General features: G+C 68.2%; 61 protein-coding genes and 2 pseudogenes (2 of these 63 running past the window's edge). 31 read left to right on the top strand and 32 right to left on the bottom strand.

Annotated elements, in window-relative coordinates; genetic code table 11:
* Positions 1 to 654, top strand: partial view of a GTPase family protein gene (locus MicroSTF_RS13670; RefSeq protein ID WP_051671069.1) — the 3' portion only. Its footprint begins 477 nt before the window's first position; the window shows 654 of its 1,131 coding nt (coding positions 478–1,131); its start codon lies beyond the left edge, outside the window; it ends in the stop codon at positions 652 to 654.
* A gap of 88 nt (positions 655 to 742) precedes the next feature.
* Here MicroSTF_RS13670 and MicroSTF_RS13665 read toward each other — a convergent pair whose 3' ends face one another.
* On the bottom strand, positions 743 to 1,828 hold the full coding sequence (locus MicroSTF_RS13665) for a type I restriction endonuclease (RefSeq protein ID WP_315073832.1): 1,086 nt from the start codon (positions 1,826 to 1,828) through the stop codon (positions 743 to 745).
* 105 nt (positions 1,829 to 1,933) lie between these two features.
* On the opposite strand from MicroSTF_RS13665, the gene MicroSTF_RS13660 reads away from it, so the two are divergent.
* Positions 1,934 to 3,007 (top strand): hypothetical protein, encoded by a 1,074-nt coding sequence (locus tag MicroSTF_RS13660; RefSeq protein ID WP_240750718.1) that lies wholly within the window; start codon positions 1,934 to 1,936, stop codon positions 3,005 to 3,007.
* On the opposite strand, the gene MicroSTF_RS13655 is transcribed toward MicroSTF_RS13660, so the two are convergent.
* Positions 2,997 to 3,407, bottom strand: a complete 411-nt coding sequence (locus MicroSTF_RS13655) for a (deoxy)nucleoside triphosphate pyrophosphohydrolase (protein ID WP_136025168.1) — start codon at positions 3,405 to 3,407, stop codon at positions 2,997 to 2,999. The two genes, MicroSTF_RS13660 and MicroSTF_RS13655, sit on opposite strands and share 11 nt — an antisense overlap.
* A 70-nt stretch (positions 3,408 to 3,477) precedes the next feature.
* On the opposite strand from MicroSTF_RS13655, the gene MicroSTF_RS13650 reads away from it, so the two are divergent.
* From MicroSTF_RS13650 to MicroSTF_RS13640, 3 genes are read left to right on the top strand one after another with little or no spacing between them, the layout of a single operon-like run.
* Entirely contained in the window at positions 3,478 to 3,813 is a 336-nt protein-coding gene (locus MicroSTF_RS13650) for a nucleotide pyrophosphohydrolase (RefSeq protein WP_136025167.1), read from the top strand.
* Positions 3,810 to 5,549, top strand: coding sequence for a DNA/RNA helicase domain-containing protein (locus MicroSTF_RS13645; RefSeq protein ID WP_322956285.1), 1,740 nt, complete (start codon positions 3,810 to 3,812; stop codon positions 5,547 to 5,549). The genes MicroSTF_RS13650 and MicroSTF_RS13645 overlap by 4 nt, the downstream gene beginning before the upstream one ends.
* A 48-nt stretch (positions 5,550 to 5,597) precedes the next feature.
* Positions 5,598 to 6,068, top strand: a complete 471-nt coding sequence (locus tag MicroSTF_RS13640) for a hypothetical protein (RefSeq protein ID WP_136025165.1) — start codon at positions 5,598 to 5,600, stop codon at positions 6,066 to 6,068.
* Positions 6,069 to 6,125: 57 nt separating this feature from the next.
* Here the strand turns inward: MicroSTF_RS13640 and MicroSTF_RS13635 are convergent, their stop codons facing one another.
* Positions 6,126 to 6,740: a MerR family transcriptional regulator gene (locus MicroSTF_RS13635; protein WP_322956282.1), complete on the bottom strand. Its 615-nt coding sequence runs from the start codon at positions 6,738 to 6,740 to the stop codon at positions 6,126 to 6,128.
* Between the two features lie 70 nt (positions 6,741 to 6,810).
* Here MicroSTF_RS13635 and MicroSTF_RS13630 point away from each other — a divergent pair.
* The 5 genes and pseudogenes from MicroSTF_RS13630 to MicroSTF_RS13610 all read left to right on the top strand — a co-directional run.
* Positions 6,811 to 7,284: pseudogene (locus tag MicroSTF_RS13630) on the top strand (DUF4188 domain-containing protein); the annotation flags it as partial.
* Positions 7,285 to 7,537: 253 nt separating this feature from the next.
* Positions 7,538 to 7,753 (top strand): hypothetical protein, encoded by a 216-nt coding sequence (locus MicroSTF_RS13625; RefSeq protein ID WP_322956280.1) that lies wholly within the window; start codon positions 7,538 to 7,540, stop codon positions 7,751 to 7,753.
* A 37-nt stretch (positions 7,754 to 7,790) separates the two neighbouring features.
* The gene (locus MicroSTF_RS13620; protein WP_322956278.1) at positions 7,791 to 8,219 is read left to right on the top strand and encodes a polynucleotide kinase; all 429 of its coding nucleotides are present in this window, start codon (positions 7,791 to 7,793) and stop codon (positions 8,217 to 8,219) included.
* A 124-nt stretch (positions 8,220 to 8,343) separates the two neighbouring features.
* Positions 8,344 to 8,685 (top strand): YciI family protein, encoded by a 342-nt coding sequence (locus MicroSTF_RS13615; RefSeq protein ID WP_017202934.1) that lies wholly within the window; start codon positions 8,344 to 8,346, stop codon positions 8,683 to 8,685.
* Positions 8,682 to 9,971 carry an RNA polymerase sigma factor gene (locus tag MicroSTF_RS13610; protein WP_322956275.1) on the top strand — a complete coding sequence of 430 codons (1,290 nt, stop codon included), beginning with the start codon at positions 8,682 to 8,684 and terminating at the stop codon, positions 9,969 to 9,971. The genes MicroSTF_RS13615 and MicroSTF_RS13610 overlap by 4 nt, the downstream gene beginning before the upstream one ends.
* A 243-nt stretch (positions 9,972 to 10,214) precedes the next feature.
* Here MicroSTF_RS13610 and MicroSTF_RS13605 read toward each other — a convergent pair whose 3' ends face one another.
* The gene (locus MicroSTF_RS13605) at positions 10,215 to 10,421 is read right to left on the bottom strand and encodes a hypothetical protein (RefSeq protein ID WP_322956273.1); all 207 of its coding nucleotides are present in this window, start codon (positions 10,419 to 10,421) and stop codon (positions 10,215 to 10,217) included.
* A 137-nt stretch (positions 10,422 to 10,558) separates the two neighbouring features.
* Here MicroSTF_RS13605 and MicroSTF_RS13600 point away from each other — a divergent pair, with 137 nt between their 5' ends.
* The gene (locus MicroSTF_RS13600) at positions 10,559 to 10,744 is read left to right on the top strand and encodes a hypothetical protein (RefSeq protein ID WP_029259420.1); all 186 of its coding nucleotides are present in this window, start codon (positions 10,559 to 10,561) and stop codon (positions 10,742 to 10,744) included.
* Positions 10,745 to 10,900: 156 nt separating this feature from the next.
* Positions 10,901 to 11,134, top strand: coding sequence for a GNAT family N-acetyltransferase (locus MicroSTF_RS13595; protein WP_322956381.1), 234 nt, complete (start codon positions 10,901 to 10,903; stop codon positions 11,132 to 11,134).
* Here MicroSTF_RS13595 and MicroSTF_RS13590 read toward each other — a convergent pair whose 3' ends face one another.
* Positions 11,135 to 11,704, bottom strand: a complete 570-nt coding sequence (locus tag MicroSTF_RS13590; RefSeq protein WP_322956271.1) for a TetR/AcrR family transcriptional regulator — start codon at positions 11,702 to 11,704, stop codon at positions 11,135 to 11,137.
* Positions 11,705 to 11,903: 199 nt separating this feature from the next.
* Between MicroSTF_RS13590 and MicroSTF_RS13585 the strand changes: the two genes are divergently transcribed.
* From MicroSTF_RS13585 to MicroSTF_RS13575, 3 genes are all read left to right on the top strand, one after another.
* Complete coding sequence (locus MicroSTF_RS13585) at positions 11,904 to 13,079, top strand: hypothetical protein (RefSeq protein WP_322956269.1); 1,176 nt, start codon at positions 11,904 to 11,906, stop codon at positions 13,077 to 13,079.
* 96 nt (positions 13,080 to 13,175) lie between these two features.
* On the top strand, positions 13,176 to 14,177 hold the full coding sequence (locus MicroSTF_RS13580; RefSeq protein WP_021200262.1) for an SDR family NAD(P)-dependent oxidoreductase: 1,002 nt from the start codon (positions 13,176 to 13,178) through the stop codon (positions 14,175 to 14,177).
* A 107-nt stretch (positions 14,178 to 14,284) separates the two neighbouring features.
* Positions 14,285 to 14,665 (top strand): VOC family protein, encoded by a 381-nt coding sequence (locus MicroSTF_RS13575; protein ID WP_322956266.1) that lies wholly within the window; start codon positions 14,285 to 14,287, stop codon positions 14,663 to 14,665.
* Positions 14,666 to 14,717: 52 nt separating this feature from the next.
* On the opposite strand, the gene MicroSTF_RS13570 is transcribed toward MicroSTF_RS13575, so the two are convergent.
* Positions 14,718 to 15,323, bottom strand: a complete 606-nt coding sequence (locus MicroSTF_RS13570; RefSeq protein WP_322956265.1) for a flavin reductase family protein — start codon at positions 15,321 to 15,323, stop codon at positions 14,718 to 14,720.
* Positions 15,324 to 15,335: 12 nt separating this feature from the next.
* Between MicroSTF_RS13570 and MicroSTF_RS13565 the strand changes: the two genes are divergently transcribed.
* Complete coding sequence (locus MicroSTF_RS13565) at positions 15,336 to 16,079, top strand: winged helix-turn-helix domain-containing protein (protein WP_322956264.1); 744 nt, start codon at positions 15,336 to 15,338, stop codon at positions 16,077 to 16,079.
* An 81-nt stretch (positions 16,080 to 16,160) separates the two neighbouring features.
* Here the strand turns inward: MicroSTF_RS13565 and MicroSTF_RS13560 are convergent, their stop codons facing one another.
* From MicroSTF_RS13560 to MicroSTF_RS13535, 6 genes and pseudogenes are all read right to left on the bottom strand, one after another.
* Positions 16,161 to 16,535, bottom strand: coding sequence for an NUDIX domain-containing protein (locus MicroSTF_RS13560; protein ID WP_322956262.1), 375 nt, complete (start codon positions 16,533 to 16,535; stop codon positions 16,161 to 16,163).
* 37 nt (positions 16,536 to 16,572) lie between these two features.
* On the bottom strand, positions 16,573 to 16,731 hold the full coding sequence (locus tag MicroSTF_RS13555; RefSeq protein ID WP_021200255.1) for a hypothetical protein: 159 nt from the start codon (positions 16,729 to 16,731) through the stop codon (positions 16,573 to 16,575).
* A 35-nt stretch (positions 16,732 to 16,766) separates the two neighbouring features.
* Positions 16,767 to 17,537: a 3-keto-5-aminohexanoate cleavage protein gene (locus MicroSTF_RS13550; protein ID WP_231479837.1), complete on the bottom strand. Its 771-nt coding sequence runs from the start codon at positions 17,535 to 17,537 to the stop codon at positions 16,767 to 16,769.
* A complete protein-coding gene (locus tag MicroSTF_RS13545; RefSeq protein WP_021200253.1) occupies positions 17,534 to 17,764 on the bottom strand; it encodes a DUF2188 domain-containing protein in 231 nt (76 codons plus the stop codon). Before MicroSTF_RS13545 ends, MicroSTF_RS13550 begins: the two co-directional genes overlap by 4 nt.
* 96 nt (positions 17,765 to 17,860) lie before the next feature.
* On the bottom strand, positions 17,861 to 19,057 hold the full coding sequence (locus MicroSTF_RS13540) for a MalY/PatB family protein (protein WP_322956259.1): 1,197 nt from the start codon (positions 19,055 to 19,057) through the stop codon (positions 17,861 to 17,863).
* A gap of 317 nt (positions 19,058 to 19,374) precedes the next feature.
* A pseudogene (locus MicroSTF_RS13535) lies at positions 19,375 to 19,458 on the bottom strand (VOC family protein); the annotation flags it as partial.
* Positions 19,459 to 19,470: 12 nt separating this feature from the next.
* Here MicroSTF_RS13535 and MicroSTF_RS13530 point away from each other — a divergent pair.
* From MicroSTF_RS13530 to MicroSTF_RS13520, 3 genes are all read left to right on the top strand, one after another.
* Positions 19,471 to 19,668 (top strand): type II toxin-antitoxin system RelE/ParE family toxin, encoded by a 198-nt coding sequence (locus MicroSTF_RS13530; RefSeq protein ID WP_081860126.1) that lies wholly within the window; start codon positions 19,471 to 19,473, stop codon positions 19,666 to 19,668.
* A gap of 80 nt (positions 19,669 to 19,748) precedes the next feature.
* Positions 19,749 to 22,082: a phosphoribosylformylglycinamidine synthase subunit PurL gene (gene purL, locus MicroSTF_RS13525; RefSeq protein WP_021200250.1), complete on the top strand. Its 2,334-nt coding sequence runs from the start codon at positions 19,749 to 19,751 to the stop codon at positions 22,080 to 22,082.
* Positions 22,079 to 22,234 carry a hypothetical protein gene (locus MicroSTF_RS13520; protein ID WP_021200249.1) on the top strand — a complete coding sequence of 52 codons (156 nt, stop codon included), beginning with the start codon at positions 22,079 to 22,081 and terminating at the stop codon, positions 22,232 to 22,234. The genes purL and MicroSTF_RS13520 overlap by 4 nt, the downstream gene beginning before the upstream one ends.
* A 22-nt stretch (positions 22,235 to 22,256) precedes the next feature.
* Here MicroSTF_RS13520 and MicroSTF_RS13515 read toward each other — a convergent pair whose 3' ends face one another.
* On the bottom strand, positions 22,257 to 22,829 hold the full coding sequence (locus tag MicroSTF_RS13515) for a TetR/AcrR family transcriptional regulator (RefSeq protein ID WP_297557040.1): 573 nt from the start codon (positions 22,827 to 22,829) through the stop codon (positions 22,257 to 22,259).
* Between the two features lie 69 nt (positions 22,830 to 22,898).
* Between MicroSTF_RS13515 and MicroSTF_RS13510 the strand changes: the two genes are divergently transcribed.
* From MicroSTF_RS13510 to MicroSTF_RS13500, 3 genes are all read left to right on the top strand, one after another.
* The gene (locus MicroSTF_RS13510) at positions 22,899 to 25,445 is read left to right on the top strand and encodes an MMPL family transporter (protein WP_322956255.1); all 2,547 of its coding nucleotides are present in this window, start codon (positions 22,899 to 22,901) and stop codon (positions 25,443 to 25,445) included.
* Positions 25,446 to 25,624: 179 nt separating this feature from the next.
* Positions 25,625 to 25,975: a TraR/DksA family transcriptional regulator gene (locus MicroSTF_RS13505; RefSeq protein WP_322956253.1), complete on the top strand. Its 351-nt coding sequence runs from the start codon at positions 25,625 to 25,627 to the stop codon at positions 25,973 to 25,975.
* A gap of 38 nt (positions 25,976 to 26,013) precedes the next feature.
* A complete protein-coding gene (locus tag MicroSTF_RS13500) occupies positions 26,014 to 26,451 on the top strand; it encodes a VOC family protein (RefSeq protein ID WP_029263104.1) in 438 nt (145 codons plus the stop codon).
* 4 nt (positions 26,452 to 26,455) lie between these two features.
* On the opposite strand, the gene MicroSTF_RS13495 is transcribed toward MicroSTF_RS13500, so the two are convergent.
* Entirely contained in the window at positions 26,456 to 26,818 is a 363-nt protein-coding gene (locus MicroSTF_RS13495; RefSeq protein ID WP_021200244.1) for a DUF4440 domain-containing protein, read from the bottom strand.
* 58 nt (positions 26,819 to 26,876) lie between these two features.
* Here MicroSTF_RS13495 and MicroSTF_RS13490 point away from each other — a divergent pair, with 58 nt between their 5' ends.
* Together MicroSTF_RS13490 and MicroSTF_RS13485 are read left to right on the top strand one after the other, a co-directional pair.
* Positions 26,877 to 27,725 carry a hypothetical protein gene (locus tag MicroSTF_RS13490; protein ID WP_322956249.1) on the top strand — a complete coding sequence of 283 codons (849 nt, stop codon included), beginning with the start codon at positions 26,877 to 26,879 and terminating at the stop codon, positions 27,723 to 27,725.
* Positions 27,722 to 28,570, top strand: a complete 849-nt coding sequence (locus tag MicroSTF_RS13485) for an SMP-30/gluconolactonase/LRE family protein (RefSeq protein WP_322956247.1) — start codon at positions 27,722 to 27,724, stop codon at positions 28,568 to 28,570. The genes MicroSTF_RS13490 and MicroSTF_RS13485 overlap by 4 nt, the downstream gene beginning before the upstream one ends.
* A 94-nt stretch (positions 28,571 to 28,664) precedes the next feature.
* Here MicroSTF_RS13485 and MicroSTF_RS13480 read toward each other — a convergent pair whose 3' ends face one another.
* Both MicroSTF_RS13480 and MicroSTF_RS13475 read right to left on the bottom strand, forming a co-directional pair.
* Positions 28,665 to 29,519 (bottom strand): fumarylacetoacetate hydrolase family protein, encoded by an 855-nt coding sequence (locus tag MicroSTF_RS13480; protein ID WP_322956245.1) that lies wholly within the window; start codon positions 29,517 to 29,519, stop codon positions 28,665 to 28,667.
* A gap of 13 nt (positions 29,520 to 29,532) precedes the next feature.
* Positions 29,533 to 30,507 carry a C-terminal binding protein gene (locus tag MicroSTF_RS13475; protein WP_322956243.1) on the bottom strand — a complete coding sequence of 325 codons (975 nt, stop codon included), beginning with the start codon at positions 30,505 to 30,507 and terminating at the stop codon, positions 29,533 to 29,535.
* A gap of 265 nt (positions 30,508 to 30,772) precedes the next feature.
* Between MicroSTF_RS13475 and MicroSTF_RS13470 the strand changes: the two genes are divergently transcribed.
* Together MicroSTF_RS13470 and MicroSTF_RS13465 are read left to right on the top strand one after the other, a co-directional pair.
* Complete coding sequence (locus MicroSTF_RS13470; protein WP_322956240.1) at positions 30,773 to 31,519, top strand: SDR family NAD(P)-dependent oxidoreductase; 747 nt, start codon at positions 30,773 to 30,775, stop codon at positions 31,517 to 31,519.
* Positions 31,512 to 31,862, top strand: a complete 351-nt coding sequence (locus tag MicroSTF_RS13465) for a nuclear transport factor 2 family protein (protein ID WP_315073656.1) — start codon at positions 31,512 to 31,514, stop codon at positions 31,860 to 31,862. The genes MicroSTF_RS13470 and MicroSTF_RS13465 overlap by 8 nt, the downstream gene beginning before the upstream one ends.
* Before the next feature lie 111 nt (positions 31,863 to 31,973).
* Here MicroSTF_RS13465 and MicroSTF_RS13460 read toward each other — a convergent pair whose 3' ends face one another.
* The 4 genes from MicroSTF_RS13460 to dinB all read right to left on the bottom strand — a co-directional run bounded on the left by MicroSTF_RS13460 (position 31,974) and on the right by dinB (position 34,152).
* Entirely contained in the window at positions 31,974 to 32,279 is a 306-nt protein-coding gene (locus MicroSTF_RS13460) for a hypothetical protein (RefSeq protein ID WP_029265588.1), read from the bottom strand.
* Positions 32,280 to 32,291: 12 nt separating this feature from the next.
* Positions 32,292 to 32,549: a hypothetical protein gene (locus MicroSTF_RS13455; RefSeq protein ID WP_029258228.1), complete on the bottom strand. Its 258-nt coding sequence runs from the start codon at positions 32,547 to 32,549 to the stop codon at positions 32,292 to 32,294.
* Between the two features lie 6 nt (positions 32,550 to 32,555).
* A complete protein-coding gene (locus MicroSTF_RS13450) occupies positions 32,556 to 32,798 on the bottom strand; it encodes a hypothetical protein (protein WP_029258229.1) in 243 nt (80 codons plus the stop codon).
* 157 nt (positions 32,799 to 32,955) lie between these two features.
* Positions 32,956 to 34,152 carry a DNA polymerase IV gene (gene dinB / locus MicroSTF_RS13445; RefSeq protein WP_322956235.1) on the bottom strand — a complete coding sequence of 399 codons (1,197 nt, stop codon included), beginning with the start codon at positions 34,150 to 34,152 and terminating at the stop codon, positions 32,956 to 32,958.
* Between the two features lie 117 nt (positions 34,153 to 34,269).
* On the opposite strand from dinB, the gene MicroSTF_RS13440 reads away from it, so the two are divergent.
* The gene (locus tag MicroSTF_RS13440) at positions 34,270 to 35,100 is read left to right on the top strand and encodes a zinc-ribbon domain-containing protein (RefSeq protein WP_322956233.1); all 831 of its coding nucleotides are present in this window, start codon (positions 34,270 to 34,272) and stop codon (positions 35,098 to 35,100) included.
* 157 nt (positions 35,101 to 35,257) lie between these two features.
* Here the strand turns inward: MicroSTF_RS13440 and MicroSTF_RS13435 are convergent, their stop codons facing one another.
* Genes MicroSTF_RS13435 through MicroSTF_RS13410 form a run of 6 tightly spaced genes read right to left on the bottom strand, consistent with a single transcriptional unit; the run spans position 35,258 to position 42,963 of the window.
* Positions 35,258 to 36,094 (bottom strand): SDR family oxidoreductase, encoded by an 837-nt coding sequence (locus MicroSTF_RS13435; RefSeq protein ID WP_315073663.1) that lies wholly within the window; start codon positions 36,092 to 36,094, stop codon positions 35,258 to 35,260.
* 1 nt (position 36,095) lies between these two features.
* Positions 36,096 to 37,172, bottom strand: coding sequence for an enolase C-terminal domain-like protein (locus MicroSTF_RS13430; RefSeq protein ID WP_315073665.1), 1,077 nt, complete (start codon positions 37,170 to 37,172; stop codon positions 36,096 to 36,098).
* Positions 37,169 to 37,939 (bottom strand): SDR family NAD(P)-dependent oxidoreductase, encoded by a 771-nt coding sequence (locus MicroSTF_RS13425; RefSeq protein ID WP_315073667.1) that lies wholly within the window; start codon positions 37,937 to 37,939, stop codon positions 37,169 to 37,171. Before MicroSTF_RS13425 ends, MicroSTF_RS13430 begins: the two co-directional genes overlap by 4 nt.
* Before the next feature lie 50 nt (positions 37,940 to 37,989).
* Entirely contained in the window at positions 37,990 to 39,381 is a 1,392-nt protein-coding gene (locus MicroSTF_RS13420) for a hypothetical protein (RefSeq protein WP_322956226.1), read from the bottom strand.
* Between the two features lie 34 nt (positions 39,382 to 39,415).
* Complete coding sequence (locus tag MicroSTF_RS13415; protein WP_322956225.1) at positions 39,416 to 41,599, bottom strand: peptidase C14; 2,184 nt, start codon at positions 41,597 to 41,599, stop codon at positions 39,416 to 39,418.
* Positions 41,599 to 42,963 (bottom strand): MFS transporter, encoded by a 1,365-nt coding sequence (locus MicroSTF_RS13410; RefSeq protein ID WP_021200230.1) that lies wholly within the window; start codon positions 42,961 to 42,963, stop codon positions 41,599 to 41,601. Before MicroSTF_RS13410 ends, MicroSTF_RS13415 begins: the two co-directional genes overlap by 1 nt.
* A 149-nt stretch (positions 42,964 to 43,112) precedes the next feature.
* Between MicroSTF_RS13410 and MicroSTF_RS13405 the strand changes: the two genes are divergently transcribed.
* From MicroSTF_RS13405 to MicroSTF_RS13390, 4 genes are all read left to right on the top strand, one after another.
* The gene (locus tag MicroSTF_RS13405; RefSeq protein WP_021200229.1) at positions 43,113 to 43,775 is read left to right on the top strand and encodes a GntR family transcriptional regulator; all 663 of its coding nucleotides are present in this window, start codon (positions 43,113 to 43,115) and stop codon (positions 43,773 to 43,775) included.
* Positions 43,772 to 44,614: an SDR family NAD(P)-dependent oxidoreductase gene (locus MicroSTF_RS13400; protein ID WP_029258876.1), complete on the top strand. Its 843-nt coding sequence runs from the start codon at positions 43,772 to 43,774 to the stop codon at positions 44,612 to 44,614. Before MicroSTF_RS13405 ends, MicroSTF_RS13400 begins: the two co-directional genes overlap by 4 nt.
* 144 nt (positions 44,615 to 44,758) lie before the next feature.
* On the top strand, positions 44,759 to 45,202 hold the full coding sequence (locus MicroSTF_RS13395) for a MarR family winged helix-turn-helix transcriptional regulator (protein ID WP_029258875.1): 444 nt from the start codon (positions 44,759 to 44,761) through the stop codon (positions 45,200 to 45,202).
* Positions 45,199 to 46,185 (top strand): zinc-binding alcohol dehydrogenase family protein, encoded by a 987-nt coding sequence (locus tag MicroSTF_RS13390; protein ID WP_021200226.1) that lies wholly within the window; start codon positions 45,199 to 45,201, stop codon positions 46,183 to 46,185. Before MicroSTF_RS13395 ends, MicroSTF_RS13390 begins: the two co-directional genes overlap by 4 nt.
* Before the next feature lie 145 nt (positions 46,186 to 46,330).
* Here MicroSTF_RS13390 and MicroSTF_RS13385 read toward each other — a convergent pair whose 3' ends face one another.
* From MicroSTF_RS13385 to MicroSTF_RS13360, 6 genes are all read right to left on the bottom strand, one after another.
* Complete coding sequence (locus tag MicroSTF_RS13385; RefSeq protein ID WP_322956221.1) at positions 46,331 to 48,508, bottom strand: peptidase C14; 2,178 nt, start codon at positions 48,506 to 48,508, stop codon at positions 46,331 to 46,333.
* Between the two features lie 107 nt (positions 48,509 to 48,615).
* Positions 48,616 to 49,536, bottom strand: a complete 921-nt coding sequence (locus MicroSTF_RS13380; RefSeq protein WP_297557058.1) for a GNAT family N-acetyltransferase — start codon at positions 49,534 to 49,536, stop codon at positions 48,616 to 48,618.
* Entirely contained in the window at positions 49,533 to 50,507 is a 975-nt protein-coding gene (locus tag MicroSTF_RS13375) for a hypothetical protein (RefSeq protein ID WP_322956218.1), read from the bottom strand. The genes MicroSTF_RS13380 and MicroSTF_RS13375 overlap by 4 nt, the downstream gene beginning before the upstream one ends.
* Positions 50,504 to 51,505 carry a hydroxyacid dehydrogenase gene (locus MicroSTF_RS13370; protein ID WP_322956216.1) on the bottom strand — a complete coding sequence of 334 codons (1,002 nt, stop codon included), beginning with the start codon at positions 51,503 to 51,505 and terminating at the stop codon, positions 50,504 to 50,506. The genes MicroSTF_RS13375 and MicroSTF_RS13370 overlap by 4 nt, the downstream gene beginning before the upstream one ends.
* Positions 51,506 to 51,537: 32 nt before the next feature.
* Positions 51,538 to 52,599, bottom strand: coding sequence for a dihydrodipicolinate synthase family protein (locus MicroSTF_RS13365; protein ID WP_051667878.1), 1,062 nt, complete (start codon positions 52,597 to 52,599; stop codon positions 51,538 to 51,540).
* Positions 52,599 to 53,610: the 3' portion of an NAD-dependent epimerase/dehydratase family protein gene (locus MicroSTF_RS13360; RefSeq protein ID WP_021200220.1), read on the bottom strand. Its footprint extends 23 nt past the window's final position; the window shows 1,012 of its 1,035 coding nt (coding positions 24–1,035); the start codon falls outside the window, past its right edge; it ends in the stop codon at positions 52,599 to 52,601. Before MicroSTF_RS13360 ends, MicroSTF_RS13365 begins: the two co-directional genes overlap by 1 nt.

Raw genomic sequence — 53,610 nt, 5'->3', positions numbered from 1 at the left:
CTGACCCTGGCGGATCACATCGCGGGGCTCGATCTGCCGATCGTGGGAGGCCGTCCGATCCTGGTGATGTCGACGGCGGATGAGTTCACCGGCCAGGTTCAGCACGGGCTCACGGAGCTCGTGGATGCCACGTTTCGCGCTGCTCCCGAGGGTGTTGAAGCAGCGTTCGCAGCCGCCCAGAAAGTCGATCTGGCAAGAAAGCGCAAGCAAGCTCAAACAGCTGTCCGCGCGGCTGCCACGGCGGCGTTGACGGTCGGAGCTATTCCGATCCCCGTTGCGGACGCCGGTGTGCTCATCCCCATTCAGCTCGGGATGATGGCCAGGGTCGCGGCGATCTACGGCGTCAGAGTCGAGACCGCCACGATCGCAGCGACCGCGGCAACAGTCGCCGTCTCGGCGGCAGGACGAAGCGCCGTCGCCGGCCTCCTGAAGTTCATCCCCGGAGCGGGAACCATTATCGGCGGTGCGATCTCGGGCACCGTCGCCAGCACCTTCACCCTGGCGATCGGATACGCATGGGCAGTGGTCTGCGGTGAGCTCACGCAGGGTCGACTGCGAGGTGTCGACGGCGCGCTCGACAGCAACCTGGTGCGCGAGCTGTTCCAGACGCAGGTCGGCGTGTGGTTCAAGAAGGTGAGTGGCGGGCGGGGCTGACGAGGGTTTCGAGGCCGATCCCCACCGCGGAGCAAGCGGAATCCGCTAACTTCCACTCCCAACCGATGCGCTGCTACCGCCTGTCGCATTAGTCCTTGTAGCGACGGACTGCCTCGCGAATCCCGTCGGCGTGCGCGTAGATCTCATCAAGCTCTTCGATCGCGTGGCGCGTCTCGACCTTGTCCTCATCCAACAGCCCCAGGTACTTCTGCTTTCCATTGAAGTGAAGACGCGCTACAGGCTTCCGGTTGTTGTCATCGAGCAGCACGGCGAAGTAGCTCTTCGCGTCGCGGTGCGTGACGCGCTGCGGCTTGACCTCGCCACAGGCGATCGCCTTCACGATCTGATAACCCTCGAGCTCCTCAAGAGTGGTCTCGATTTCCGTGTCGCGGTCGAGGTCTGCTTCCGCGACCTCTGCACTCGTCGCAGGAGACGGGTCCGATGTGTGGGTGATTCCGCTCACGCCGAGGGCAGTCTTCAGGCGATCATTCACGCGCTCGTTCAGGAACTGGTGGGCCGCCTTGCCGACCAGCCCCGTGAACTGCTGCCGCACTTTCTGCGTGTACGAACCGTCGTAGACACGCGTTGCGAAAAACTTGATCCACTCGTCAGTCGGCTCGCGGAACTGGCTCGCGATCTCTCGCTTCAGAGCACCAATGTACTTGAGCTCCTCCGCCGCACTGATGATCGAGTCGAGGTCGAAACTCTCCTTGCTCAGCTTCTGGAGTTCTGGGATCAGAGTCTCGTCGATGTCGAGCAGGTCGAGGACAAGGAACGGTTTTGCATCCATGCGATTCGGAGCATCGAGGTCTGTGTAGAAGTGCCAGACAACACCGTTCGTCAGAACTGCGATGCGCGCATTCGTGACGGCGAAGTAGCGGAAGAGCTGCGAAGCGTGCTCGATCTTGAGGGATCCCATCGATGGCTTGCACTCGATGAGGATTTGAACCTCGCTGTCGCGCATGATGGCGTAGTCAATCTTCTCGCCCTTCTTGGTCCCGACGTCGGCCGTGAACTCGGGAACGACCTCCAGCGGGTCGAAGACGTCGTAGCCAAGAATCGTCGAGATGAACGGCATGACGAAAGCGTTCTTCGTCGCCTCCTCGGTCCCGATCGCCGTCGCCTGGTTCTTCACCTTCGTTGCGAGGGAATCGAGACGCTCTGAAAACTCCACCGTTACTCCGCTCTTCGTTGAACACGCTTTAATCCAGACGATAGCGGACCTCGGAGCGAAGCGTCGACGAAGCGGCATATCGATATGCTGCGTCGCGTGAGCACCATGACGCCGGCCCGACTCTCGCTCGAACTGAATGTCAACCAGAAGCGCATTCGCGACTTCCTCCGCGAGCAGTACGGCAGGCTGCCCGAAGGCGCCGCTCGATGGGAACTCGAGGACAGTCAGGCTGACGCTGTGCGGACTCGGTTCGCTCGGCAGCTCCGAGCCCCCGATCCGACGCTCTGGACACTAGAGGTCGGCGACACCGTGCTACGACGAGAGATCCACGCCGCTTACGGGGGCCAGGAACAGGGTGGGATCATCACCCCAAGGTCCATTCCCGACATCCTCGTCATCACGAGCCCCGAGAGCGGAGCGAGGCACGGGTATGACGCGTTTGAAGGACTGCAGGAGGACGGCTCCTTTCTCTACACGGGCGAGGGTCAGCGCGGTCCTCAAACGTTCGCGCGTGGGAACACCGCGCTTCGAGACGCGGCCAAGAGTGGGCGCCCTATCCGCCTAATGACGAAGCAAGGCGCCTACGTCACCTATGTGGGGGAGTTCACGACAGGCGAGCCAGCGTTCAGCATTGAGACGATTCCGGACTCGGACGGGAATCTTCGCGAAGGAATCATCTTCAAGCTCGTGCCGGTTGACGCCGATGTGGAAGCACTCGATGCGCCTTCCACGCCCCTTACGGAAAGTGCACAGGCCTCGTCCTGGACGCCTCCCGAATCGTCGTCGTACGCCGTCGGAGCACCGCTGATCCCTGGTGAGCGCGTCGTCTCCCGAATCGAGTTTGAGTTGCAGAAGGACTTCGGGCAGTGGATCGAGTCCCGTGGTGAGACTCCTCAGCGCCTTCGCCTGAGCTCCGCAGGAGCCACGATCGAGCCGGATCTCTATGTCTCGGAGTCTGGCTGGGTCGTCGAAGCGAAGAAATCGCCTGCTCGCGAATATGTCCGCACCGCGATTGGGCAGGTCCTCGACTATTCGCTACTCGCTCGGGAATCCGGCAGGCCCGCGGTTCCCGTCGTCTTACTTCCCAGTCGACCGATCGCACATCTCGAGGCCTTGTTATCCGAGTTGGGAATTCTCCTGATCGTCCGCGGCGACGAGGGCTTCTTGGTCATCGAGTAGGCGATCCGGCCGCAACTTCCGCGACAGATGGCAGGTCCGGGGCGGCCCAATCGAGATCCGGCAGATCGCTACGACGAACCCAGCGCAGTTCATCATGATCGAGGCTCTGGGTCGGTGGCTCTCCGAGCAACCTGGCTCGAAAACAAATGAGGCGGATGGTGCTTTCGCCGACCACTGTGTCATCCGTTCGAAGCGGGGCGGTGACCTCGATTGAGGTGCTGAGCTCTTCGCGTATCTCTCGCACCAAAGCCTCGCTGTGCGTCTCACCCTTTTCGAGTTTGCCGCCGGGGAACTCCCATTTCCCTCCAGCGGCCTTCTCCGGTCGGCGGCGGCAGGCAAGGATCTTGTCTTCATGCTCGATGACTGCTGCAACGACCTCGATAACGCGGCTCTCGCTCATGGATGCCTCCGTGAGCACGCTAACAGGGAGTGTCTTCGGGCGCTCTCCCCGACCCTGCTAGCGTCGCATCATGCCGTCGCCGCAGACTCTCGCCGCCCTTCGCGCCTTCGTCGCCGAACGGGACTGGGACCAGTTCCACTCGCCGGAGAACCTCGCCAAGAGCATCTCGATCGAGGCGGGCGAGCTCCTCGAGTGCTTCCAGTGGTCCGCTGACCTCGACCAAGAACAGGTAGAGGCGGAGCTCGCGGATGTTGTCACCTACTGCATCCACCTCGCGAACAAGATCGGCGTCGACCTCGACGAAATCGTCATGAAGAAGTTGGAGTCGACGAAGGCGAAGTACCCCGTGGAGCTGGCCAAAGGCCGCATGACGAAGTACACCAAGCTCTCCGAGGCACCGGAATGACAGATTTCAGCATCCAGCGCCTTCCTTTCCGCCGTGACGCTGTTGATAGGTGGGCGCGGGACGATACCCGGCACACCAATTGGCCGGTCGTCTACGTGATCGAAGGCGACCCGCAGCGTAGTTCGCCGGGGCTCTATGTCGGTGAGACCGTGAGCGCCGCCACTCGGATGCGTCAGCACCTCGCCGGCTCGAAGAAGAATGAGTCCCTCGAATCGATCCGCGTCGTCGTCGATCACACGTTCAACAAGTCCGTCTGTCTCGACCTTGAATCGCATCTCATTCGCTGGGTCTCGGGCGACGGCCAGTACCGCATCCTCAATGGCAACGACGGTCTGACAGATGCTCAGTACTACGACCGCGCCCTCTACCGCGAGTCGTTCCGCGACGTCTTTGAAGCGCTGCGAGCAGAGGGGCTCTTCTCGCGGAGCATCCCCCAGATCGAGAACTCCGATCTCTTCAAGCTCTCGCCGTTCAAAGCTTTGACAGACGATCAGGGCATCGCGATCATGGACATCCTGGAGGGACTGCTCGAAGATCTTCAGAACCCGGGCGCTCGATCAACGCTCGTTGTCCAGGGCAACCCGGGAACAGGGAAGACGATCATCGCGATCTTCCTGATGAAGCTGCTCGCCGACATCCGCGACTATCAAGACCGTGACGACGTCGAGCCTGACTCCATGTTCTCGGAGTTCTTCGTCCCCGAGAATCGCGAGCTGCTCAAGACACTTCGCATGGCGCTCGTGATTCCGCAGCAGTCCTTGCGGGAGTCGGTGAAGAAGGTCTTCAAGAAGACGCCCAAGCTTGATGCTGCGATGGTGATGTCACCGTTCCAACTCGGTGAATCGGACGAGGCGTATGACCTCGTTCTCGTTGACGAGACCCACCGACTCGGGCAGCGCGCCAATCAGGCGTCGGGCGTGCAGAACAAGAAGTTCCGCGAGATCAATGAAGCTCTGTTCGGAAGCGATGATCCTCGCTACACCCAGCTCGATTGGATCAAGGCTCGGAGCAAGCATCAGCTCCTGCTTGTCGATGGTGAGCAGAGCGTGCGGCCTCATGATCTCTCTCCGGCGGCGCTCAACGCCGAAATCAGTGGGGCCAAGGATGCACATCGCTTTTTCCGCCTCACGACCCAGATGCGCGTGCAGGCTGGCGCAGACTATGTCGAGTTCGTACGCGCGCTACTGCGGGATGAAGCACCTTCACTCCCCGACCTCGGCGAGTATGAACTCCGCCTCTTCGACGATCTCGGAGACATGCGCGATGCCATCCGACGGAAGGATGCTGAGGTCGGTCTTTCCCGCCTCGTCGCAGGCTACGCGTGGGACTGGGTTTCGAGGAAGAACTCGGACGCATTCGACATCGAGCTGGACGGTGAGCGTCTGCGGTGGAACGGCACGGATAAGGACTGGATCAACTCGAACGGGTCGCTCGAAGAGGTCGGCTCGATCCACACCGTTCAGGGCTACGACCTGAACTACGCCGGGGTCATCATCGGGCCTGACCTCCGCCTCGACCCGGCAACCGGTCAGATCGTCGCTGATCGCGAGAGCTATCGCGACAAGAAGGGCAAGGAGAACACCGGGCACCTGAAGGATGCGTTCGGGGACGATGATCTGTTGACGTTCATCCGGAACATCTATGGCGTGCTGCTAACGCGTGGGATGCGCGGAACCTACGTCTATGTGTGTGACTTGCCGCTTCGAGCACTCATCCGAGGCATTCTCGAGCGGTAGTTCGACAAATGCGCTGACAGAGGACGCAGTGTCTGCCAGGGTATCGGCATGTGGGACTCTTTCTTTCCAGACGTCGTAGTTGCTTTCGTCGGCGCCCTGCTCACGGTGCTGATCGCCCTCGTTACCTACATGCTCAAAATTCGCCTCGATGAGAAGCGGGCGATTCAGTCGCTGATTGATGAGCTTCATCGTCGGCGAGCGATCGCCGAAGGGCCCGAACCAGTGATACGAGGGGCTGAAGAGCTCCCTGATTTCGTCAGGGCCAACGCAAGTGTGGTTTCGATGCGGACGGAGATCCGTTCCACTCGAGACCGGGTTCGGCAGGTGGATTCGCTCCAGGGACCGCTCTCGGAGATGACTCGCGCGTGCAACCGATACCTGGAGCTCAGCGCTGCGTCGCCGGACTTCTATGCGCGCTACCTCGGCGATCTAAGACGCGAGTTGACGCCGTTGGTCAGCCAGCTCGCAGGCAGCAGGAGGGGAATCGTGGCGCACCAGCCCGGCGGCGGAGCCTTCTGACAGTCGCGCCGTCACACCGCTGGTCAGTGATCAAGATTGGTTCGCGAGGCCCATCGATCACGCGGCCTGATCACCGAACCGCTCCCCCGAACTCACCTGCTGCGCCACCCGCCGCAACGCCAGCAACAACGGTTCCACCAACACCGACCCCAGCACCACGTACCGCACCGCCGCTTCCGCAGACTCCTCCGGCACCCCGACGATCTCCGCATCCGCAATCCGCCGCATGCTCGCGAGATACTCCGCCATCGCCGCATCCGGCACGGTGAACCCGACCCGCTCCAACCCCTGCAGTGCTCGCGCGACCGCGTGCAGCACCGCCTCGTCGCACATCCCCGGCTTCCACCCGAGCCCTGCCACGAGAGCCTCAGCGTCCGTCAAGTCCAGAGACTCATCCACCGGCGGAGTGATCGCCGCATGCGCCGTCCCGAGCAGATCATGCGCACTCTCCGGCGGATCGTCCAGCGCCCCCAGCACCCGCCGCGTCTCGGCGATGCTCACGCCCGCGTCAAGGAGCGCCCGGATCACCCGCAACCGCTCCACGTGCTTCTCGCCGTACGCGGCCTGAGTCGCGGACGACCTCTCCCCCTCGGGTAGCAGTCCCTCGCGCAGGTAGTACTTGATCGTCGGCACGGTCACGCCGGTCTGGGCTGACAGTTCGGAAATTCTCATGGCCACCTCTTGACTTCGATAGTAGCGCTATCCATTATGGATAGTGACACTATCCAACCAAGGAGTCATCATGTCGAAAGTCATCACGGGCCGCATGACCCACCGCCACGAGGGCGAGCTCGTCGTGTTCCACATCGGGATGCAGATCAACCACTGGTGGCGCCCCGACCTGTGGATGCCGGCCTTCTTCGCCATGCCGGGGATGCTGCGCGAACTCAGCGCCGACCCCGACTCTGGCATGCTCGGCTACCACCTGCTCTTCGGCTCGGGCGGACCCTACGTCGTGCAGTACTGGTCATCCGTCGACAAGCTCTACGCCTACGCGTCCAGCCCGAACCAGCAGCACCGCCCCGCCTGGACCGCCTTCAACCGCGCAGCCCGCAAGGCTCCGGGAGCGGTGGGCGTCTGGCACGAGACCTTCCGCGTCGACACCGCCGAGAGCGTCTACGTCTCGACGAAGCCGATGGGGCTGCCGAAGGCCACCGAGCTCGTGCCCGTCGGTAAGCGTCATGACCGGGCCCAGGCACGGTTCGCGGATGGGCGACGGATGCAGCGAAGCCTCTCGCCTCACCCCCTTCCCCCTGACCCGCGCCCCATACACCTGAGCGCACCTGGCAACCCCGCTTCCGCCGCGCCCTCCGCCGGACCGGTCGAAGCCAGACGGCGTGCGCAGCAGGAGTAACGTCTTACACGACGGCGGGGATGGTCGGTGAAGGAGCAGTGATGAAGATCGCAGAACTCAGAGATCAGCCGAGAACGGGCACAGCCGGCCAGCACACAGCGAACGAGACGGTCTCGTGACGGCTGAACACGCCCGCGGCACGTCGCGCGAGCGAGCCACCGTCGTGGCGATGATCCTCATCAGCGCCGCGCTCCCGGTGGTCGCCAACCTGCCGGTGTTCCAGAACCTGGTGTGGGTCTTCTGGCTCGCAGCCCTCGTCCTCATCGTCGGTGCGTCGGCGTTGCTCGTGAGCGTCACCCGGCGTGAACGACGACGTTCCGACGAGTCCTGAACCTCGTCACCACCGAAGAAACCACTACCCTCACACCATGCTCACCGATCGCCCGCGCGCCTGGATCTTCGACGTCGACGGCACCCTCGCCCTCATCGGCGACCGCTCGCCGTACGACATGCGCAAGGTGTCGATCGACACCCCGAACCACCCTGTCGTGGTCGCCACCCAAGCCTTCGCCGCGCACCCCGACGTCGACGCACTCATCGTCGTCTCGGGTCGAGATGAGACCGCCCGCCGCGCCACCGAGGCGTGGCTGACGTTCAACGAGATCCCTTTCGACCGCCTCCTACTCCGCCGCACCGGCGACCAGCGCGCCGACGACATCGTCAAGGCCGAGATCTACGACGCCCACATCGAACCGCACTTCACCGTGATCGGCGTGGTCGACGACCGCCGCAGCGTGGTCGAGATGTGGCGGTCTCGCGGACTGGTCTGCTTCCAGGTGGCCGAAGGGGACTTCTGAGGTTCATCCGTCGGAGTTCAGTGCCGTCGACACGATCCATCATTTTCCGGTTCTGTGTCCTGCGGGCTCGTGGTCGTCCGTCGTCTGGGTAAGTGGATGTAGAAAGACCTTGAGGAGAACACACATGCGCTACGTACTTTTCATCTGCACAGACCCGACCGCTGAGCCCTATGTCGAAGCCGAGGACAACGCCGGGGAGTGGGTGGCGTCGCTGCAGGACAGCGGCTCCTACGTCTTGGGCGACCGCCTGCGTCCTGTCGAAGACGCCACGACCGTGCGCGTCAGAGCCGGCGAGCGGATCGTGGCCGACGGACCGTTCACCGAGAGCCGCGAATGGATCGCCGGGTTCGACGTGATCGACGCCGACGACCTCGACGCCGCGATCGAGATCGCCGCCGCGCACCCGATGGCCCGGTTCGGCCTGGTGGAGGTGCGACCCGTGTGGCCGCTCGGGTCGACGATGTGACCACACCGGAGGAGCCAGCGAGCACGCTTTCGGATGCCATGGCCGCCGTCCGGCACGTGGCATCGATCGAGTACGGCCGTGTGGTCGCGAGCGTGATCGGCACAGTCCACGACTGGACTCTCGCCGAAGACGCCGTGCAAGACGCACTGGCTCGAGCCGTCGAGCGGTGGCCAGGCGGCGGGGTTCCGGCGAACCCCGCCGCCTGGGTCACGACCGTCGCCCGCCGACGCGCGATCGACCTCGTGCGGCACGCAGACGCCGAGCGCCGGGCGGTGGCCCGCCTGGAGCACGAGCCGCACGATGGCACCGACGCCCACGAGGCCGACGACGCATTCCCACATGGGGACGAGCGGCTGAAGCTGATTTTCACCGCCTGTCACCCCGCGTTGACCCTGGAAGCCCGCGCGGCGCTGACGCTCCGCACCGTCTTGAACGTGCCGATCGAACAGCTCGCCGGGATCTTCGCCGTCGCCCCCGCGACGATGGAGAAGAGACTCGTGCGGGCTCGGGCCAAGATCGCGCACGCGAACATCCCGTACCGCGTTCCGGACGCCGCGCAGCTCGACAGCCGGAGCGCGAGCGTCTGCGAGGTCCTGTCCGCCCTGTTCACCATCGGCTATTCCGATCCGACGCTCCAGCCCGATCCCGGCGCCGAGGCCATTCGACTTGCTCGGCTGTGCCGACAGCTGCTCCCCTCGGATTCCCCGGCTCGACTCGAGTTCACGGGGCTTCTCTCCCTCCTTCTTCTTCAGCACTCCCGCCGCGCGGCACGCACGACACCCGACGGATTGTCCGTGCCGTTCGACGAGCAGGACCGCGGACTGTGGGATGTCTCCGAGATCGAGGAGGGGCTGCGACTTCTCGACGACGCCGTCGAGAAGGCAGCACGGACGGGCATCCACGGCGGGCGGCACCTCATCCGCGCCACCGCCGCGGCCGAGTACGTCCGCCCCGCCCCGGGGATGGAGATCGACCACGCCCGCATCGCGGACATCTACGGGGTGCTGGAGCAGGTGGATGCATCGCCGTTCGTTCGCCTGAACCGTGCGGTCGCCGTCGCGAACGCGGGACGACCGCACGAAGCCCTCGCGCTGGCGGAGGCGCTCGAGAGCTCGCTGGGAGGACACCACCTCTACTCAGCAGTGCGGGGAGATCTCCTGCAGCGCCTCAAGCGCGTCGAAGAAGCGAGCTCAGCGTTTCGCGATGCCGCACGCGCCGCCCCGACAGAACGCGAGCGGCTGTCATACTTCCAGCACGCTGACGACATCGCGTCGGCATCGACCTAGCCTGCGCCCCTCCGGCTCCCTGAGGGCTTTGATTGTGAGCCAGTGCGTGCGTGCGGCTGCGAAGATCGGGCCGACTCACGGCGCATCGCGCCGAAAGCAACACCTCGAATATATTGCTTTCGTCTTCATCTGTGGCCTTGTATGGGACAGGCGGGGGTCAATTCTAACGTCCAGGAGGAGCCATCGTGAGGCATCATCGAACCAGCGCATTAGTCGCCCTCGCTGCGATCAGCATCATGCCGTTCACAGCAGCCTCCGCGGCCAGCGCGGTGGGTCGACACCTACAGCGGAGGACCTGTAGATGAGGAACGAACCTCGAACCTGGTTCGGCGTGATCACGGAACCCGGCCACCAGCTGACGATGACAGTCGCGATGGGGTTGCTGATCGTGGCGTCCACGGTACTGTCCGTCCGCTTCCCCGAGATCGGCTCCTGGCTCTTCGTTGCCACGGGACTCCTTGCCGCCACGTGGTACGCCCACATGATGAATCGGTGGCGAGCTGCGCGAAGCAACACAGAAGCTGTTCCTCCGACAGAGTGATTCACTGACCGGAGGAGCGATTGTGAAGCAACGAACGAGACGAGCAATGGCCAGCATGGGATTCGTCGGTGCCGCCGTCATCGTCCTCGCCATTGTCATGGCGATTGCCGAGGGCTACATCTCAGACGCGGAGCACACGACGGGAAACCTCGCACCTGCTGCCCTGACTGGTCTGCTTGGCGCGTGTCTCATGCTCGTCGGGTTTGGGAGCATTCTGTTCCGAAAAGAGTGACCAAGAGCCTACAGCTCTGCTCATTCGGCCTCGCTACCAGTCAGGGTGGCGGGGCCATCGCCTGTCAGCACACCGTTCGCGGCGCGGCAATCCGCCCCGAATCGGGCTACGGTACCGAGATGGACGAGCCGCCCCTGACCATCGACGGCACCTTCCCTGACCGGGCTCCGCGGGCACGTCGAAGACGTCGTGGTCGACGAGGCGGCACGCGGTCGCGGCATCGCGCGACTCCTCCTGGAGCGCATGACCCAGCTCGCGCAAGAGCGAGGACTGCGGACGCTCGATCTCACATCCCGCCCATCCCGAGAATCCGCACTGCGGCTCTACGAGTCCGTCGGGTTCCGCAGGCGTGAGACCAACGTGCTTCGGTTCACCCCGGCCACGGACTAGTTACGCCGCAATCCCCCGCAGCAACCGCACCACCGTCTCCTCCACGCGTTCCGTACTCAACGGCTGCCCGATCAGCGCAGAATACGACGCCATCGCGATGAACTGATCCGCGATCGCGGCCGCATCCACGTCCGCCCGCACGTCCCCGTCGGCACGCCCGCGCGACACACGTTCGGCCACCCACTCACGGATCGGCGCCGCCAGCCGCTCGTTCAACACCAACCCCAGCTGGGGATCGGCCGCGGTCACCTCGATCAGCGCCCGCGCCAGCGCCACGCCCTCGGGGCGAGCCAGTCCGGCACTCATCGCCGAGAACCACGCCCGCAGATCCGCTCCGAGGTCTGCCGTCATCGGCACCGACACCTCGGCTCCCGGCAGCGCCCCCTCGAGCAGCGCCTCTCCGAGGATCGCGGCCTTCGACGGCCACCACCGGTAGATCGTCTGCTTCGAGACCTCCGCTTCGGCGGCCAGACCCTCGATCGTCACGGCCTCGTACCCGTCTGCGGCGAGCGCACGCCGCATCGCGTCCAGCACGGACTGGCGGGCTTTCTCACTTCGAGGACGGGGCACCTTTCGAGCGTAAGGCGCGGGCGTCGTCGGTGCGAACGAGACCTCCGCGCTCTACTGCTACTGTCCGAGCCATGGGCTGCACCTATGGAACCTCTCCCGCACGCGTCTCGGCTATCCGACTCGGACGTCTCGCGTGAGGGCGCCCAGCACGCTGACAGCGTTTGGTCTCGCCGATAAGGCCCAGCCGGGAGAAGCGCTGGTGTGGTCCACGCCGACCGGACGCGGAGTCCGTCGAGTGGCTGTCGGCGTCGATGTGGGACGTAGCGCGGAACTCGGACGCCTCGTCGCGCAGGCCGCGCCTGCGATCCTCGTGCTGACCCACGACGACCTCGACCACATAGACGGCTGGAGGGGTTTCGCGCCGCTCGGACTCGCGATCCTGCAAGAGCTCTGGATCCCCTACGAATGGGCGGCACTCCTCGATTCCTACGATGCGTTGAGCCGCGGGCGCTCACGAGTGGACCCCGAAATCGACATTCACGGCATGGCCGAGCGACTGCGCTCTGACTTCGCGCCGGCGCGGCGATTCCCCGCCGAAAGCACCCCCTGGAGCCGCGCACCCGAAGACGATGGGGCCTCAGAGGACATCGACGAGGGGCAACTCGCCCGAGCTATCTGGCGGATCAGCCGAGACATGAACGAGTTCGCGAAGAGGCAGGATCCCCTGGTCCCTCCCGAGTTCGCCGAGGGGGAACCCGAGAAGATCGCCGGCCGGGTCAAAGCGAGCGTCGACAACCTCGGAACGATACTCAGTGATGCGACCTCGCACGGGGTGACTATTCGGCTGTTCTCGGGCGATCACGTCCCCGGTGCCGACGCGTACTACCCGTGGATGGAGAGCGCCGGCCATTACTTGGTCTCCATCGCCAACGCCATCGAGGTCGAGCCCATCCAGTTCTCCACCCCTTCCATCGCCGACGTCGCATTCCGGGCCCTCGCGACGATCCAGAACCAACGGGCGCTCTGCCCTGTGCTGTGGCATCACGGCTGGCTGGAAGGCGGCGCGATCGTGTGGAGCGACAGCACCGGGGCGTGGGTGGACCGCACGCCGGGGATCGGCCATCTCCTCAACCTCGTCAGCATCTCGACCGCGCCTCACCACGGCTCGGACAAGCGGCATCACGAACCGGCGTGGGAAGCACTCGCGCCTTTCCTCCGTCGGACCGACACTGTCATGGTGTGCGCAGGGGGTCAGTGGAATCAGGGTGTCGCTGCGCCGTACGTCGACCATCCCGCGTCGCGTCGGGCATGCACACGGTGCCGACACGTGTCGGCTGCGCAACAGCGAGCCGTTCCCGGGAGGTCACGCACCGTCTCCGTGGTGACCGATGGCCGGAACACACGCCTCGTCGTGGGCGACCAATGTCCGTCGTGAGCTGACCGATCCGCAGTACACCCCCAGGCGTACACTGGAACATAAGTAGACGCACCGTTGCGAAACCTGCACGGGACCCGAACAAGGAGAAAGAGCATGGCCCTCACCGCACACTCCACCATCGGCGACTGGATGAACGACCCGACCGGCGGGCCTCTCATCCGCGGACTCTTCGAGAAGACGGGCGCCGACCCCGAGCTCCTCACCCCCGTGCTCGGACTCCCCCTGCAGCAGCTCGTCGCGATGAGCCAGGGCCAGCTTCCCCAGTCGGTCGTGGACGACCTCGTGCGCGCGGCCAACGGCGGCGAGATCCCCGAAGACGACGCCTCCGAGGGTTGGACCGAGAAGCCCACGTCCGGCCGCTTCGCCGGCAAGACCGTGATCGTGACGGGCGCCGCCTCCGGTATCGGCAAGGCCACCGCCTCCCGCATCGCCCGGGAAGGCGGACGCGTGATCGCCAGCGACATCGCCGCCGAGAAGCTCGACGCCCTGAAGTCCGAGCTTCCGGATGCGGACATCGTCACGGTCGCGGGCGACCTCACGAAGCAGGATGCGATCGACGCCGTCCTCGCCGCCGCGGGCGACCGCATCGACGGCCTCGCGAACGTCGCCGGCATCAACGATGACTTCTCCCCCGCGGGCGAGACCCCGGATGCCGTCTGGGACCGCGTCATCGCGATCAACCTGACCGCTCCGTTCAAGCTCATGCGCGCGGTCATCCCCGTCATGGAGGCGGCCGGGCGCGGCGCGATCCTCAACGTCTCGAGCGAGGCGGGCCTGCGCGGCAACGCCTCGGGCAACGCCTACACGGCCAGCAAGCACGGCATCATCGGCGTCACCAAGTCGGCGGCCTTCATGTACGGGCCGAAGGGCATCCGCGTGAACTCCGTCGCCCCGGGCGGCGTCGCCACCGGCATCCCGATGCCCCCGCACATGTCCGAATACGGCTCGGGCCGCCTGGCCCCGTTCCAGCAGGCCATCCCGACCGTGGCGACAGCCGAGCACCTGGCGGCATCGATCACGTTCCTGCTGTCGGACGACGCCGTGAACATCAACGGCGCCATCCTCGCCTCGGACGGCGGATGGTCGGTGCAGTAAGCCCGCACCCGCGAGATCAACGCCCCGCCGACCCGAACGGCGGGGCGTTTCTCGTATCAGACATCTCCCGATAGCCGCGTCCGCACCCTCCACCTACACTCGACGTCATGCTGAAGCTCGTGTCGGTCGTGATCCGCGTGAACGACCTCCCTGCGCAGTCCGCGTTCTGGAAGGCAGCCCTGGACTACGTCGAACGCGATCCGGCCGAAGACGACTGGGTCGTGTTGAAGCCGCGCGACGCCGACGCTCCCTGCATCGCCCTCGACGCCCACCACTCCGAGCGCATACTGCCTCCGCGCATCCACCTCGACATCTACGCGGCGGACCAGAGCGCCGAAGTGCGACGGCTCCTCGACCTGGGCGCACGCGAGGTGCACTGGGACGGCCGCCCGGCCGACGCCGACTACGTGATCATGGAAGATCCCGAAGGCAACCGCTTCTGCATCGTCGACCGGCCCGACTGGGCGGGCTGGGGCGGCAGACGTTGAATCGGGCCTCGGGCCATCCGCGCGACCTGTCGCACATTCCGGACCGAACGATTCACTGTTCCGCGCGAAAGCTGACCCCGACCCTCTCGCCTTGCGAGAAGTAGTGCCGGAACGTGTAATACACCGGGTTCCAGGCGTCCAGGTCGATGTGCGAGGTTCCCGGCACCGTCAGCGCCTGATGCACGTGCGTGCGCAGGACCTTCGCGTGGACGATGGTGGCGTCTCCGTCCTCACCCAACGGCGTCATGTTCGTGACCCGGGCCTCCATCTGAACGGGGCATTCGGCGATCCGCGGGGGCAGAACCACCCCGCTCGGCCGTGGAGTGAATCTGCCGAGCGTCCACTTGTCCGGCTCATACCTGTACTTCTCCCGCTTGTGGCGCGGGACTTCGGCAACCCCGGTGGTGTCGGCGATCCTCTCGATCGACTCCCACAGCGCGGCGTCGGGCAGGTTGATGACCAGCTCACCGTTCTCGCGGAGATTGCGCATCGCCCGGCCCGAATTGCTCAACCCCAAGACATAGGTGTCATCCAGAGCCCAGGCCGAGGAGATGGGAGTGATGTTCGCTGCTTCGTCTCCCGGCATCAGCGTGCTGAGCAGGGCGACGGGAGTCCCGAAGTAGAACACGGAGGGTTCGATTGCCAGAGTCGGGTTCATGAGGTCCAGTCTGTGGCGGGAACGTTTCGGGCTGGACCGAACAATGCCGGCGATAAAGTTCTTGCGATGAAAGGAACGAGTAGTCCGGAACTGGCGGCGACGGCCGCCGTCTTCGCCAACGACGCCCGCGCGTCGATGCTGCTCCTGATGCTCGATGGAAGGGCATGGACGCTCACTGAACTGTCCAAGACCGCCGACATCGCTCGGTCGTCAGCGAGCGAGCACGCCGACAGGCTGCTGGACGCCGGGCTGGTCGAGGAGATGCGGCAGGGACGGCACCGCTACCTCCGGCTCGCCGGCACCCCCGCCGCTGAACTGATCGAGTCGCTCGCAGCATTCTCCGGTCGCGTCCGGCCTGCCAAGCAGTCACTCGACGCCCAACACCGCGACCACACCATCAGGGAGGCTCGTACCTGTTACCGCCACCTCGCGGGCAGACTCGGCGTCGCACTCACCGACGGTATGCACGCGAAGGGCTTGATCGAGTCAGATTTCTCACTCACCCCGCCGGGACTAGCCTGGCTGACGTCGCTCGGTATCGACCTGCCGAAGCATCCGAAGCGCACTCTCACCCGTCCGTGCCTCGACTGGACCGAACGCCGCGAACACCTGGCCGGGCTCGCCGCAGACATGCTCCTCGCGACGTTCAAGAAGAAGGCATGGATCGAACACGTTCCATCCAGCACCCGCGCGGTGCGGCTCACCGCCGCGGGACGGGAAGGTCTCGCGGACCTGCTTCCGACAGACCGCTTCTGACGGCACGCCCTAGTCGGCCCCGGCCAACATCCGGTCGACCCAGAGCGGATGCGGCAGCTCTGCGACTTCGGCGCGGGTGAATCATCCGACCTCGACGACCTCGTCTTGATCGGGCACAGGCGGATCGAGCAGTTCGCACGCGAACGCAGTCGACACGTACGACACGCGATCCCCGTTCGGATACGTCACGACGAGCGATTCGCCACCGAAGGCGCCGACGATCCCCGTGACGCGGATGCGGGCGCCGATCTCCTCCTGCACCTCTCGGGCGATCGCCTCGTCCGGATCCTCCCCCGGCTCGACCCCACCACCGATCAGACCCCATTGCTCCGAACCCGCCGCGCGCGCGAGAAGGAAGCGATCGCCCTCGCGGATCACCGCGGTCACGCCCGGCAGCAGCAGAAGATCATGACCGATCCGCGCGCGGATGGACTGGACGTAGTCGGAGAACGGCATGGCGGGAGTCTAGGTGGCGGTGCTCGACGCTCTCCGGTCACACCTGACCGGGCCGCCCGTCTCTCGCCATCGCCTGACGGTGCGATGTCAGCGCCGCGCGCACGGCCGAATAGATCACCAGCCAGGAGACGAGGATCCCGATGAGGATGTACGCGAGGTTCATGAGGATGAAGGGTACGAGCGAGTCGGAGAACATCGCCCCAGGATGCCGCACCCCGTGCACCTGCCCGGTCAGACTCCCCGCATCCGCGCCACGGCCGCCCGCACCAGCGCGGCGTTCCCGGGCGCGGGCGCACCGTCGGGGAGCAGCAGAGTGTCTTCCAACCCGATGCGCGAGGCCAGCCCGAGCTCGACAGCGAGGTCGAACACGGGCCACGTCGAGCCCTCTTCGCCGTGGAGCAGGATCGGCAGGTCGGGCTCTTCGAGCTCGACGTGCGCGATCATCCCCTCGGCGTGGTCGCGCAGCAGCTCGGTCGGTTCATCGGGAAGCTCGATCAGCACCCGTAGGCACTCACCTCTCACCGGCGAACGCTTCCACACCTCGAAACCGGCCGCGTCCCACAGACCGGCCTCGACCGCGACTCCACGCTTCAGCAGCAGGGCGGCCACATCGTCGGCACCGGCCTCGTGCCAATTGACCGATGCGTGATCGGGCAGCTCCGTCCACGACTCGATCGCGGTGAGACGACGCGCGACATCGGGCTCGGCCCACGCCCCCGTGGTCACGCCGACCGGCACACCGGGAATCGCGGTCCGCACTGCCCGCACCCACCGCGCGACATCGTCGGCGGTGAGACTGTCACGACCCGCCGCATCCTTCGGGTGCACGTGCACCTCCTGCGCTCCCGCAGCCACCGCACGCGCGGCGTCGTCGGCCACGACCGAGGCATCCGCGCTCAGCCACGGGTGCTCGACCGCATCACGGGCGCCGTTGACACATACCTGCAACTGCATCCGACGCGCAGACCGGGCAGGAGGGTCGGAGTCCGACACCACCGTCATCGACCGATCAGCTCGCGGGGGTGCAGGTCGTACGCGGAGGAGTCGGCCGACGGGCCCTCTTCCGTCCGCACCGTGTGCTCGACCTGACGTGCGACCGCCGCGCTGCGACCGACCTTGACCGCCTCGGCTTCGCTCTCGAAACTGCTCCCCAACGTCTGCGATTCCCCTTCGATGCGGTTGAACCAGATGCCGTTGCGGTGGAACGTCTCGATGTCGCCTGCAGCCATGGCGGGATCCCTTCTCTCGTATCCCTTTCTACGTGAGACCACCGACACGACAGAGGGGCTTGACAGCATCCACGGCGCCGCCCGAGCACCCCCGGCTCAGACCCTGAGACCCGCCCGGCGCACGGCATCACCCATCGCCACGAACGCCTCTTCGAGGATCGGACGCGGTGTCGCGAAGACCACCCGAACATGACCCTCGGCGCCACGCCCGAGCAGCCGCCCCTCGGTCAGCACGACCCCGGCCCGCTCACGAAAGAACTCGGCCGGCGGCTCAGGGATCCCCAGCGTGGAGGTGTCGATCCACCCGATGTACGTCGCCTCGGGCACGCGATACACAGCCCCGGGAAGATGCTCGTCCACCAGCCGCGCGAGCTCGTGCCGCGATCCGTCGAGGTACGCGATCACCTCCGTCAGCCACGGCTTTCCCGCCCGATACGCCGCCGTCGAGGCCACCACGCCGAGGGTCGCCGCGCCATGCTGCACCGCGAACCCGAACCGCTTGTACAGCTGCTGGTCGGCATCGTTCGAGGTGATCAGCTGCGCGGTCTTCAGCCCCGGGATGTTCCACGCCTTCGAGGCACTCGTGCCCGTCACCGTGTGCGCGGCCGTCGCCGCCGACACCGACGCGTAGGGCACGAACGGCGCACCGTCGTAACGCAGCGGCGCGTGGATCTCGTCCGCGAAAACCCGCCCGCCGTGCCGCTCGACGATCTCGGCGATCGCCTCCAGCTCCTCACGTCCGACGATCGTGCCGGTCGGATTGTGCGGATTGCAGAGCACGAGCGTCCGCGCCCCTGCAGCGAACGCCTCGTCGATGCGCTGCAGATCGTGCTGCCAGCGCCCGTCGATCTCGACGCCGGGGATCTCGATCACCGGATGCCCGATCGCCGGCAGGTATGTCAGGAACGGCATGTACGCCGGAGTCGGCACGATCACGGGCGACCCCGCGGGCGCATACTCCTGCACCGCGACACCGAGCGCCGCCATCACGTCCGAGACCGGATGCACACGCTCGGGGTCGACCGCCCAGCCGTACTCATCCTGCATCCACTCGGCCGTCGCCTCCCCCAGCTCCGCGGCCTGCGGAGGGGAGAGGTAGCCGAGATTCTCGTCGTCGATCGCGCGATGCAGTGCCTCGGCGATCTCGGGAGTGACCCCGAAATCCATCTCCGCCACCCACGCCCCGATGCGACCGGGATGCAGACTCCACTTGCGACTCTGCGGCCGATCGAGGAAGAGACGGGTGCGCGCATCGAAGGGATGCGACGGTTGCGAGGAACGGTCCGTGGTCATGATCTGGGTGCCCGCCGGCTCAGCCGACGGCGTCGATACAGGACGCGTGCAGGACGCGGATCTCGGACACGGGGACTCCATTCGCAACGGCTCCGACCAATCTACGGACACCGCTGCGCCGTCGCATTTCGCGTTTCCATCCGTGACGCGATTCCGGGCCCCGCCGAGGGACGGCCAGCCGACGGGGACCCGGCCGGGGCGTGAACAACTCCGGAGACTCGCCCCGCAGGTGGCTCGAATCCCCTCCCAGAGTCGAATCTGCAGAACTTCTCCTGAGTTGTGCACGCGACTCCCGGGACAGCGCCCGGAACCGAGGCTCAACCGGCGACGTCGAGCACCCAGGTCACGCCGAAGCGGTCGGTGAGCATGCCGAAGCCGGACGACCACGCCGACGCGGCCAACTCCAGCACGCGATGAGTCGGCTCGCTGCGCACCCCTCGCTCGGGTCGGCGCGCTGCGAAGTGGTGACGGAGATTCCCGAGATCCGCGCCTTCCCTCTTCGGAACCACCCGTACCTCGTCTTCTACACCGACGACCCTGATGCTGTACGAGTGCACCGCGTGCTTCACACGCGGAGAGACATCGCCGCCGTCCTCATCGACCGACTCTGACTCCGCATCCCGCGGAAGAGCGGCCCCACCCACGCCGGTAGACTGGACCTGCCCCGCCGGCCCCTTCCTTTGGAGTGCGCGTGACCACCGCCCCTGCACCTTCCCACCAGCACGTCCCCGACTCCGTCGAGAACGCGATCGCGACGCCCGAGAAGGAGCAGCCGTACGCGGCCCTCGGACTCAAGCCCGACGAGTACGCGCGCATCAAGGAGATCCTCGGACGCCGCCCCACCTCGGGCGAGCTGGCGATGTACTCCGTCATGTGGAGCGAGCACTGCTCCTACAAGTCGTCGAAGAACTACCTGCGCCGCTTCGGCCAGAAGGTCAGCGACGAGATGAAGGAACGCCTGATGGTGGGCATGGGTCAGAACGCGGGCGTCGTCGACGTCGGCGAGGGCTGGGCCGTCACCTTCAAGGCCGAGTCGCACAACCACCCGTCGTTCATCGAGCCCTTCCAGGGTGCGGCGACCGGCGTCGGCGGCATCGTCCGCGACATCATCTCGATGGGCGCCCGCCCGGTCGCGGTCATGGACGCCCTGCGCTTCGGTGCAGTCGACCACCCCGACACCGCCCGCGTCGTGCACGGCGTGACCAGCGGCATCAGCTTCTACGGCAACTGCCTGGGACTCCCGAACATCGGCGGCGAGACGGTCTTCGACGCCGTCTACCAGGCCAACCCGCTCGTGAACGCCCTCGCGGTGGGCGTGCTGCGTCATGAAGACCTCAAGCTCGCGAACGCGACCGGCGTCGGCAACAAGGTCGTCCTGTTCGGTGCGCGCACGGGTGGCGACGGCATCGGCGGCGCGAGCATCCTCGCGTCCGACTCCTTCGACTCGACCGGCCCGACCAAGCGCCCCGCGGTGCAGGTGGGCGACCCGTTCGCCGAGAAGGTGCTCATCGAGTGCTGCCTCGAGCTGTACCGCGGCGAGCTCGTCGAAGCGATCCAGGACCTCGGTGCCGCCGGCATCTCGTGCGCGACCAGCGAGCTCGCGGCCAACGGCAACAGCGGCATGAAGGTCTCGCTCGACAACGTGCTGCTGCGCGACCCCACGCTCACGGCCGAGGAGATCCTCATGTCGGAGTCGCAGGAGCGCATGATGGCGATCGTCGCGCCCGAGAAGCTCGATGCCTTCCTCGAGGTCGTGAACAAGTGGGAGGTCGAGACCTCCGTGCTCGGCGAGGTCACCGGTGACGGACGCCTCATCATCGACTGGCAGGGCGAGCGCATCGTCGACGTCGACCCCTCGACGGTCGCGGTCGACGGCCCCGTCTACGACCGCCCGGTCGCCTACCCGACGTGGATCGACGCCCTCCAGGCGGATGCCGCCGAGAACCTGCCCCGCGCGACCGACCCGGAGACGCTGCGCGAGCAGTTCCTGAACCTCGTCGCCTCGCCGAACCTCGCAGACACGAGCTGGATCACCAACCAGTACGACTACTACGTGCTCGGCAACACGGCCCTCTCGTTCCCCGACGACGCCGGCATGATCCGCGTCGACGAGGAATCGGGTCTCGGCTTCGCGGTCTCGACCGATGCCAACGGCCGCTACTGCCAGCTCGACCCGTACGCGGGCGCACAGCTGGCCCTGGCCGAGGCGTACCGCAACGTCGCCGTCACCGGCGCCGTGCCGACCGCGATCACCGACTGCCTGAACTTCGGCTCTCCCGAGAACCCCGAGGTCATGTGGCAGTTCGGCCAGACGGTCGACGGCCTGGCCGACGGCTGCTACGAGCTGGGCACCCCGGTCACCGGCGGCAACGTCTCGTTCTACAACCAGACCGGCGACGTGCCGATCCACCCGACCCCACTGGTCGGCGTGCTCGGCATCATCGACGACGTCTCGCGCCGCATCCCCTCCGGATGGCAGGACGAGGGCCAGAACATCTACCTGCTCGGCACCACCTCGACCGAGCTCTCCGGCTCGGCATGGGCAGAGGTCGTGCACCAGCACCTGGGCGGTCTGCCCCCGAAGGTCGACCTCGCGGGCGAGAAGCGCCTCGCCGGTCTGCTGTCGGCAGCCCGCGACGAATGGCTGATCTCCTCGGCGCACGACCTCTCCGAGGGAGGCCTCGCGCAGGCGCTCGCCGAGGGCGTCATGCGCTTCGGCGTCGGAGCTCGCGTCTGGTTGAACGAGATCATCGAGCGCGACGGAGTGGACGCCGCAACCGCCCTGTTCTCCGAGTCGACCGGCCGCGTGATCGTGACGGTGCCCCGTGAGGATGACGTGAAGTTCCGCGGCCTCTGCGAAGGACGCGACTACCCGGTGATGCGCATCGGCGTGACCGACAGCGAGGGCGCGAAGCTCGAGGTGCAGGGCGTCTTCACCGTGTCGGCCGCCGAGCTGCGTGAGCGCTCGCAGGCCACCCTCCCGTCGTACTTCGGCCCGACCGTCACGGAGCAGGTCAGCGCATGAGCGAGGTCAGCCGCCAGAACCCGAACGACGAGGACTACGGCGACCTCGGCGAGAAGCGCAACCGGCGCATCCGCATCGTCGCCTGGACCGTCATCATCGCGCTCATCCTCGGCGGTGGCGGCGCGACCGTGCTGACCCTGCTCCTCGGCTGAGACACGGGACAGCACCTGCCGCTCAGCGTGTGAAGAGGTACCTCGTCAGCTCGATGATCCCGTCGGGTCCGTGGCTCTCCCGTCCGAGCGACTCCACGATGATCGCGCCGAGGATCGCCCGACCGATCTGCGCGATCGGTGCATCTTCCGGCAGCTGACCGTCGCGGATCCCGCCCCTCAAGCGCTCAGACAGGTGCTGCTCGACGCCCAGGCTTCCACCGAGGTGCGCACCGACCGCAGCATCTTCGGCGGCAGCCGCGACCAGCGACTGCAGCAGGGCCTGACCCTGCGTGCTCGCGAGGATCGTGAAGACCGACTGCAACCACGTCTCGACGTCGGCGAACAGGTCGCCCGTGTCGGGCACGATGAAGTCCACCGGGATGAGACGTCCGTCCACGAGACAGTCGGCGATCAGCGCACCGCGCGACGGCCACCAGCGGTAGATCGTCTGCTTGCCGACCCCGGCTTCCTTCGCGATGCCCTCGATCGTGAGCCGGTCGTACCCCTGCGCATGGAACAGTCGGGAGGTCGCATCGAGGATCGCCTCGCGCGCCGCCGTGCTGCGCACGGGCCCGCTCCGGTGCTCGTTGACCATGGATTCAGGATAGCCACAGATCTCTAGACGAGACGTGCCGTATGATCTTTGAGTCTGAAGGAGACCACTGTGGCATCACTGCTGTACCGTCTGGGTTCGTTCGCTGCACGCAAGGCGTGGACGGTGATCGTCTCGTGGGTCCTGATCCTCGGTATCGGCGTGGGAGCCTTCCTGACCCTCGGCGGCACGCTGAGCAACAGCTTCGACATCCCCGGCACCGCCTCGGGCGCGGTCACCGACGAGCTCGCCGACAAGCTGCCCGACACGGCCGGCGGCACCGGCACGGTGGTCTACCGGACCGAAGACGGGTCTCCGTTCACCGACGACCAGAAGAAGGAGATCTCCGACCTCGCCGCGAGCGCCGAGGATCTCGACGGCGTCGCCGGGGTGATCGATCCGTTCGACGCGCAGAAGCAGCAGGACGAGCAGGCGCAGCAGCTCACCGACGGCCAGACCCAGATCACCGACGGCCGCGCGCAGCTGGATGCCGCCCAGACCCAGCTCGACGACGGACGCGCGCAGCTCGAAGCCGGACTCACACAGCTCACGGCGGCCCGCACCCAGGCCGAGCAGTCCGGTGCCGGGTCCGCACAGCTCGCCGCCCTCGACGCGCAGATCGCCGCGGTGAACGCCCAGCTGGCGCAGGTCGCGGCCCAGAACGCCGAGCTCGACCAGTCGCGCATCACCCTCGACGACAACGCCGATCAGGTAGAGCTGGGCTCGACCCTCCTCGATCTGGCCGACGGCATCGGCGTGGTCTCCGAAGACGGATCGACCGCCATCGTGAACATCTCGTTCGTCGACCCGCGCCTCGAACTCTCCGAAGAGGTGAAGCAGGGCGCGATCGACCACTTCGCATCCTCCCCCGTCGACGGTGTCGAGGTCGACTTCGGCACCGACATCGCACAGGGCGTCCCGGAGATCTTCGGCATCGGCGAGGCGGTCGGCCTCGCATTCGCGGCGATCGTCCTCATCGTGATGCTCGGCTCCCTCATCGCCGCCGCCCTCCCGATCGTCACCGCCATCGTGGGTGTGGGCGTCGGCGTCACGGCATCCCTCGCCTTCTCCGGCGTGGTGAACATGGCCTCGGTGACCCCGGTGCTGGGTGTGATGCTCGGGCTCGCGGTCGGCATCGACTACTCGCTGTTCATCGTCAACCGACACCGCAAACAGCTGCTCGCCGGGGTGCCGGTGCGTGAATCCATCGGCCTCGCCACGGGCACCTCCGGCACGGCCGTCGTGTTCGCCGGCACGACCGTGATCGTCGCACTGCTCGCCCTCAACGTGACCGGCGTGCCCTTCCTCGGCCTCATGGGCACGGTCGGTGCGGTCTGCGTCGCGGTGGCCGTGCTCGTCGCGATCACCCTCGCCCCCGCCATCCTCGGCCTCGTCGGCACGCGCCTGCTCAGCCGACGAGCGCGGGGAACGATCGGCCAGGAGCACGCGGCAGGCAAGCCCGTGAAGCGCATGTCGACCCTCCGCGCCGTCGTCACCGCGCTCGTGAGCGTGGTCGCCCTGCTGATCATCGCCATCCCCGCCATGTCGATGCGCCTCGGGCTGCCCGACGGATCGAGCGAACCGAGCGACTCGACCAGCTACCGCGCGTTCCAGACCGTCGACGAGCAGTTCGGCGAGGGCGCGAACGGACCGCTGCTGGTCACCGCGACCCTCGACGATGCCGTCAGCGACGACGACCTGCTCTCCACGCAGGTCACGATCGCCCAGGCCATCGCCGACCAGGACGACGTGGTGGCCGTCGCGCCGATCGCGACGTCCGACGACAACACGCTGCTCGCGTTCCAGGTCGTGCCGAAGGAGGGGCCGAACAGCGCCTCGACCGAGAAGCTCGTGCAGGACCTGCGCTCGATGCCCGCGATCGGCGACGGCATCACTCTGGGCGTCGCCGGACAGGCCGCGATCAACATCGACATCTCCGAGGCGCTGGCCGGAGTGCTGCCGCTCTACCTCGTGGTCGTGGTCGGGCTCTCGCTGCTCATCATGATCGTGGTGTTCCGGTCGCTGCTCGTGCCCATCATCGCGACCGGCGGGTTCGTGCTGTCGCTCTTCGCGACGTACGGCCTGATCGTGGCGGTGTTCCAGTTCGGCTGGGGCGCCGAGATCATCGGACTGCACAGCACCGGGCCGATCCTCAGCTTCCTTCCCGTGATCCTCGTCGGCATCCTGTTCGGACTCGCGATGGACTACCAGCTGTTCCTCGCCTCCGGCATGCGCGAGGCGTACGTGCACGGCGCCTCGGCGCGGGATGCCGTCGCCCAGGGCTTCCGCGCCGGCCGCTCGGTCGTGATCGCCGCCGCCCTCATCATGGTGTCGGTGTTCGGCGGGTTCATCTTCTCGGAGTCGACGATCATCCGCTCCATCGGCTTCGGTCTCGCGTTCGGCGTGCTGCTCGACGCGTTCGTGGTGCGCATGCTGCTGATGCCCGCGCTCATGCACCTGCTCGGACGATCGGCCTGGTGGCTGCCGCGCTGGCTCGACCGCATCCTGCCGAACGTCGACATGGAAGGAGCGGCGCTCGAACGCGACCACCCCGGCATGAAGGCCGTGGCCGTTCCGACCACGACCGACTCGGTGCCGACGCGGGAGACATCCGCCTGATCGGGATCTCGGAGACACCTCGCCCGGCGGAGTTCTCCGTGTCGGGAGGAGGGTTCGGGGCGAAGCTTCCGCCCGACACGGAGTTCTCCGCCCGACAGGGAGCCCCGACAGGAAGCCCCGACACAGTGCCCCGCACGGAGCACGACCCCGACGTCAGAGGCCGTGCCTAGAGTGGGCGCATGACTGCCGAAGCCCGGGAACGCCTGCTCGCACTGCGCGCCCAGGCCGAGGCGCGGGTGCAGGCGACGGCGGCGACCCTCGATGAACTCACCCACGACCGCGCGGGCTCGAACGACGACGACGAGCACGACCCCGAGGGCGTCACCCTGTCGTCGGAGTGGTCTCGCCTGACCGGGCTCGCAGAAGCAGCCGCATCCGAGCTGCACCAGGTCGACGAGGCGCTGGCGCGGCTGGATGCCGGCACCTACGGCCTCTGCGCGAACTGCGGAAGACCGATCCCGGCCGGCCGCCTCGAAGCCCGCCCCTTCGCGGAGTACTGCGTCTCCTGCGCCGAGAAGCTCGGACGGTAGCCCTGACGCGAGGGCCGATCGCGAGTAGCATCCCACCCATGCCCATCACACTCGAGAACGTCGGCATCGCCGTCCGCGATCTGGAAGCCACCATCTCCTTCTTCACCGACCTGGGCCTCACGGTGCTCGGCCGCGACGAGGTCAGCGGAGAGTGGGCGGCGACCGCGGTCGGGCTCGACGGCAACCACGCCAAGATCGCGGTACTGCAGACTCCGGACGGACGCGGCCAGATCGAGCTGTTCGAGTACATCCACCCCGACGCGATCGAGACCGAACCGACCCTGCCGAACGAGATCGGCATGCACCGGATCGCCTTCTCGGTCGACGACATCGACGAGTCGCTCGCGATCGCCGCCCGCCACGGCTACCACCCGCTCCGCGGCGTCGCGAACTACCAGGACGTGTACAAGCTCACGTATCTGCGCGGCCCGAGCGGGATCCTGGTGATGTTCGCGCAGGACCTCACGAAGAGCTGACCCGTCACCCGGGGATGACCGTCCCCTGATGAAAGCGCAGAACGGGCCCGGAATCGGACAGCTGCCAGATCGATGACCGTCGGCTCTCCCGCCCCTCGGCGATCAGACGATAGTTCACGAGGACGATGCCGGGGGACAGCTCGTTGAAGAGCCAATCCGCGGTCTCGGGTACGGCCCTGCTGTCCTCGTTCGAAAGCTCGACGACGGTTTCCGTCCGCAGCCATCGCCGCCCCGATGCCCCGATCTCCGCGAAATCGGGGGCGAGCAGGGCCTGTACCCGGTCTGCGTCGGTCCGTACCTCCGAGGAGAGGAGCGCGATTTCGGCAGCGACCACGACGGCATACCGGTCCGCGTCGTCATCCCACATGCGTAAACGGTACCGCCGCCCTCTCGGGGAGCCCGCCGAGAAGTAGGCTGAACGCATCATGCAAGAGTTCTTCCAGTGGGCGGGCAACTTCTGGTGGCTCATCTTCCCGATCATGGGAATGGCCGGCGGGGCCGCGAAGGCGTGGGAGCGGGGCTCCAAGCGCCGTCACGAGCGACGCCTCGAGACGCTCAAGGTCAAGGCGCAGCTGAAGACCGCCGAGATCGAGGCGCGCGCGCTGACCCGGCAGGCGAAACGCGGACCCTCGGTCGTCGACACCACGGCATCCGTCGCGCCGAACGATCTGGTCGCACGCCTTTTCACCGAGCACGATGAGATCACCGCCCGCTGGCTCGACTACGAACTCGACGTCGCGAAGCTCATCGCCTTCCCCGCCATGAGCGACGGGCGCCAGCCCCTGACCGCCGCGTTCCTGCGCGCGAAGAAGACGGCGGATGCGTTGCGTCCCTCCTCTGCCGACGCCAAGGTGTCCGAGCAGCAGGTCACCGAGTACCTGCAGGCCGTCGGCGACTACGCGGTCGCGTTTGAGATCGCCGAGAAGGATGCCCGGCGTCTGCGCGACTCCACCTTCACCGAGCCGGAGCGCAAGAGACTCGAACGCGCACAGCAGCTCCTGAAGGTCGCGGTGGACGAATCGGCGACGCAGGCCGAGCGCAACGTCGCGTACAAGCGTGTGCGCGAAGAGCTCGATGGGCTCATCCTGCTCTCCGACGATGCGGTCACGGTACTCGAGAAGCAGGTGGCCCGGGAGCTGCCGGCCCAGGCGAGCACCTCCACCGACGCATCGACCGATGCGGCCCCCGCCCCCGCGGCGGAGGCCCAGCCGTTGCCGATCACCGATCCCCTGCGCCCGGCACCACCGCGGACGCTGCCGCGCGAAGACGCATGACCCCGGAGAACATCACCGGACCCGTCGCGCACCATGCCGAAGGCCCCGTCTGGTGGCCGGGCTGGGGTGGACTGCGCTGGGTCGACGGGACCGCGGGCGACCTGCTCACGCTGCGCCCCGACGGCGTGACCCGCCAGCACATCGACGACGAGTACCTCGCCTTCGCCCGCCCCCGTTCCAGCGGAGGGCTCGTGGCCGTCGGCGCCCGCACGCTCTATCTCGCGGATGATGTCGACGGCGGAACCAGGGCCGTCGCGGCGCTGGTCGACGACCCCCGTGTGCGCATGAACGACGGGTGCTGCGACCCCCGCGGTCGCCTGCTGGCCGGATCGATGGCCTACGACGCGACAGCGGATGCCGGAACCGTCCTGCGTATCGACGCCTCCCTGTCGGTGACGACGGTGCTGCCGCAGACGACGGTGTCGAACGGCATCGGCTTCTCTCCCGACGGCAGGCGGGCCTACTACGTCGACACCCTGACCCATCGCGTCGACGTGTTCGATGTGGTCGAGGGGGAGCTGCGAGGACGCCGCGCCTTCGTGCGCTTCCCCGAGGGGCAGGGAATGCCGGACGGGCTCACCGTGGCATCCGACGGCAGCGTCTGGGTGGCCCTGTGGGACGGGAGCGCTGTGCACGGCTACGACGCGACCGGCGCCGTGATCGCGCGCATCGAGCTGCCGGTGCCGAAGGTGACCGCCTGCACGTTCGGTGACGACGACCTCGGCACGCTCTACATCACGACGTCGGCACAGGACCTCTCGCCCGACCACGGCACCGAGGCGGGTTCGCTCTTCGCCGTGCGACCGGGCGTGCACGGCATGCCCGTCACGCCGTTCGCCGGCTGAGACCCCGCAACACCGACGGCCTCTGCCCGAGGCACGGTGCACTCAGCGAAAGGAACCGTGCCCCGGACACAGGCCGCCGGGTGGATGACGCAGGTCAGCGCAGGTGCACCCGCTCGGTGCGCTGGTGCTGGCGTCCCAGCCCCTCGATCTCGATGGTCATCTCATCGCCGTCCTGCAGGTACGGGAACCGGCCCGACAGCGCGACGCCCTGCGGGGTGCCGGTGTTGATCACGTCGCCGGGCTCGAGCACCAAGTAGTGGCTCAGCTCGTGCACGATCTGCAGCACGGAGAAGATCATGTCGGCAGTCGAGGAGTCCTGCCGCGGCTCGCCGTTCACGAAGGACCGCAGCCGCAGCGTCTGCGGGTCGACCTCGTCCGCAGGCACGAGCGCGGGGCCGAGCGGGTTGAACGTCTCGGAACACTTGCCCTTCGACCACTGTCCGCCCGATACGTCGAGCTGGTACGCGCGCTCGGAGACGTCGTTCGAGATCGTGTAGCCGGCGATGACGTCGCGTGCGGCCTCCGGCGACGACAGGTAGCGCGCCGTCTTGCCGATCACGATCGCCAGCTCGACCTCCCAGTCGACCTTCTCGGCACCGGGTGGCAGCAGCACGACGTCGTTCGGCCCGACGACCGTGTTCGGGTGCTTGAAGAAGATCACCGGATGCTCGGGCGGCTCCGATCCGGACTCGGCCGCGTGGGCAGCGTAGTTCTGGCCGATGCAAACCACCGCGGTCGGGCGGGCGACCGGGGCTCCGATGCGCAGACCGTCGACATCGGCGGTGGGGAGCTCGCCGCGGCCGAGGGTTTCGCGCACGCGAGCGATGCCGTCGGCGGCGAGGAAGGCGCCGTCGATCTCAGTGGTGAGGGGCGCGAGGTCGTAGACGACGCCGCCCTCACGGACGTAGGGGCGTTCGTGGCCGGTGGGGCCGAGTCGCAGGAGTTCCACGTCGATCCTTCGGTCAGCGCGCGTCGGCGGAGGTCGGGTTGACGATCGGCACGGATTCCCCGGCCAGGTACCGGATGATGTTCTCGGCCGCGTGCACGGGAAGATCCGCCAGCGCCTCGGGCGAGTACCAGGCGGCGTGCGGAGTGAGCAGCACGCTGTCGAGCTCACGCAGCGGGGAGTCGGCGGCGAGCGGCTCCCCCGCGAACACGTCGAGGGCGGCGGCTCCCAGGTGTCCGGAGCGGAGTGAGGCGGCGAGCGCCTCCTCGTCGATGAGCGGACCCCGGCAGGTGTTCACCACGACCGCTCCCTGCTTCATGGTCGCGAGGGCAGCGGCATCGATCAGGTGGCGGGTGTCGTCGCTCAGCGGCACGTGGAGGGTGAGGATGTCGGCCCGCGCCACGGCATCCGGGATCTCGACGAGTTCACAGTCGGCCTCGCGCACCGCGTCGCCGGAGGCGTACGGGTCGGCGACGAGCACGCGGAACCCCAGCGCGCGGCAACCGCGGGCCACCATCGAGCCGATGCGGCCGAAGCCGAGCACCGAGACCGTGGTGGCCGAGGGGCGCACGGCGAGCGGGCGGGCGTCGACGGCCTTCCACGTGCCGGCGCGCACGGCGCGGTCGTAGGCGGGGAGGCCGCGGCCCTGGGTCATGATCATCGCGATGGTGTGCGCGGCGACCTCTTCGATGCAGTAGCTCGGGGTGTTCGCGACGGCGATGCCGCGGGCGGTGGCCGCCTCGACGTCGACCATGTCGTAGCCGATGCCGACGCGGCTGATGATGCGGAGGTTCGGCATGCGGTCCATCACCTCGCGGGTGATCTGCGCCCACTGCACGACCAGTCCCACGGCGTCGGAGCCGTGAGCGGCGATGTCGTCGAGGCTGCCGGAAGCTGCGCGCTCGGCACGCAGCCCCGCCTGTCGGAGGGTGTCTTCGATGACGGTTCCCGGCAGGTCGCAGTCGCTGACGAGGATGAATGGCGCGGTCATGGATGCGATGCTATAGCATCTAGCAAGCGGCTGCACCCCTCCAGGCGCGGGGCGCGGGGCTCGGGGCGCGAGGGCGCGGGGGCGCGGGGCGCGGGGCGCGGGGGCGCGGGGCGCGGGGGCGCGTGCGAAAACCCAGACGAACTGCTCCGGCTCGGGCGCGCCTCGCTACAACACGCCGCAGGCGACGCGAGTGGTCTCCGTTTTCGCCTCGGCGCTCTGGGCACGCCTGCTCGACAGGCGCAAGATTTGCTATAGCATCGACCCCATGACTCGTCGCGCACTGATCACGGGGGCCAGTTCCGGTATCGGGACGGCCGCCGCCCTCGAACTCGCCCGCGAGGGTGCCGCCCTCTGGATCACGTATGCCGGACGCGAGGCGGAGGCCCTCCGCGTCGCCGACGAATGCCGTGCGGCTGGGGCGCCCGAGGTGCACGTGTCGCGCCTCGACCTGCGCGAGCGCGAGTCGATCGACGCGCTGGTCGGTGAGATCACGGACGCGTGGGGATCGCTCCACGTGCTCGTCAACAATGGCGGCGTCTGCCCGTACACCCCGTACGACGACATCGAGTTCGATGAGTGGGACATGGTCCTCGAGACCAACGCTCGCGGTACCTTCTTCCTGACTCGCGGCGCTCTCCCGCTGCTCCGGGCCGCCGAGGGCGACCGCTCGGTGATCAACATCGCCTCGATCGCTGGCCAGGTCGGCGGGCTGCAGACCGGCATCCACTACGCCGCGAGCAAGGGCGCGATCCTCGCGATCACCCGCAGCTTCGCGCGGCACCTCGCGTCCGAGGGCATCCGCGTCAACGCCGTCACCCCCGGACCGGTCGCGAGCGCGATCACCGACCAGCTGCAGGGCGCGGGGCGCGAGAAGCTCGAAGCCGGCATCCCGCTCGGCGCGTTCGGACAGCCGGAAGACGTCGCCTGGATCATCGCATCACTCGCGTCGGAGCGCGCCCGGTTCATCACCGGCGCCACCTACGACGTCAACGGAGGAGTTCGCATTGACTGACCGCACCGCACGCGACCGCACCGCACTCGACACCGTCCAGGCACAGCTCGACGCGTTCAACGCGCACGACCTCGACGCGTTCGTCGCGACCTATGCCGAGGATGCCGTGATCACCGGCGTCGCCACCGAGCCGGTGGTCGGATCGGCCGCGATCCGCGCGTTCTACGAGCCTCGGCTGCAGAACCCCGAGCTGTCGTGCGTCATCGAGACCAGCGTGCTGTTCGGCACGCGGTGGGTCGTCGCACAGGAGCAGGTCATCAACGCGGGCGTCGCGACCGAGACCATCGCGACGTTCGACGTGGTCGAGGGGCTGATCGCCCGGGCGTCGATGCTCAAGGCCTGAGGCGCGGCAGCTTCCCGGGAGGAGATCTCCCTGTGGGGAGGAGCTTTCCTGCTCAAGAGTCCTCCCGAGAGGGAGTTCTCCTCCCCACGCGGTGCGGCTCACTCGATTCGCCTACCCGGCCAGCGAGACCACGTCCATGCCGATGAGCCGAATCTTGTGCGGTTCGACCGCACTCATCTTCGGCACGTCTCGGAAGTGCGGTCGCTCGTCAGCTGCGAAGAAGGGGCGGAAGGGGCCGTTCAGCAGCAGCACGAGCAGGTGAGCGTGATACCAGCAGAGCGCCTGCCGAACTGATGCCTTCTGCGCCCAGGAATGCACGAGGAGCCACGCGACGAAGGCGAAGGGGAACATCACCCAGAGCGCGCACCCTCGCACGAGGATGAGCAGCAACAGCCCGATGCCCTTGAGGAAGCGCATTCGAATCCTCCGTCAGCGAGTGCTGACGGCGCCGATCACGATCAGCGCAGTCCCGAAGACCGCGAACCCGCACGCGACGACCACCACTACCGCGCTCATCTTCGGGAGCCGACGCGCGATCTCCTCTTCGGAAAGCTGGTCTTCGCGGTAGACCTTGTCGAATCGCCCACGGACGAAGCGCAGCACCCGCGCGCGCGAGACGAGCAACACGGCACCGACGAGCACGACGGCAACACCGACGGCAAGGTTCGCAAGGGAAAAGGCACTCATCGTCGGCTACTCCCGCGCGAAGATTCCGACGAGAACGGCGACCACGCCGATGAGGGTGAGGCCCACGCCGCAGAAACCTATCCACCAGGGGCTCGACCGTTTCCCCACCTCGCGCCCCGCCGCGCCCCCGAACGCGCGATTCGTATCCGCGATGACCCGGAAGACCTTGGCTCGATGACGGACGAGCAACGGCCCGCATCCGACTGCGACCAGTCCGATTGCGATCGCGATGTAGTTCTCGAAGGTCATTTCTTCCTTGCGGGGAGGGGGTGCCGGATAGCGATCACACTACAGCCGGCGTCGAGAGCGAACCGTTGGCCTCCCGGGAGGAGAACTCGCCGTCGGGAGGAGATTCCACGCTGAGGAGTCCTCCCGACAGGGAGTTCTCCTCCCCACGCGGTGCGGCTCACTCGTGCTCGGGCAGGATCGGGGACGACCAGCCCGGATCACGACCCAGCTGAGCCGCCCGCGACACCGAAGTCGAACCGTAGCGGTCGCGCAGGGTGTCGAGCACGGTGTCGAGGCGGGCTTCATCGCCCCAGTCGATCGGCAGTTCGGGCTGCACGCGATCGGCGCGGTCGAGCTGCGACAGCGAGATGCCGATCAAGGTGATGCCGCGGTCGGTGATCTCGCTCTGCGCCGCGGCGAGCAGCGTGCGTGCGAGGGTGAGCAGGACGGCGGTGCGGTCGGTAGGAGCGCGGAGTGAGCGGGAGCGGGTGGCCTTCGAGAAGTCGCCGAAGCGCAGACGCAGCACGACGGTGCGGCAGACACGGTCGCCATCGCGGAGTCGGCGACCGAGCCGGTCGACGATCTGGGTGAGGATGAGGTCGAGTTCCTCGGGCGAGCGAGGGCGGTTGCCGAGAGCGCGCTGCGAGCCGATGGATCCGCGGCGCCGGGTGGTGTCGACCGGCCGCGGATCCCGCAGACGAGCGAGCGCGTGCACGTGCGCCCCCGTGGCCTTGCCCAGCATCCGCTCGGCGGTGGCGGCCTCCAGCTCGGCCAGCTCTCCGACCGTACCGATGCCGTAGCGGTGCAGCTTCTCGGCCGTCACCGCACCTACACCCCACAGCCGCTCCACCGGAAGAGGGAGCAGGAACTCTTCCTCGCGCTCGGGCTCGACGACCAGCAGCCCGTCGGGCTTGCTCACGGCGCTGGCGACCTTGGCGAGGAACTTGGTGCGCGCGACCCCGACCGAGATGGCGAGTCCCGCCTCGGCGCGTACGCGTTCGCGCAGCCGTGCCGCGATCTGCTCGGGGCTGCCGGCGATCCGCCTCAGACCCCCGACTTCGAGGAACGCCTCGTCGATCGACAGCCCCTCCACGAGCGGGGTGGTGTCGCGGAAGATGGCGAACACGTCTTTGCTGGCGGCCGAGTACGCCTCCATGCGCGGCGGAACGACCACGGCATCGGGGCAGAGCTCCCGCGCCTGTCGGCCGCCCATCGCGGTGCGGACGCCGCGCGCCTTCGCCTCGTAGCTCGCCGCCAGCACGACCCCACCGCCCACGATGACGGGTCGGCCGCGCAGTTCGGGCGCATCACGCTGCTCGACAGAGGCGTAGAACGCATCGAGGTCGGCGTGCAGCACCGTCGCTTCCCCACGCATCCCGTTCTCCTGTCGACGTGCGGATCGTCGCACGGACCGGGGACATCGGGATGGGTGGCGACTTCGCCCTCTCGCCCGGGAGGTTGCGGTGTCGGTGCTCACGGATATCGTCGGCGCGTGCCGGAACCGGTGAATCAGTGGTGGGCGCGACGGCAGTTCTCCCGCGGTCGCGCTGTCCCGTATGAGGTGGGCACTTACCGTGCCGGGTGGGCGGCGTATCCGGAGCTGATCCGGCAGTACCACCCCGAGCTGAACCACGGCATCGTCCTGTCGCAGATCCCCCTCGCCGCCGACGTGCTGCTCTGCTGGGAGTGCGCAGTCGGGCATCGGTTCGCCGCCACCCCGACCGAGCAGCGCGAGCGTCCTGGACAGGTGCGGCGGCGCTCCGCATGGTGCCCCGAGTGCTCTGCGCTCGCCCGTCCGCAGCCGGTCGTGCTCGGCGAAGCCCGCGCCCTCCCCCGTAAACCCCGTCGCCCAGCCCCCGCGCTCTGCACGAAGACGCCCGACCTTCCCGCAGGCTCCGCGTTCGTCAGCGAGTGCGCCCCGAAGCCCGCATCCGCGACCGAGGGCCGCCTGCGAAGGGAGCTCGGGGCGGTAATCGCCTTCGACCCGTCCGTGAACGCCGTGAAAGTGTCGCGCCCGTTCTTCCGCCACACCGAGGTCTGGCCCGACATCGTGTTTCCGGAGCTGCGGGTCGCACTCGAATACGACACCGTCGGTCGCCACGGACTCGAGCACGTCGGCAAGCGGCAAGATGCCGATCTGCGCAAAGACCGCGCCCTCCGTGCCGCGGGCTGGGAGGTCATCCGCATCCGCACCGGGAAGCTCGAACCCCTCGGTCCGCACGACCTGTCGCTGTCGTCGGTGAGCGCGAAGGGCATCGCCCGGATCATCGACGAGCTGCGGGCCATCCGCGGGGCGCTGTTCGTGGACGCGTACCTGCGGTGACGAGCGCCACCCTCGCGTCGGGGGCGCACCCCGACGGGAGGAAGACTCGGTGTCGGGAGGAGAATCCTGCGCAGATCTTCCGCCCGGGACAGAGTTCTCCGCCCGTGCCGAGCACCGGAGATGCCTGCTCGCGTGTCCCTGCACCTATCGAGGTGCCTCAGGCGTCGAAGCGCTCCCGCAACCCCGGGTCGAGCGCGATATCCCCGAACGATGCCGTCCAGGCCCCGTCGACCGCGATGGACTGACCCGACAGGTACGGAGCCTCATCCGACAGCAGGAACGCCGTGAGCGCTGCCACCTCTTCGGCGCGGGCGATGCGCCCCATCGGCGGCCCCTCCGCGAGCGCACGCTCTTCGGCCTCGGGGTCGGCCGCGCGCGCGATCTGGGCTTCGAGGTGCGGGGTGCGCACGCCACCAGGAGCGACGGTGTTGGCGCGGATACCGAGGGCCCCGTACGACACGGCCACGCTGCGGGTGAGGGCGTCGATGCCGCCCTTGGTGAACTCGTAGGCCGCGTGGTCCGTGAAGGACGCGCGGCCGTGGATCGACCCGATGTTCACGATCGCGCCCGGTACGCCCTGGTCGACGAAGGCCGAGACGGCGGTCGAGCAGCCCCAGATGTAGCCGAAACCGTTGATGTCGAGCACCTCGCGCACGGTGTCTTCATCGAGCTCGTGCAGTGGTGTGCGCTTGGTGATGCCGGCGTTGTTCACCCAGCCGGCGAGGGGCGCTCGGGCGCGGGCGGCAGCGGCGGCACGCTCGTGCGCCACGCGATCGACGGCGTCGCCGAGCACGACCTCGGCCACGATGCCGTCTTCGACCGTGCCGGATCCCGGAGAGCGCTCGAGCCCGACCACGATCCACCCGTCGGCGGTGAGACGTTCGGCGATGGCGCGACCGATGCCCTTTCCGCTGCCGGTCACGACCACGCTGCGCTGCACGGCGTTGCGGTCCACAGAGCTGCGGTCCACAGAGCTGCGGCGGGAGTCTGTCATCTCAGTCCCTCTCGAATCGGAAGACGGTGGGATCGAGCGCGAAGCCGAGGCCCGCCGCGCCCGTCGGCCGCGCCCTGCCGTCGAACGACGGACCGCCGAGGATGAACGATGGTGCGGGATCGTACGGGTTGACTCCCCGGGCGAACGTCTCCACACCGATGCCCAGGTGCGCGGTGATCTCAGGATAGACATGCCCCGACACGGGCACACCGCGCGAGGCTGCCCAATCGATCATCTCGCGGGCAGGGGTCACGCCGCCGATCGCGACGACGTCGAGTCGCAGCACGTCGACACCGCCGACATCGACCAGCGCCTTCAGCACAGCGGGGTCGGTGACCTCGTCGCCCACGGAGACCGGGAGTCCCGACTCCCGGCGGATGCGCGCGACCCCCTCGGCGTCTTCGGGGAGCAGGGGGTCTTCCAGCCACGCGAGATGCGGGTCGCCCCACCGCGCGATCTCGGCCAGCGCGGTGTCGGCATCCGGCCAGCCGAAGCCCACGTCCACGACCAGACCGGTCGCATCGGGAAGCTCGGCGTTCAGCAGGGCGAGCAGTTCACGCATATATGCCGGATCCGGAATGCGGGAGATCTTCACGTTCGTCCAGCCCTCCGCCTGCGCGAGAACCTCATCGGCCACCTCGCGGGGAGTCCGCTCGGCAGACGGGTACGCGGCGACGAGCATCGACTCCCGCGGGGCGTTACCCGTGCCGAGCAGCGTCCACAGCGGCACACCCGCACGCCGCGCCGCGATGTCCCACAGCGCGATGTCGACCAGGCCGATCGCGCGCCGCACCAACCCCACCCGTCCGACGATCGCGCTGCCGCGCAGCATCCGCTCCCAGGTCGCCGCGGGGTCGTCGACATCCGCACCCACCGCGTGCGCCGCGACGAGGCGATCGACGATCTCGGCCATCGGCGCCTCCCGCGAGAGGCAATAGGCCACCCCGGTCGTGCCGTCGTCAGCCGTCGCCTGCACGGCGCTGTACTCGCGGCGGGTCACCGTCATCGCCCCCAGGTGCAACGGTGCCGGGAGCGGCAGCACGGCCGTGGCCGTGTCAATGCGGGCGATCGCGCTCATTCGGGCTTCTTCGCCAGCGGCACACCGTAGTCGACCATGAAGCCGCCGTCGACGTAGAGCGTCTGTCCGTTCATGTAGCGCGACTGGTCGGAGACGAGGAAGCTGACCGCGGCGGCGATCTCGCTCGCCTCGGCCAGGCGCTTCGCGGGGATGCGCGACAGGATCGTGTCGAGGCTGAGGGTGCCCGCCTCGACGCCCTGACGGAAGACGCCGGTGTCGACGTAGCCGGGCGCGACCGCGTTGACCCGCACGCCGCGCGACGCCCACTCGGCACCCGCGGTCGAGGTCAGTCCGATCACCGCGGCCTTGGTCGTGGCATAGGGCGCACGACCGGCCGAGCCGCGCGACGAGATGGAGGAGATGTTGACGATGCGCCCATCGCCGCGCTCCAGCATCCGCTTCCCTGCCGCCTGCAGCGCCGAGAACACCCCGTGCAGGTTGACGTCGACCACGGCCGACCATTCGTCCCAACTGAGGTCTTCGATGCCGCGATGACGCTGGATGCCGGCGTTGTTGACGAGCACCTCGATCGGCCCGAGCTCGGCTTCGATCTCTCCGAACACACGGTCGACGCCGGCATGATCGGTGACATCGAGCTCGCGCCACAGGATGCCGGCGGGGTTGTCGCCGGCGGTGAGGCCCGGCACCCGGTCGGCGGCGACGACGAGGTAGCCGTCTGCGGCGAGGCGCTGGCCGATCTCCCATCCGATCCCGGCGGATCCTCCGGTGACGACGGCGACGGAGCCGGCAGGGGTGGGGGCGGTCATTGCTCTCCTCAGGTTCGAGTTTTGCTATAGCAAGTGTATCGGGGGCGCCGTCAGTGGTCGAGCAGCTCCGCCACGACCGCCACCGCATGCGTCTCGAGCAGGTCGAGCGCGCCCGGCGCCAGGGGCGTCTGCCACGCCTGATACGCCCCGCGGTCGTAGGCATCGCGCGTCGGCAGGTACACGAACCCCGGGCCGTTCGTGAGGTTCATCACCACGATCGGCGTCGCGGGGAACCGCGCGCGCAGCGTGGTCTGCAGCCGCGAGTACGCCTCACCCGGATGCCCCACGATCACGGCATCGCCGAGCCTCCAGGCCCAGACAGGGTGCTGCACGGTCGGACCGTCGATGTATCCGTCACGCAGATTGCGCGCGCGACCGAGACGCTCCTCCCGCGAGCGCGGGTCGATGTCCTTCCACTCCTCGGCGAGCGCGTCGAGCGTCGGCAGGTCGCGCAGCGGAAGCTCGACGCTCGTGACCGAACCCGCCGCATCCTCCCCGCCGTCCGCCGTCCGGCCCGTCCAGATCGCGAGCGGTGCACCGGACTCGACGATGCCGTCGAGCGTCAGCTCTTCTCCGGGAACGGGAAGCGCGTCCAACGCCGCGAGCACCGCGTGCCCGAGCGAGCGTCCGTGTCGATCGGCGACCGCGACGTCGCCGGTGTACTGCTCGCGCGGAGCCAACTCACCCGAGGCCCCCTGCACGAACAGGCACGGCGCATCCGTCGCCGCCTCGACGATCTCGCGCATCGCCCCGACGTAGTCCGGCGACACCTCTCGGCTCTGCCAGGCGAGCGTGGTCGGGTGGCACGCGTAGTTCACGAGCGTGCCGTGCACCGCGCCGTCGACGCTGAGGCGTCCGATCGTCACGGTGTCGTCGGCCGTGGCCGCGGGGTTGTACCCCACCAACGCCCGCCCATCCACGTCGAGCTCCCGATCGGCGGCCAGGGTGCAGGTGCCGGTCGTCCACTCGATCAGTCCGGGGACCGCACCGTCGAGCGCCTCGCGCCCGGCGGCGACCCCTGCGGCGGTGAGCGCCTCGAGATACCCCGGGATCAGCTCTCCCCCCGGCAGATGCGCATCCGCGGCACAGAGCACGGCACCCGCGTGGGTGTGCGAGAGCGAGAGCATCAGCTGATCGGGGTCGAGGCCGAGAGCGTCGAGGATCGTTCCGCGCACACCCTGCTCATCGGCGACGCGACGCCACCAGGTGCCGTCCACCGCGAGCAGCACGCGCGGGCGGTCGTCGGCGGCGATCACGGCGAGCGCGGTCAGCTCGAACGGACGATGCGCCCCCTCGGATCGCTCCCAGTCGGCGGGTCCCCAGTTCTTGGCACGGATGCCGACCGGCGGCGTGATGTCGCGTCGGGCGATACCGATGCGCGCCCGCGTGCGGGGGATGCGGATGCGGGCGCCAAGACGTGCGGCCGGTGCCGTGTCGTTCAAACCTGGTCCTCCATGTTCTCCATGATGCCGCCGCTCAGGCGATCGTCAGCACGTCGGCGATCAGCACACGTGCTCCAGCCTCGGGAAGAGTCACCTCGACGCCGCGCTCGACGCCGTCGCTGTAGAGCAGCGTGGAGGGTGCGGCGAAGCCCTCGGCCAGCCGCATCCGTCCTCCCACGAACTGACTCCCGGTGATGCGAGCGTGGTTGACCCCCACGCCGATGTCGAGGTGGGCAGCACCCTTGGGCACGGTCGATGTCACGCCACCCACCCGCCAGGTCACGACGCCCCCACCGGCGGCCCTGCTCAGCAGAGCGCCGTCGGTGCGCTCGGTCGACAGCTCGACCCCCTCGACAGCGATGGCCTGGTCCCGCACCGCGGTCACGGTGAGCTGCACATCGCGCACCGTGCCGCCCCGGATGGTCACCCTCGACGCACCGAGCTCTGCCGGGGCACCTGTTGCCGGACCGCTCAGCCGGCAGTCGACGAACTCGACGGCTCCGGCGCCTCGTGCCTTCATCCCGTCGATTCCGGTGATCGTGCATCGCACGAAGCTGACGGGCACCGAGACCGGCGTCTGGATCAGCACCTGATCCTTCGGGAGGGCGAAGGTGCAGTCCTCGATCACCGTCGGCCGCGATGATCGCGCCGATCGCTGGCCGATCGCCAGCAGCCCGGCGGTGCAGCCGCGCAGCTGAGCCCCGTCGGCATTGATCGTCATGGTCGCCTGCGGATCGAACGTCGATCGTCCGATCGCCCGGACGTTCTCGAGCGTCAGGTCGCTGATCTTCGTGCCGGCGACGAACCACGAGCAGACGTGGTCGCGCACCGTGATGCGCTTCGCGGCGGTGCCCCATTGCGCCCCGGAGTTGGCGATGTCCATCAGCCCCGAGTTGCCGATGAAGGTGAGATCGTGCTCGTACTGCCCGTGCGTGGTGAAGGGGTTCCCGCCCTGATCGTCGCCGTCTCCGTGGCAGTTCTCGACGATGCAGTAGGCGCTGGCCGTCAGATCGTTCAGGTGCCGCGCGTTCGACGACGTGCAGTCGCTCACGCGACCGTACAGGCTGTAGATCTGCTGCGTGAGATAGCCCGCACCGCCGTAGAAGACCGTGGGCGGGTTCTCGACCGAGCAGCGTTCGGTCGTGAAGTGGGTGTTCCATCTGCGCATGATGACGGGCCACCAGGTGTGGCTGGCGTGCACGTCGGCGACATCGCAGTGGATCGCGTACTCGAAGGCGATCGGGTGCGATCCGGTGAGCTCGCGAGAGTCCGGGAAGGAGCCGTCCGTCGGTCCGTCGAAGGGCCCGGCCCCGAGGAACCGCATGTTCGAGATGCGCACCCCCGCGACCGGATCCACCTGCCGCCAGACGAGCTTTCGCCCCTTGTCGAGCGGCCAGCCGTTGAGGTAGTCGATCCGGATGTGGGTGCCGTCGATCTGCTGCGTCACCTGGACGAATCGCTGAAGCTCGCGCTCATCGGCCCCACCGCCGGCGACCGGATCGCACTGCACCGCCCACCAGGTGTCGACGGCGAACATGGACGCATCGGGCACGGCGACCGCATCCGTCTGCTCCGGCCAGGCTTCCGCCAAAGTGTGCTCGACGGTGACGTCTCGGGATGCCCCGGTGAAGAACATCACCGCACCGAACGGGTTGTCGTGGGTGTTCGCCTCGATACCCTCCGTCGTGATCACATGACCGCCGAAGTCGATCTCGAGGTGGGAACGGGTGAAGCGGTGTCGCCGCTGGAAGAGCAGATCGGTGCTCGCCTCGATCCGCCGGACGCGGAGGTCGTTCACCAGGGCGTCGAGCGCGTCATCGGCCGCCGTCTCGGGCCCGGTGATGCCGAAGACCCGGAAGTCGACCGTGCCGTCATGCTGCAGCAGCCACGTGGTGCCGCGCTTTCCGGCGATCACCGTGCCGCCGTTGGCCGCGACGTCGGCCCCGCCGCAGCCTACGTAGACGAGCAGCCCGGCGTCGCCGGGGGTCCGGTAGCCGGCGACGATGGCCACCTCGCCGTCGCGTGCCCGCAACCGGGACAGGTCGGAGACCGTCTCCGCGCGGAGGATGTCCTTCGCACCGGCCGCGACGGGAGCGGCCTGAGCGGTCGTCGCACCGGCGAGAGAGCCGGCAGCGCCGAGGGCGACCACACCGAGTCCGGTCATGAGGGCGCGGCGACCCGTCGATCGCACACTCGCATCCAGTTCGGCGCGGGACATCACCGCACCCCGGACGTCGCGTCCGCTTTCAACTGCACCTCGGCCGGAACCGTGAAGTCCGCCCGTCGACTCAGCACGAACGCGATGCTCGCGCCGAGCAGGGTGAGCCCGGCGATGAGGAGCAGACCCCAGATCGCCGATCCGGTGGTCTCGCTGATCCAGCCGATCGCATACGGACCGGCGAAACCGGCCAGGTTGCCGACCGAGTTGATGAAGGCCAGCCCGGCAGCAGCCGCCGTGCCCGTGAGCACCATGGGCGGCAGGCTCCAGAACAGCGGTGTCGTCGAGAACAGGGCCGACATGCCGACGCACAGGGCGGCGAGCGCAAGGATCGGCGTGCCCTGGGCCGCGACCGCCGCGATGAGCGAGAGCGCGGTGATCGTGAGCGTGATGCCGATCTGCAGGGGGATGTTGCCCTGCTTCCTGGCTGCGCGCTCCCAGGGGAGCATCACGAGCGCGGCGCACAGGTTCGGCAGGGCGACGAGCCATCCGGTGGTGGAGTTGGAGAAGTCGCCCATGCTCTTCACGATCGTCGGCAGCCACATGCCCAGCCCGTACGCGCCGAACACGACGCCGAAGAAGAGCACGATCAGGGTCCACAGACGCCCGTTGCTGAACACCTCGCGCAGGCGCAGCCGCCCGTGCTTCTGCTCGGTGGCCGCGGTCTCGGCGGCCAGGGTGTCGTTGATCCACCGCTGTTCGGTCGGGTCGAGCCAGCGGGCGTCCTGCGGGCGGTCGGGCAGCCAGAAGAAGACGACGAAGGCGAGGATCACCGCGGGGATGCCCTGCAGCAGGAAGACCAGCTGCCAGCCGTCGAGGCCCCACATCCCGTGCAGTTCGAGCATCCAGCCCGACAGCGGCGCCGCGACCGCGTTCGCGATCGGGTTCGACAAGACGAACACCGCGAGCACCTGCGTGCGGTACTGCCGCGGGAACCAGAGCGTGAGGTACAGGAGCACTCCGGGGAAGAAGCCGGCTTCGGCGATGCCCAGCACGAAGCGTGCGATGGCGAACTGGGTCGCATCCTGCACGAAGGCCGTCAGGGCGGCGACCAGACCCCAGGAGACCATGATGCGCGCGATCCACTTGCGCGCACCGAAGCGCTCGAGAAGCAGGTTGCTGGGCACTTCGAACAGCAGGTACCCGATGAAGAAGATGCCGGCGGCGAATCCGAAGGCCGCTTCGGTGATCTGCAGCGCCGCCGTCATCTCCAGCTTGGCGAAGCCCGCGTTGTTGCGGTCCATGTAGGCGACGAGATAGAGCAGCCCGAGGAACGGGCCGAGGCGCCAGATCGCCTTCTTCATGGCGGAGGCCCCGACCTCCTCTGACGTGCGCGTATCGGGGGCGATTCCGTTCCCGGACATGACAACTCCTTCGTCATCGATGGACTGGCTTGCTATAGCATCTAGCAAAACCCTCGCCGTGTCCACTCATCCGGAAAATGCCATAGCATCGAGCGAACGAATGCGCGCCCGCTCGACGAGACGGAACCGCGGATCGAGAAGGGCACCGAATGCGCAGCGTCTCGGATCAGAACATCGCCGAACAGGTCGCAGACGAGCTGCGCGCGGCCATCCATTCCGGAGAACTCGCCCCCGGCGAGCGCCTCGTCGAACGCAAGCTCGCCGACCGGCTGGGCGTCAGCCACATCCCGGTACGCGAGGCACTGACCCGTCTCGCCGAGGAGCGCCTCATCACCCGGGAGCCCCGCCGCGGCGCCCGCGTCGCCCAGCTGAGCGCACAGGACCTCCAGGAGATCTCGAGCCTGCGGATCGTGCTCGAGCAGTTCATGGCGATCCGCGTGCAGGAGCGGTGGAACGAGGAATCCGCCGCCCGACTCGGTGCCATCATCCAGGCGATGGCGGATGCGGCACCCGGCGACATCGACGAGGTGCTGCGCCAGGACCGCTTGTTCCACGAGACGCTCGCCGACCTCGCCGAGCACCGCTTCCTCGACGAGTTGAGCGGCCAGCTGCGCGGACGCATCACCGGTTTCCTGCATGCCGCCAACGCCGCTCTCGACCCTGCCGAGCAGGAAGAGCATGTGCGCAGCCACCAACAGATCGTCGATGCCATCGCGAGCGGTGACCCGGAGCAGGCGCAGGCCGTGATCGCCGCGCACGTGACCAGGGCGGTCGAGCGCATCACCCCGTCGACCGACGCGGACACCCCGTGACCGCGCGCACGATCGTCCTCACCGGAGCCTCCGACGGGATCGGCGCGGCAGCCGCCCGCCAGCTCGCGTCGTCCCCGCATCGGCTCATCCTGGTGGGACGCTCGGAGGAGAAGACCCGTGCGGTCGCCGCGGAGACGGGCGCTGCGTGGTTCACCGCCGACTTCGCACGCCTCGACGACGTGCGGGCGCTCGCCACGAAGATCGTGGAGGGGGTCGGCGACGGCGGCATCCACGTGCTGGCGAACAACGCCGGTGGCATCTTCGGCGATCAGACCCCCACGGTCGACGGCTTCGAGAAGACCATGCAGGTCAACCACCTGGCGCCGTTCCTGCTCACGAACCTGTTGCGGCCTCAGCTGTTGAAGGCCGAGGGCGCAGTCATCAACACCTCCAGCATCGCGCACCGCCTGTTCGGCCACCTCGATGTGGACGACCTCGACAATCACCGCCGCTTCAGCGCGAACAAGGCCTACGGCGATGCGAAGCTCGCGAACGTGCTGTTCGCCAAGAGCCTGCACACGAAGTTCCACGCCGACGGGCTGAGTGCGGTCGCGTTCCACCCCGGCACCGTGCAGACGAACTTCGCTTCGGACTCGTCGAGCATCATGCGCCTGCTCTACCGCACACCGCTCAAGCACCTCATGCTCGTCGGCGCCGACAAGGGTGGCGCGACCCTGCGCTGGTTCATCGAGGGCACCCCCGATGAGACATGGTTCTCCGGCGCCTACTACGACGAGCGTCAGCTGACCGCGAAGGTCAATCCGCAGGTGGATGACGCGGCCCTGGCCGAGGCGCTCTGGCAGCGCAGCGCCGAGCTCGTCGGCATCTCCTCCACCTAGTCCCGCATCCTCCCGCCACCTCGCTCCGGCACCTCTCCCGCCGCCTCCCCCGCAGGTGAGATTCGCCCTTCTCGCGCCCGGTCCACCGAATCACCCATATACTTGCCACGGAAAGTAAGTAAGTGCTCGTGGAAAGGATGCGCCGTGGACCTGCATCGACTCTTCGATGATGTGATCCGCTTCGAGATGGAGATCTGGGAGGCGGTCGACCGACGTCTCCGCGCCGAGCATTCCCTGCCGCTGAGCTGGTTCGAGCCCATGCGGGCCATCGACCGGATCGAGAACTGCCGGGCTTCCGACATCGCGACCGAGCTCTCGATCACCGAGGGCGGCACCAGCAAGCTGGTCGCTCGCATCGAAGCAGCGGGCTATTGCGAGCGCACACCGAACCCCGACGACCGGCGGGCCTCGTTCATCACGCTCACGCCGGCGGGCGAGGACATGTTGACGATCGCGACCCAGACCTTCGGCAGAGAACTGGAGCCGTGGTTCCAGAGCGTCTCCGCCGACGACCTTCAGCACTTCGCCACCACTCTCGCCACCCTCCGGGTGCGCAAGCCCATACCGACGACAGGAGTCACCCCATGACCGAGATGATGCGCGCGATCGTGCTCGACGCACCCGGCCCCGTTGAGGCCCTCACCATCCGCGAGCTGCCGATCCCGACACCGAGTGAGGGCTGGGTGCTGATCCAGGTGAAGGCGTTCGGCTTGAACCGCTCCGAACTCCACACCCGACTCGGCCTGGCGGAGGGCGTCACCTTTCCCCGCGTGCTCGGCATCGAGGCGACCGGAGTCGTCGTCGAGGCGCCCGGGGGCGAATTCACCCCCGGCCAGCAGGTCGTGGCGGTGATGGGCGGGATGGGACGCGCGTACGACGGCGGATACGCGGAGTACACCTGCGTTCCCGCGACCCAGGTGATCGCTTTCGAGAGCGACCTCGACTGGGGCACCCTCGGCGCCCTGCCCGAGATGCTGCAGACCTCGTACGGATCGCTCACCGTGGGGCTCGACGCTCAGCCGGGCCAGTCGATCCTGATCCGCGGCGGCACCTCGTCGATCGGGATGGCGACCGCGGTGCTCGCGAAGCAGCGCGGGATGACGGTCTTCTCGACCACACGCAACCCCCGCAAGGCCGAGGCGCTCACCCGCATCGGCGTCGACCACGTGCTCATCGACGACGGCGACGTGCAGGCGCAGGTCAGAGCGATCCTGCCCGAGGGCGTCGACACGGCTCTCGAGCTGGTCGGCACGCCGACCCTGCCGGACACCCTCCGCTCGACGCGCGTGCACGGCGTGGTCTGCTTCACCGGGATGCTCTCGAACGAGTGGACCGTGAAGGACTTCTACCCCATCGAGTACATCCCCCGCGGCGTGCGCCTCAGCGCGTACGGCGGAGGCGCGGCCGACCTGCCGCCGGCTGTGCTCCAGGGCTTCCTCGATGCGGTCGCGGCCGGCGAGGCCACCGTGCCGATCGACCGCGTCTATGCCTTCGACCAGATCGCCGAGGCGCACACCGCGATGGAACAGGGCACCGCCGTCGGCAAGCTGGTCGTCGTCACCGGCCTCTGACCCGACACCCCCACACCCCACACCCCGCCGAGTGCACGGGTGCTCGCCGAGCGCACGGCTTCTTCACGTCGAGAAGCCGTGCACTCGGCAGCATCCCGTGCGCTCGGCGGCATCCGCTGCACTCGCGCCAGGAAGCGCGCCCGGCTCAGACCCTGAGGTTCGCCGTGTCGACGACGCGCGGGCCCTCGGCGGGGAAGGCCGTGCGCGTGACGCCCGACTCGACGTTGCCGGTGTGCACCAACGTGGACGAGGCGCCGAACGCGGCGTCCGCCAGCTCCAGCGCCCCGCCCTCGAAGCGGTTGCCGACCGCGCGGTAGTGAGTCGCGCCCTTCGTGACCGCGACGTGCGTCGCCGCCCCCTCCGCGCGGAAGGTGCTGTCGGAGAGCGTCAGATGCAGCTCGCCGTCGCCGGTCCGGGAGACGCCGGTGCCGCCCTTGACCGCCACGTCCGATCCCGCGATCTCGACGGCCTGCCGCTCTCCTCTGGCCGCGGCGATACGGGCGTTGCGGAGTGTCGATCCCTCGAACCGCAGACGCTCCGACGACGAGGCGATCGGCGCGGCATCGTCAGCCGCCGTGAGCGTCGATCCCCGGAACGTGACCGCTCCGGCTCCCGCGATCTTCATGCCGCCGACCCGGTCGAGCACCGTGTCGACGAACGTGACGGGTGTCTTCACCGTGGCGTTGGTGAGTTCTCCCGGCGCGACGAACGTGAAGTGCGAGTCGGCGATCACCGTCGGCCGTGCGGAATTGTCGGACGCCTGCGTGATCACGAGGGTGTCGGATGCCGTGCACCCGCGCAGCTGCGCGCCGTCGGCGTTGATCCACAGCATGCCGGAGCCGGCGAGCGAGGGCTTGCCGATCACCTGCACGTCTTCGAGCGTGAGGTCGGTGATGCGCACACGGGCGACGAACCACGAGCACACGTGCTTGCGCACCGTGATGCGCTTGGCCGCCGAGCCCCAGGCCGCACCGGAGTTCGCGAACGTCATGAGACCGGAATTGCCGGTGTACGTGAGGTCGTGCTCGTACTGCCCGTGGGTGACGAACGGACCCTGGTCGTCACCGTCGCCGTGGCAGTTCTCGACCAGGCAGTAGGCGCTCGCGGTGAAGTCGTTCAGGTGCCGGGCGTTCGCGGTGTGGCAGTTGGCGACGTATCCGTAGAGGCAGTAGATCTGCTGCGTCAGGTAGCCGGCCCCTCCCCAGGTGACCGAGGTCGGGTTCTTGAGCGTGCAGCTCACGGTCGAATAGTAGGTGTTCCACCGGCGCTGGATGAGCGGCCAGAAGGTCCCCGTGCCGTCGATGTGGTCGACGTCGCAGCGCACCGCGTACTCGAACGCCAGCGGGTGCGATCCCGTGTACTCGTCGGTACCGGTGCCGAGGAACTTCAGGTTCGACACCGTCACGTCCTGCACCGGCACGACCCGGCGCCAGGTCATCGTGCGATCCTTGCCCAGCGGCCAGCCGTTCTTGTAGTTGATGCGGATGTGCGTGCCGTCCACGATCTGCGTGACCTGCACCATGCGCTGCAGCTCGCGCTCCCAACGACCCGACAGCGCGTTCACCTCTGCCGCGTACCACTCGCCGACAGCGAAGAACGACGAATCGGCGACCGGGAAGACGTCGCCGAGATCCGGCACCACCTCGCCGAGCTTCGCCTCCTGCACCGCATCGGTCACCTCGCCGCGGAAGAACATGACCGCCGCGAACGGATCGTCTTTGCCGGCGTTCTCGATGCCGACCGTGGTCATGAGGTGTCCCCCGAAGTCGAAGGCGATGTTCGACCGTGAGAACGTGTGGCGGCGCACGAAGTTGAGGGGGCTGTGCCCCTCGATGCGGTGGACGCTCGCGTCGTTCACCATGGCGTCGAGGGCGTCGTCGGCGTTCACGCTCGCATCCATGATCCCGAACATCCGGAAGTCCACGACCCCGCCGTGCACGAGCAGCCACGCTCCGCCCTTCGGGGCCGCCAGCACGGTGCCGCCGTTGGCCGCCGGAGCGTCCTTCTTCACGAAGCGGTACAGCCCGGCACCCCCGTCGCCGGCTGCGGCGTAACCGGTCGTGCGGACCAGATCACCGTCCTTGCCCTTGCGCTTCACGAGCGTGGTCGCCGTGCCGCCGTTCGCCACCGACGACGATCCCGAATCTCCCTGCGTCACGATCGGGCCGGCAGCCTGCGCCGGAGTCTGCGCGCTGACGGCCGCCACGCCTCCGATCGCCGCCGCACCGAAGCCGGCGAGCAGCATGCGCCTGCTGCGCAGGGTCGCGGTCGGGCTCTCGAGAGCGGCCGTCTCCTTCTGGGTCGTGCTCATCTTCTGGGTCATGCTCATCCTCCTTGCGGCGTCATCGCCGCGGTCAGGCGTCCGGTCCTTCGGCCGGGCCGCATCATCCGATCGATCCCCCGTCCCCAGCGCTTCTCCGAGCGAGGCGCTCAGAAGTAGTCGCCCGCCGTGAAATGGCGGATGCCGTCGAGCCGCGGCGCACGCCGCAGCGCACGGATCATCCCGGTGCGGTCGTCCTGCCGCACAGCCTCGGGGGCAAAGGCGCGGAGTGCGCGATCCTCCTCCGGCAGGGCGGGAACGGCGAGCTCGCACGATGTCACCCCGGCGGAGTGCCAGTCGACGGCGATGGCGGAGAGCAGCTCATCGCGCACCTCGTCGCCGTCCATTCCCGGGAGCACAGCGCTCTCCAGGAGCGTGCCGATCCCGCCGCGACGCTCGGCGACCGCGTAGCCGAGCACCGTCGACCCCTCGGTCCGGCAGTACAGCGTCGCACCCCGCATCCGCACCTCCGCCATCGCCCTGTCGCGGTCACCACGCACCGGGGCGAGCACGACCCTGCCCGCACGTGAGCACTCGTAGACCTCGCACAGCGGGCGGAAGCTCCCGAGTCCGACGGTCGCGCGCTCGACTCGCGCATCGGTCCCGGCCGACACGGGTGCCGTCCAGGAGCCGGCCAGAGTGCGCGCCATGGAGAAGGTGTCGAAGCCGCTGGACCGATACACCTCCGGGGTGCCGGTGAACAGCAATGCCCAGTCGGCGTCGCCGCCCGTCTGCAGGGTCGCCGCCACGAGTCGACGGGCGAGGCCCTGTCCTCGCGCCCGCTCGGCCACCGCGACGCTGCCGATCGCGTGCACCTCGGCGACGCCATCGGACTCGCGCAGCTGCTTGGGCAGACCGTATATCGAACCGCACAGGCCGTCATCGTCCTCGGCGACGAGTGTGTGCGCGAGCCGCTCTTGATCGATGAGCCACTGGTCGGGGGCGAGCGGCGGCGTGAACGCCTGCACCCACAGCGCGGTGAGCGCGGTCTGATCCTCGGCCCGAGCCGCACGGATGATCGGTGCACTCATGCGTCGCTCCGGGCGATCTCGGCCGCGCGGATCGTGTTCGCCACGACCACCCGCGACTCGCCCCAGGGAGCCACGGTCGACCCGCGCGGTGCCGCATCGAGCAACGCGTGGATCAGGTCACGGAACCCCAGCGTCTCGTTCGGCCCGTCACCCTGATCGCCCACCGCGTCCTGATCGCCGTCCACGTCGAGCGAGACCGAACGGATGCCGGCGGCCGTCACCACCTCCGCTCCGTACGCATCCGCGCCCGGCGTCCCCGTGACGAGCACCTGCACCGGCACTTCGCGCTCCGCGCCGGGAACCCGCAGCAGACCCTCGATGCCCGCAGCATCCTCCGACGCGGTCGTCGATCCGGGGCGCGTGCGCGTCCAGCCGGATCCCGAGACGAGAGCCGCCCCGGGCAGCAGCACATCGACCATCTCCCAGGCGTGCACCCCGACCGTGACGGCCGTACCGCCACCGCGCCGCGGGTCGTCCTGCCACGCCCGGTCCGGCAGTTGGAAGGCGGCATTGTCGTGCTGTGCGTGCACGCGGAGCGCGAGCACATCCTCGCCCCCGATCTGCCCGGCCAGCGCGACGAGCGCCGGAGCGAAGCGCAGGACGGAGCTCGTGCCGACGGGGGCCGACGATGCCGTCAGCACGCGGTCGATCTCGGCGAGTCGAGCCCCGGTGGGGGCGATCACCTTGTTCACGAACACCGGAGCGTCTCGGCTGCCGAGCAGGTGCAGAAAGCCCCGGACATCGTGCGGGCGCGGTGTCGCGATGACCAGGTCGGGACGCAGCGCCGTCAGCAGATCGAGCGAGGCCACCGCCGCGCCACCGAAACGCAGGGCGAACTCCTCGGCCGCCCCCGCATCCGCATCGTGCACCCCGACGACTTCGGCACCGAGCGCGCGAACGTTCGCCGCGTCGCTGTAGGGGTGCGAGTGCGCGAGTCCGGCGAAGGCCACACGCAGCGGCGTGCCGGTCATGCCATCGACGACAGCTGGTCGCGGGAGACGGCGTGCGCGAGGGGACGCCCCGCGGCGAAGGCCTCGACCTCGTCGGCGACGATCCGCCCCTGACGCCGTCGCCCCTGGGTCGTCCCGGCGGCGCGGTGCGGGGTGACCAGCACTCCGGGAAGCGCGCGGAACGGACTGTCCGCGGCGAGCGGCTCCTCGTCGAACACGTCGATCGCGGCGCTCAGCCGTCCCCGCTGCAGCTCGTCGATCAGCGCCGCCTCATCGACGATCCAGGAGCGCGCGGTGTTCACGAGCCCCGCGCCGTGGGGCATCAGCGCGAGTTCCCGCCGACCGATCAGGTGGTGGGTCTCGGGCAGGGTGGGGGCATGCACCGCGACGATCTGGGCACGCTGGAGTGCCTCTTCGAGCGGGACGAGTGCGGCTCCGAGAGCGGTGGCCGCCTCCGCATCGATGGTCGGGTCGACCAGCAGCGGCTCGGCGCCGAGCACCCGGATCAGTTCGAGGTAGGCCCGCCCGGTGCGGGACGCCCCGATCACCGCGATGGGGGTGCCGAGGATCTCGCGCTGCACGCCCACGGCATCCGCGTCGTACCAGCCGTCGCCGGCGCGCAGGGCGTTGTGCATCTCGGGCACCCGGTGCAGCAGGGCGAGCGTGAAGGTGAGCGACACCTCGGCGACCGGCCGCGCCATGCCCGCACCCGCCTGGGTCACGACGACACCGCGGTCGAACAGCTCATCGGTCGCGAAGGGCTTGATCGTCGCACCGGTGTGTGCGATCAGCTCGAGCTTCGGCAGCGCCGCGAGCACTGCCGCGTCGAAGGGGCCGACGCCCCAGCTCGTGATCACGACGCGTGCGGCGCCGAGCTCTGCCTCTGCGAGTCGATCGACCCGTGCGAACCCGCCGCCCAGACCCGCGGCGACCGCACGCAGGCGTTCGGCATCCGCGTCGGAGAAGAACTCCGTGAAGAGCTCCTCCGAGACGACCGCGACCACGGTCGGCGCACTCATGCCCACGCTCATCTCGACACTCACCGCAACACTCACCTCAACCAGGTCTCGAGGTTCTCGGCGATGAAGGCGTCGTCGTTCAGATCGGGATACGCGAGACGCACCCGCGCGATCTCCTCCGCCTGCCCCGGCGAGAGACCCTCGGCGGGGTCGAGGCACCAGGTGCCATCGAGCAGCCCCTGCTGGCGGAGCATCTCATGCACGCCGGCGATGACGCCGTGGAAATCGTTGCCCGGATCGAACACCGCCTGGTTCACGTCGACCATGTCGGAGGCGATGAGGCCCAGCTCGCGGTAGGCGTCCTCGTCTCCCCCCATCGCCCGCTGTGCGCGTTCGAGCAGCGAGACGGCGGCACGTGTGCCCACGGCCCACTGGCCGAGCAGCCCACCGACGAACCGCAGGGTGCGCGGACCGGTCGGCGAATCCACGTGGAACTCGGAGAGCAGGTCGGCCACGATCGCGTCGTCGTTGCCGGTGTAGAGAGCGATCTCGTCGGCACGGCCGGAGGCGGCGACCCCGCGCACCAGCTCCAGCGTGCGGTAGCGGTCGAAGGGAGCGGCCTTGACGGCGACGACGGCCGGGATCGAGGCGAACTCGCGCCAGAAGTCGCGATCGAGCACAGGTCCACCGATCGCCGTCTGCAGGTAGAAGCCGACCACCGGCAGCACCTCGCCCACCGCGCGGGCGCGTTCGAGCAGAGCCCGCTCGTCGGCACCGGCGACGCGAGGGCTCACGAGCACGGCGTCGTAGCCCAGGTCGCGGGCGAGCTCCGCTTCGGCGACCGCCTGGGTCGTGCCACCGGCGACACCGGCGATGCGCACCACGTCGGCATCCGCGCGGGCATCCAGCTCCTCCGCGGCGAGCGCGAGGACCGGTTCGAACAGGGCGTGCTCCGGATCGCGGATCTCGAACTGGGTCGTGTGCACCCCGACCGCGATGCCTCCGGCCCCGGCGTCGAGGTAGTAGCGGGTGAGCGCGCGCTGACGGCGTTCGTCGATGCGTCGCTCGGCGGTGAGGGCGAGCGGATGCGCCGGGATCACGGCGCCACGGGCGAGGGTCGCCGCGGCCTCCGGGCGCAGAGGGGGAACGGTCATCAGAACTTCCCGTCCCGCACGGCCCACTTGGTCGGCTTGGCGATCATCGGCAGCTCCTTCTCGATCCAGTCGGCCTGGAGGCCGATCAGGGTCTCGGCGGAGACCGCCGGGTATCCGAACAGCGCCATGCACCGGCGGGCGTCGCTGAGCAGCGCAGTGGGCTGCGGCTCGTCGACGATCTCGACCTCGCGGTCGAACAGGGTGCCGAAGCGACGGGCGATCGATTCCACGCTCAGCAGCTCCGGGCCGGTGAGGTTGATCGTGAAGGGGTCGGTCGAGGCGTGCACGAGGCTGCGCAGCACGACCTCGTTCGCGTAACCCTGCCAGATCACGTTGACGTTGGCGGTGGCGACCGACACGGGCTGTCCCGCATGCACGGCGCTGCCGATGTCGGCGAGCACGCCGTAGCGCAGGTCGACGGCGTAGTTCAGGCGGATGATCGCGACCCTGGTGCCGCGCTCCTGCGCCCCGAACTCGAAGACGCGCTCACGTCCCAGGCACGACTGCGCATACTCGCCGATGGGTGCGGGCTGCACCTCTTCAGACGCTCCACCCGAAGCCGCAGGAAGGAACGGGTAGACGTTGCCGGTCGAGAGCACCGAGATCGCGCTGTCGCGGTAGCGGCGGGCGACGCGGTCGGGCAGCGCGGCGTTGACTTCCCACGCCCACGACGCGTTGGTCGCGGCGCCGAACTTCGCACCGACCATGAACACCACGTTCGGGGCATCCGGGAGGGATGCGAAGTCGTCGTTCTCGATCAGGTCGAACGGGACGACCTTCACCCCGGCGCTCTCCAGGCGCTCGCGGATCGCGGCGTCTCCGAAGCGGGAGACGGCGTAGACCGTGTCGCCCTGGCGTCCGGCGGCATCCATCCCGCGGCGCGCGAGCATCGCCAGGGTCGGACCCATCTTGCCGCCGGCGCCGAGGATCACGAGGTCGCCCGCACCGCGTGCGAGATCGGCGATCAGCGCGGCGCTCGGTGTCGCGAGCGCCTCCTCGAGTTCCGCCTCG

The sequence above is a fragment of the Microbacterium sp. STF-2 genome (assembly GCF_034650155.1).
Taxonomy (GTDB): Bacteria; Actinomycetota; Actinomycetes; order Actinomycetales; family Microbacteriaceae; genus Microbacterium; species Microbacterium maritypicum_A.
This window is presented reverse-complemented; position numbering and strand designations above follow the sequence as displayed.

What these genes read in the sequence shown, in the direction of transcription:
- MicroSTF_RS13640 (WP_136025165.1), top strand. Translation starts at nt 5,598, where the DNA reads ATGTGGGACTCTTTCTTTCCAGACGTCGTAGTTGCTTTCGTCGGCGCC.
- MicroSTF_RS13660 (WP_240750718.1), top strand. Translation starts at nt 1,934, where the DNA reads ATGACGCCGGCCCGACTCTCGCTCGAACTGAATGTCAACCAGAAGCGC.
- MicroSTF_RS13515 (WP_297557040.1), bottom strand. Translation starts at nt 22,829, where the DNA reads ATGGTCAACGAGCACCGGAGCGGGCCCGTGCGCAGCACGGCGGCGCGC.
- dinB (WP_322956235.1), bottom strand. Translation starts at nt 34,152, where the DNA reads ATGCGTGGGGAAGCGACGGTGCTGCACGCCGACCTCGATGCGTTCTAC.
- MicroSTF_RS13580 (WP_021200262.1), top strand. Translation starts at nt 13,176, where the DNA reads ATGGCCCTCACCGCACACTCCACCATCGGCGACTGGATGAACGACCCG.
- MicroSTF_RS13485 (WP_322956247.1), top strand. Translation starts at nt 27,722, where the DNA reads ATGACCCCGGAGAACATCACCGGACCCGTCGCGCACCATGCCGAAGGC.
- MicroSTF_RS13560 (WP_322956262.1), bottom strand. Translation starts at nt 16,535, where the DNA reads ATGCCGTTCTCCGACTACGTCCAGTCCATCCGCGCGCGGATCGGTCAT.
- MicroSTF_RS13385 (WP_322956221.1), bottom strand. Translation starts at nt 48,508, where the DNA reads ATGACCCAGAAGATGAGCACGACCCAGAAGGAGACGGCCGCTCTCGAG.
- MicroSTF_RS13460 (WP_029265588.1), bottom strand. Translation starts at nt 32,279, where the DNA reads ATGCGCTTCCTCAAGGGCATCGGGCTGTTGCTGCTCATCCTCGTGCGA.
- MicroSTF_RS13430 (WP_315073665.1), bottom strand. Translation starts at nt 37,172, where the DNA reads ATGAGCGCGATCGCCCGCATTGACACGGCCACGGCCGTGCTGCCGCTC.
- MicroSTF_RS13520 (WP_021200249.1), top strand. Translation starts at nt 22,079, where the DNA reads ATGAGCGAGGTCAGCCGCCAGAACCCGAACGACGAGGACTACGGCGAC.
- MicroSTF_RS13455 (WP_029258228.1), bottom strand. Translation starts at nt 32,549, where the DNA reads ATGAGTGCCTTTTCCCTTGCGAACCTTGCCGTCGGTGTTGCCGTCGTG.
- MicroSTF_RS13600 (WP_029259420.1), top strand. Translation starts at nt 10,559, where the DNA reads ATGGCCAGCATGGGATTCGTCGGTGCCGCCGTCATCGTCCTCGCCATT.
- MicroSTF_RS13655 (WP_136025168.1), bottom strand. Translation starts at nt 3,407, where the DNA reads ATGAGCGAGAGCCGCGTTATCGAGGTCGTTGCAGCAGTCATCGAGCAT.
- MicroSTF_RS13410 (WP_021200230.1), bottom strand. Translation starts at nt 42,963, where the DNA reads ATGTCCGGGAACGGAATCGCCCCCGATACGCGCACGTCAGAGGAGGTC.
- MicroSTF_RS13495 (WP_021200244.1), bottom strand. Translation starts at nt 26,818, where the DNA reads ATGTGGGATGACGACGCGGACCGGTATGCCGTCGTGGTCGCTGCCGAA.
- MicroSTF_RS13425 (WP_315073667.1), bottom strand. Translation starts at nt 37,939, where the DNA reads ATGACCGCCCCCACCCCTGCCGGCTCCGTCGCCGTCGTCACCGGAGGA.
- MicroSTF_RS13415 (WP_322956225.1), bottom strand. Translation starts at nt 41,599, where the DNA reads ATGTCCCGCGCCGAACTGGATGCGAGTGTGCGATCGACGGGTCGCCGC.
- MicroSTF_RS13540 (WP_322956259.1), bottom strand. Translation starts at nt 19,057, where the DNA reads ATGACCACGGACCGTTCCTCGCAACCGTCGCATCCCTTCGATGCGCGC.
- MicroSTF_RS13615 (WP_017202934.1), top strand. Translation starts at nt 8,344, where the DNA reads ATGCGCTACGTACTTTTCATCTGCACAGACCCGACCGCTGAGCCCTAT.
- MicroSTF_RS13645 (WP_322956285.1), top strand. Translation starts at nt 3,810, where the DNA reads ATGACAGATTTCAGCATCCAGCGCCTTCCTTTCCGCCGTGACGCTGTT.
- MicroSTF_RS13370 (WP_322956216.1), bottom strand. Translation starts at nt 51,505, where the DNA reads ATGAGTGCGCCGACCGTGGTCGCGGTCGTCTCGGAGGAGCTCTTCACG.
- MicroSTF_RS13545 (WP_021200253.1), bottom strand. Translation starts at nt 17,764, where the DNA reads ATGGCTGCAGGCGACATCGAGACGTTCCACCGCAACGGCATCTGGTTC.
- MicroSTF_RS13530 (WP_081860126.1), top strand. Translation starts at nt 19,471, where the DNA reads ATGAGTCGGCTCGCTGCGCACCCCTCGCTCGGGTCGGCGCGCTGCGAA.
- MicroSTF_RS13505 (WP_322956253.1), top strand. Translation starts at nt 25,625, where the DNA reads ATGACTGCCGAAGCCCGGGAACGCCTGCTCGCACTGCGCGCCCAGGCC.
- MicroSTF_RS13475 (WP_322956243.1), bottom strand. Translation starts at nt 30,507, where the DNA reads ATGACCGCGCCATTCATCCTCGTCAGCGACTGCGACCTGCCGGGAACC.
- MicroSTF_RS13575 (WP_322956266.1), top strand. Translation starts at nt 14,285, where the DNA reads ATGCTGAAGCTCGTGTCGGTCGTGATCCGCGTGAACGACCTCCCTGCG.
- MicroSTF_RS13435 (WP_315073663.1), bottom strand. Translation starts at nt 36,094, where the DNA reads ATGACAGACTCCCGCCGCAGCTCTGTGGACCGCAGCTCTGTGGACCGC.
- MicroSTF_RS13635 (WP_322956282.1), bottom strand. Translation starts at nt 6,740, where the DNA reads ATGAGAATTTCCGAACTGTCAGCCCAGACCGGCGTGACCGTGCCGACG.
- MicroSTF_RS13390 (WP_021200226.1), top strand. Translation starts at nt 45,199, where the DNA reads ATGACCGAGATGATGCGCGCGATCGTGCTCGACGCACCCGGCCCCGTT.
- MicroSTF_RS13650 (WP_136025167.1), top strand. Translation starts at nt 3,478, where the DNA reads ATGCCGTCGCCGCAGACTCTCGCCGCCCTTCGCGCCTTCGTCGCCGAA.
- MicroSTF_RS13490 (WP_322956249.1), top strand. Translation starts at nt 26,877, where the DNA reads ATGCAAGAGTTCTTCCAGTGGGCGGGCAACTTCTGGTGGCTCATCTTC.
- MicroSTF_RS13555 (WP_021200255.1), bottom strand. Translation starts at nt 16,731, where the DNA reads ATGTTCTCCGACTCGCTCGTACCCTTCATCCTCATGAACCTCGCGTAC.
- MicroSTF_RS13365 (WP_051667878.1), bottom strand. Translation starts at nt 52,599, where the DNA reads ATGACCGTTCCCCCTCTGCGCCCGGAGGCCGCGGCGACCCTCGCCCGT.
- MicroSTF_RS13450 (WP_029258229.1), bottom strand. Translation starts at nt 32,798, where the DNA reads ATGACCTTCGAGAACTACATCGCGATCGCAATCGGACTGGTCGCAGTC.
- MicroSTF_RS13375 (WP_322956218.1), bottom strand. Translation starts at nt 50,507, where the DNA reads ATGACCGGCACGCCGCTGCGTGTGGCCTTCGCCGGACTCGCGCACTCG.
- MicroSTF_RS13470 (WP_322956240.1), top strand. Translation starts at nt 30,773, where the DNA reads ATGACTCGTCGCGCACTGATCACGGGGGCCAGTTCCGGTATCGGGACG.
- MicroSTF_RS13570 (WP_322956265.1), bottom strand. Translation starts at nt 15,323, where the DNA reads ATGAACCCGACTCTGGCAATCGAACCCTCCGTGTTCTACTTCGGGACT.
- MicroSTF_RS13380 (WP_297557058.1), bottom strand. Translation starts at nt 49,536, where the DNA reads ATGAGTGCACCGATCATCCGTGCGGCTCGGGCCGAGGATCAGACCGCG.
- MicroSTF_RS13405 (WP_021200229.1), top strand. Translation starts at nt 43,113, where the DNA reads ATGCGCAGCGTCTCGGATCAGAACATCGCCGAACAGGTCGCAGACGAG.
- MicroSTF_RS13500 (WP_029263104.1), top strand. Translation starts at nt 26,014, where the DNA reads ATGCCCATCACACTCGAGAACGTCGGCATCGCCGTCCGCGATCTGGAA.
- MicroSTF_RS13550 (WP_231479837.1), bottom strand. Translation starts at nt 17,537, where the DNA reads ATGACGGTGGTGTCGGACTCCGACCCTCCTGCCCGGTCTGCGCGTCGG.
- MicroSTF_RS13620 (WP_322956278.1), top strand. Translation starts at nt 7,791, where the DNA reads ATGCTCACCGATCGCCCGCGCGCCTGGATCTTCGACGTCGACGGCACC.